Annotated in this window: 52 protein-coding genes, 2 tRNA genes and 1 pseudogene; 30 read left to right on the forward strand and 25 right to left on the reverse strand. The window is 56.4% G+C overall.

Going from position 1 to position 57,222, the window contains the following annotated elements:
- Nucleotides 1-167: 167 nt before the first annotated feature.
- The 3 genes from upp to SK51_RS10570 all read left to right on the forward strand — a co-directional run bounded on the left by upp (nt 168) and on the right by SK51_RS10570 (nt 2,965).
- Nucleotides 168-794 carry a uracil phosphoribosyltransferase gene (gene upp / locus SK51_RS10560; protein WP_022648979.1) on the forward strand — a complete coding sequence of 209 codons (627 nt, stop codon included), beginning with the start codon at nt 168-170 and terminating at the stop codon, nt 792-794.
- A gap of 82 nt (nt 795-876) precedes the next feature.
- The gene (gene uraA / locus SK51_RS10565) at nt 877-2,166 is read left to right on the forward strand and encodes a uracil permease (RefSeq protein ID WP_022648978.1); all 1,290 of its coding nucleotides are present in this window, start codon (nt 877-879) and stop codon (nt 2,164-2,166) included.
- A 97-nt stretch (nt 2,167-2,263) separates the two neighbouring features.
- Nucleotides 2,264-2,965: a DnaA inactivator Hda gene (locus SK51_RS10570; RefSeq protein ID WP_211482948.1), complete on the forward strand. Its 702-nt coding sequence runs from the start codon at nt 2,264-2,266 to the stop codon at nt 2,963-2,965.
- Between the two features lie 76 nt (nt 2,966-3,041).
- On the opposite strand, the pseudogene SK51_RS10575 reads toward SK51_RS10570, so the two are convergent.
- The 3 genes and pseudogenes from SK51_RS10575 to celB all read right to left on the reverse strand — a co-directional run bounded on the left by SK51_RS10575 (nt 3,042) and on the right by celB (nt 6,734).
- Nucleotides 3,042-4,455: pseudogene (locus tag SK51_RS10575) on the reverse strand (leucyl aminopeptidase family protein).
- Nucleotides 4,455-5,411 (reverse strand): glycosylasparaginase, encoded by a 957-nt coding sequence (locus tag SK51_RS10580; protein ID WP_023306684.1) that lies wholly within the window; start codon nt 5,409-5,411, stop codon nt 4,455-4,457. The pseudogene SK51_RS10575 and the gene SK51_RS10580 overlap by 1 nt, the downstream one beginning before the upstream one ends.
- A 3-nt stretch (nt 5,412-5,414) precedes the next feature.
- Entirely contained in the window at nt 5,415-6,734 is a 1,320-nt protein-coding gene (gene celB, locus SK51_RS10585; protein ID WP_023306683.1) for a PTS cellobiose transporter subunit IIC, read from the reverse strand.
- Between the two features lie 147 nt (nt 6,735-6,881).
- Here celB and SK51_RS10590 point away from each other — a divergent pair, with 147 nt between their 5' ends.
- Nucleotides 6,882-7,706 (forward strand): hypothetical protein, encoded by an 825-nt coding sequence (locus SK51_RS10590; protein WP_023306682.1) that lies wholly within the window; start codon nt 6,882-6,884, stop codon nt 7,704-7,706.
- On the opposite strand, the gene arsC is transcribed toward SK51_RS10590, so the two are convergent.
- Nucleotides 7,703-8,059: an arsenate reductase (glutaredoxin) gene (gene arsC, locus SK51_RS10595; protein ID WP_023306681.1), complete on the reverse strand. Its 357-nt coding sequence runs from the start codon at nt 8,057-8,059 to the stop codon at nt 7,703-7,705. The genes SK51_RS10590 and arsC overlap by 4 nt on opposite strands.
- 13 nt (nt 8,060-8,072) lie before the next feature.
- Nucleotides 8,073-9,536, reverse strand: a complete 1,464-nt coding sequence (gene bepA / locus SK51_RS10600) for a beta-barrel assembly-enhancing protease (protein ID WP_003860547.1) — start codon at nt 9,534-9,536, stop codon at nt 8,073-8,075.
- Nucleotides 9,537-9,756: 220 nt separating this feature from the next.
- Between bepA and SK51_RS10605 the strand changes: the two genes are divergently transcribed.
- Nucleotides 9,757-10,821 carry an AI-2E family transporter gene (locus tag SK51_RS10605; RefSeq protein ID WP_003860546.1) on the forward strand — a complete coding sequence of 355 codons (1,065 nt, stop codon included), beginning with the start codon at nt 9,757-9,759 and terminating at the stop codon, nt 10,819-10,821.
- Between the two features lie 534 nt (nt 10,822-11,355).
- On the opposite strand, the gene bcp is transcribed toward SK51_RS10605, so the two are convergent.
- A complete protein-coding gene (gene bcp / locus SK51_RS10610; protein ID WP_022648972.1) occupies nt 11,356-11,826 on the reverse strand; it encodes a thioredoxin-dependent thiol peroxidase in 471 nt (156 codons plus the stop codon).
- Nucleotides 11,826-12,395: a glycine cleavage system transcriptional repressor gene (locus SK51_RS10615; RefSeq protein ID WP_000213743.1), complete on the reverse strand. Its 570-nt coding sequence runs from the start codon at nt 12,393-12,395 to the stop codon at nt 11,826-11,828. Before SK51_RS10615 ends, bcp begins: the two co-directional genes overlap by 1 nt.
- 145 nt (nt 12,396-12,540) lie before the next feature.
- On the opposite strand from SK51_RS10615, the gene dapA reads away from it, so the two are divergent.
- The 6 genes from dapA to ypfH all read left to right on the forward strand — a co-directional run bounded on the left by dapA (nt 12,541) and on the right by ypfH (nt 18,998).
- The gene (gene dapA / locus SK51_RS10620) at nt 12,541-13,419 is read left to right on the forward strand and encodes a 4-hydroxy-tetrahydrodipicolinate synthase (protein ID WP_003860542.1); all 879 of its coding nucleotides are present in this window, start codon (nt 12,541-12,543) and stop codon (nt 13,417-13,419) included.
- A gap of 16 nt (nt 13,420-13,435) precedes the next feature.
- Nucleotides 13,436-14,470 (forward strand): outer membrane protein assembly factor BamC, encoded by a 1,035-nt coding sequence (gene bamC, locus SK51_RS10625; protein ID WP_022648971.1) that lies wholly within the window; start codon nt 13,436-13,438, stop codon nt 14,468-14,470.
- A gap of 109 nt (nt 14,471-14,579) precedes the next feature.
- Nucleotides 14,580-15,293: a phosphoribosylaminoimidazolesuccinocarboxamide synthase gene (gene purC / locus SK51_RS10630; protein ID WP_001171626.1), complete on the forward strand. Its 714-nt coding sequence runs from the start codon at nt 14,580-14,582 to the stop codon at nt 15,291-15,293.
- A gap of 120 nt (nt 15,294-15,413) precedes the next feature.
- Complete coding sequence (ypfJ, locus tag SK51_RS10635) at nt 15,414-16,283, forward strand: KPN_02809 family neutral zinc metallopeptidase (protein WP_022648970.1); 870 nt, start codon at nt 15,414-15,416, stop codon at nt 16,281-16,283.
- Nucleotides 16,283-18,229: a tRNA(Met) cytidine acetyltransferase TmcA gene (locus SK51_RS10640; RefSeq protein WP_023306679.1), complete on the forward strand. Its 1,947-nt coding sequence runs from the start codon at nt 16,283-16,285 to the stop codon at nt 18,227-18,229. The genes ypfJ and SK51_RS10640 overlap by 1 nt, the downstream gene beginning before the upstream one ends.
- 73 nt (nt 18,230-18,302) lie before the next feature.
- Nucleotides 18,303-18,998 carry an esterase gene (gene ypfH / locus SK51_RS10645; protein ID WP_023306678.1) on the forward strand — a complete coding sequence of 232 codons (696 nt, stop codon included), beginning with the start codon at nt 18,303-18,305 and terminating at the stop codon, nt 18,996-18,998.
- 38 nt (nt 18,999-19,036) lie between these two features.
- Here the strand turns inward: ypfH and SK51_RS10650 are convergent, their stop codons facing one another.
- The 3 genes from SK51_RS10650 to SK51_RS10660 are packed head-to-tail and all read right to left on the reverse strand — an operon-like array spanning nt 19,037 to nt 20,746.
- Nucleotides 19,037-19,234: a YpfN family protein gene (locus tag SK51_RS10650; RefSeq protein WP_000383991.1), complete on the reverse strand. Its 198-nt coding sequence runs from the start codon at nt 19,232-19,234 to the stop codon at nt 19,037-19,039.
- 24 nt (nt 19,235-19,258) lie between these two features.
- Complete coding sequence (dapE, locus tag SK51_RS10655) at nt 19,259-20,386, reverse strand: succinyl-diaminopimelate desuccinylase (RefSeq protein WP_023306677.1); 1,128 nt, start codon at nt 20,384-20,386, stop codon at nt 19,259-19,261.
- A 3-nt stretch (nt 20,387-20,389) separates the two neighbouring features.
- Complete coding sequence (locus SK51_RS10660) at nt 20,390-20,746, reverse strand: ArsC family reductase (RefSeq protein WP_023306676.1); 357 nt, start codon at nt 20,744-20,746, stop codon at nt 20,390-20,392.
- Nucleotides 20,747-21,133: 387 nt separating this feature from the next.
- Between SK51_RS10660 and ypfM the strand changes: the two genes are divergently transcribed.
- Nucleotides 21,134-21,193 carry a protein YpfM gene (gene ypfM, locus SK51_RS25210; RefSeq protein ID WP_100181659.1) on the forward strand — a complete coding sequence of 20 codons (60 nt, stop codon included), beginning with the start codon at nt 21,134-21,136 and terminating at the stop codon, nt 21,191-21,193.
- 110 nt (nt 21,194-21,303) lie between these two features.
- Here ypfM and acrD read toward each other — a convergent pair whose 3' ends face one another.
- Together acrD and narQ are read right to left on the reverse strand one after the other, a co-directional pair.
- A complete protein-coding gene (gene acrD, locus SK51_RS10665) occupies nt 21,304-24,417 on the reverse strand; it encodes a multidrug efflux RND transporter permease AcrD (protein ID WP_022648965.1) in 3,114 nt (1,037 codons plus the stop codon).
- Nucleotides 24,418-24,558: 141 nt separating this feature from the next.
- Nucleotides 24,559-26,253, reverse strand: coding sequence for a nitrate/nitrite two-component system sensor histidine kinase NarQ (narQ, locus tag SK51_RS10670; protein WP_023306675.1), 1,695 nt, complete (start codon nt 26,251-26,253; stop codon nt 24,559-24,561).
- Nucleotides 26,254-26,405: 152 nt separating this feature from the next.
- Between narQ and aegA the strand changes: the two genes are divergently transcribed.
- The 3 genes from aegA to SK51_RS10690 all read left to right on the forward strand — a co-directional run bounded on the left by aegA (nt 26,406) and on the right by SK51_RS10690 (nt 30,193).
- Nucleotides 26,406-28,382 (forward strand): formate-dependent uric acid utilization protein AegA, encoded by a 1,977-nt coding sequence (gene aegA, locus SK51_RS10680; RefSeq protein ID WP_023306674.1) that lies wholly within the window; start codon nt 26,406-26,408, stop codon nt 28,380-28,382.
- 67 nt (nt 28,383-28,449) lie between these two features.
- Complete coding sequence (gene nudK, locus SK51_RS10685) at nt 28,450-29,040, forward strand: GDP-mannose pyrophosphatase NudK (protein ID WP_022648962.1); 591 nt, start codon at nt 28,450-28,452, stop codon at nt 29,038-29,040.
- A 109-nt stretch (nt 29,041-29,149) separates the two neighbouring features.
- On the forward strand, nt 29,150-30,193 hold the full coding sequence (locus SK51_RS10690) for a DUF1176 domain-containing protein (protein WP_023306673.1): 1,044 nt from the start codon (nt 29,150-29,152) through the stop codon (nt 30,191-30,193).
- Between the two features lie 81 nt (nt 30,194-30,274).
- Here SK51_RS10690 and tkt read toward each other — a convergent pair whose 3' ends face one another.
- Together tkt and tal are read right to left on the reverse strand one after the other, a co-directional pair.
- On the reverse strand, nt 30,275-32,263 hold the full coding sequence (tkt, locus tag SK51_RS10695) for a transketolase (RefSeq protein ID WP_022648960.1): 1,989 nt from the start codon (nt 32,261-32,263) through the stop codon (nt 30,275-30,277).
- 19 nt (nt 32,264-32,282) lie between these two features.
- A complete protein-coding gene (gene tal / locus SK51_RS10700; RefSeq protein WP_023306672.1) occupies nt 32,283-33,233 on the reverse strand; it encodes a transaldolase in 951 nt (316 codons plus the stop codon).
- Nucleotides 33,234-33,519: 286 nt separating this feature from the next.
- Here tal and maeB point away from each other — a divergent pair, with 286 nt between their 5' ends.
- Complete coding sequence (maeB, locus tag SK51_RS10705; protein ID WP_023300666.1) at nt 33,520-35,799, forward strand: NADP-dependent oxaloacetate-decarboxylating malate dehydrogenase; 2,280 nt, start codon at nt 33,520-33,522, stop codon at nt 35,797-35,799.
- A gap of 114 nt (nt 35,800-35,913) precedes the next feature.
- Here maeB and hemF read toward each other — a convergent pair whose 3' ends face one another.
- Together hemF and amiA are read right to left on the reverse strand one after the other, a co-directional pair.
- The gene (gene hemF / locus SK51_RS10710; RefSeq protein ID WP_023306671.1) at nt 35,914-36,813 is read right to left on the reverse strand and encodes an oxygen-dependent coproporphyrinogen oxidase; all 900 of its coding nucleotides are present in this window, start codon (nt 36,811-36,813) and stop codon (nt 35,914-35,916) included.
- Entirely contained in the window at nt 36,813-37,688 is an 876-nt protein-coding gene (gene amiA / locus SK51_RS10715) for an N-acetylmuramoyl-L-alanine amidase AmiA (RefSeq protein WP_023306670.1), read from the reverse strand. The genes hemF and amiA overlap by 1 nt, the downstream gene beginning before the upstream one ends.
- A 212-nt stretch (nt 37,689-37,900) precedes the next feature.
- Here amiA and SK51_RS10720 point away from each other — a divergent pair, with 212 nt between their 5' ends.
- From SK51_RS10720 to pdxK, 10 genes are all read left to right on the forward strand, one after another.
- Nucleotides 37,901-38,326 (forward strand): GNAT family acetyltransferase, encoded by a 426-nt coding sequence (locus SK51_RS10720; protein WP_003861292.1) that lies wholly within the window; start codon nt 37,901-37,903, stop codon nt 38,324-38,326.
- On the forward strand, nt 38,313-38,762 hold the full coding sequence (locus SK51_RS10725; protein ID WP_023306669.1) for a DUF2919 domain-containing protein: 450 nt from the start codon (nt 38,313-38,315) through the stop codon (nt 38,760-38,762). The genes SK51_RS10720 and SK51_RS10725 overlap by 14 nt, the downstream gene beginning before the upstream one ends.
- Nucleotides 38,763-38,824: 62 nt before the next feature.
- On the forward strand, nt 38,825-39,400 hold the full coding sequence (locus tag SK51_RS10730; RefSeq protein WP_022648954.1) for an RpoE-regulated lipoprotein: 576 nt from the start codon (nt 38,825-38,827) through the stop codon (nt 39,398-39,400).
- 92 nt (nt 39,401-39,492) lie between these two features.
- Entirely contained in the window at nt 39,493-40,392 is a 900-nt protein-coding gene (locus tag SK51_RS10735; RefSeq protein WP_032676148.1) for a Dyp-type peroxidase, read from the forward strand.
- 176 nt (nt 40,393-40,568) lie between these two features.
- Nucleotides 40,569-41,582 carry a sulfate ABC transporter substrate-binding protein gene (locus SK51_RS10740; protein ID WP_022648952.1) on the forward strand — a complete coding sequence of 338 codons (1,014 nt, stop codon included), beginning with the start codon at nt 40,569-40,571 and terminating at the stop codon, nt 41,580-41,582.
- Nucleotides 41,582-42,415 (forward strand): sulfate/thiosulfate ABC transporter permease CysT, encoded by an 834-nt coding sequence (gene cysT, locus SK51_RS10745; RefSeq protein WP_022648951.1) that lies wholly within the window; start codon nt 41,582-41,584, stop codon nt 42,413-42,415. Before SK51_RS10740 ends, cysT begins: the two co-directional genes overlap by 1 nt.
- Nucleotides 42,415-43,290, forward strand: coding sequence for a sulfate/thiosulfate ABC transporter permease CysW (gene cysW / locus SK51_RS10750; RefSeq protein WP_023306667.1), 876 nt, complete (start codon nt 42,415-42,417; stop codon nt 43,288-43,290). The genes cysT and cysW overlap by 1 nt, the downstream gene beginning before the upstream one ends.
- On the forward strand, nt 43,280-44,374 hold the full coding sequence (gene cysA / locus SK51_RS10755; RefSeq protein ID WP_023306666.1) for a sulfate/thiosulfate ABC transporter ATP-binding protein CysA: 1,095 nt from the start codon (nt 43,280-43,282) through the stop codon (nt 44,372-44,374). The genes cysW and cysA overlap by 11 nt, the downstream gene beginning before the upstream one ends.
- Nucleotides 44,375-44,441: 67 nt before the next feature.
- Entirely contained in the window at nt 44,442-45,353 is a 912-nt protein-coding gene (gene cysM / locus SK51_RS10760) for a cysteine synthase CysM (protein ID WP_022648948.1), read from the forward strand.
- Between the two features lie 5 nt (nt 45,354-45,358).
- The gene (gene pdxK, locus SK51_RS10765) at nt 45,359-46,195 is read left to right on the forward strand and encodes a pyridoxine/pyridoxal/pyridoxamine kinase (protein ID WP_022648947.1); all 837 of its coding nucleotides are present in this window, start codon (nt 45,359-45,361) and stop codon (nt 46,193-46,195) included.
- Between the two features lie 44 nt (nt 46,196-46,239).
- On the opposite strand, the gene crr is transcribed toward pdxK, so the two are convergent.
- The 5 genes from crr to cysZ all read right to left on the reverse strand — a co-directional run bounded on the left by crr (nt 46,240) and on the right by cysZ (nt 51,031).
- Nucleotides 46,240-46,743: a PTS glucose transporter subunit IIA gene (crr, locus tag SK51_RS10770; RefSeq protein ID WP_022648946.1), complete on the reverse strand. Its 504-nt coding sequence runs from the start codon at nt 46,741-46,743 to the stop codon at nt 46,240-46,242.
- A 43-nt stretch (nt 46,744-46,786) separates the two neighbouring features.
- Complete coding sequence (gene ptsI, locus SK51_RS10775; RefSeq protein WP_022648945.1) at nt 46,787-48,514, reverse strand: phosphoenolpyruvate-protein phosphotransferase PtsI; 1,728 nt, start codon at nt 48,512-48,514, stop codon at nt 46,787-46,789.
- A gap of 45 nt (nt 48,515-48,559) precedes the next feature.
- Nucleotides 48,560-48,817: a phosphocarrier protein Hpr gene (gene ptsH / locus SK51_RS10780; RefSeq protein WP_000487600.1), complete on the reverse strand. Its 258-nt coding sequence runs from the start codon at nt 48,815-48,817 to the stop codon at nt 48,560-48,562.
- 317 nt (nt 48,818-49,134) lie between these two features.
- On the reverse strand, nt 49,135-50,106 hold the full coding sequence (gene cysK, locus SK51_RS10785) for a cysteine synthase A (protein ID WP_006811453.1): 972 nt from the start codon (nt 50,104-50,106) through the stop codon (nt 49,135-49,137).
- A gap of 163 nt (nt 50,107-50,269) precedes the next feature.
- Nucleotides 50,270-51,031 carry a sulfate transporter CysZ gene (gene cysZ, locus SK51_RS10790; protein ID WP_022648944.1) on the reverse strand — a complete coding sequence of 254 codons (762 nt, stop codon included), beginning with the start codon at nt 51,029-51,031 and terminating at the stop codon, nt 50,270-50,272.
- Between the two features lie 229 nt (nt 51,032-51,260).
- Here cysZ and zipA point away from each other — a divergent pair, with 229 nt between their 5' ends.
- The 3 genes from zipA to SK51_RS10805 all read left to right on the forward strand — a co-directional run bounded on the left by zipA (nt 51,261) and on the right by SK51_RS10805 (nt 54,557).
- Nucleotides 51,261-52,256 carry a cell division protein ZipA gene (zipA, locus tag SK51_RS10795; RefSeq protein WP_022648943.1) on the forward strand — a complete coding sequence of 332 codons (996 nt, stop codon included), beginning with the start codon at nt 51,261-51,263 and terminating at the stop codon, nt 52,254-52,256.
- Between the two features lie 68 nt (nt 52,257-52,324).
- Nucleotides 52,325-54,340: an NAD-dependent DNA ligase LigA gene (gene ligA / locus SK51_RS10800; protein WP_032623825.1), complete on the forward strand. Its 2,016-nt coding sequence runs from the start codon at nt 52,325-52,327 to the stop codon at nt 54,338-54,340.
- A gap of 1 nt (nt 54,341) precedes the next feature.
- A complete protein-coding gene (locus tag SK51_RS10805) occupies nt 54,342-54,557 on the forward strand; it encodes a DUF3820 family protein (RefSeq protein ID WP_003861328.1) in 216 nt (71 codons plus the stop codon).
- Here SK51_RS10805 and SK51_RS10810 read toward each other — a convergent pair.
- Complete coding sequence (locus SK51_RS10810) at nt 54,554-55,549, reverse strand: bile acid:sodium symporter family protein (RefSeq protein WP_048206671.1); 996 nt, start codon at nt 55,547-55,549, stop codon at nt 54,554-54,556. The two genes, SK51_RS10805 and SK51_RS10810, sit on opposite strands and share 4 nt — an antisense overlap.
- 89 nt (nt 55,550-55,638) lie before the next feature.
- On the opposite strand from SK51_RS10810, the gene SK51_RS10815 reads away from it, so the two are divergent.
- Nucleotides 55,639-56,580, forward strand: coding sequence for a LysR family transcriptional regulator (locus tag SK51_RS10815; protein WP_032676151.1), 942 nt, complete (start codon nt 55,639-55,641; stop codon nt 56,578-56,580).
- On the opposite strand, the gene SK51_RS10820 is transcribed toward SK51_RS10815, so the two are convergent.
- The 3 genes from SK51_RS10820 to SK51_RS10830 form a co-directional block, all read right to left on the reverse strand.
- Complete coding sequence (locus tag SK51_RS10820) at nt 56,571-56,912, reverse strand: FlxA-like family protein (RefSeq protein ID WP_022648939.1); 342 nt, start codon at nt 56,910-56,912, stop codon at nt 56,571-56,573. The two genes, SK51_RS10815 and SK51_RS10820, sit on opposite strands and share 10 nt — an antisense overlap.
- A gap of 137 nt (nt 56,913-57,049) precedes the next feature.
- Nucleotides 57,050-57,125, reverse strand: a tRNA-Lys gene (locus SK51_RS10825).
- A 4-nt stretch (nt 57,126-57,129) separates the two neighbouring features.
- Nucleotides 57,130-57,205 (reverse strand) — tRNA-Val (locus SK51_RS10830).
- Nucleotides 57,206-57,222: the final 17 nt, after the last annotated feature.

Consider the following 57,222-nt stretch of genomic DNA (forward strand, 5'->3'; position numbering starts at 1 on the left):
GTAAGCGCAGCGCCGCCGGGCAAGACCCCGCACCCAAACCGGAGCCCAGCCTCCGGCTTTTTTGTTTTTGATTGATGTACATCAAGCAACATGGGTATGGCGCAATCCAAAAAAAGCGGTATAATCCCGCGATTTTTTTGCGGATGCCACCTCAGAGGAGAAAGAGAATGAAGATTGTGGAAGTGAAACACCCACTCGTTAAACACAAGTTGGGCCTGATGCGTGAGCATGACATCAGCACGAAGCGTTTTCGCGAACTGGCTTCTGAAGTGGGTAGCCTGCTGACCTACGAAGCGACCTCTGATCTGGAAACGGAAAAAGTGACCATCGAAGGCTGGAACGGCCCGGTGCAGGTTGAACAGATCAAAGGTAAAAAAATTACCGTGGTGCCAATCCTGCGTGCGGGTCTGGGCATGATGGAAGGCGTGCTGGAGCACGTCCCAAGCGCGCGTATCAGCGTGGTGGGTATCTACCGTAACGAAGAGACGCTTGAGCCGGTCCCATACTTCCAGAAGCTGGTCTCTAACATTGATGAGCGTATGGCGCTGGTAGTTGACCCGATGCTGGCGACCGGTGGTTCGATGATCGCCACCATTGACCTGCTGAAACAAGCAGGTTGCAGCAGCATCAAAGTGCTGGTGCTGGTCGCGGCGCCGGAAGGTATCGCGGCGCTGGAAAAAGCGCACCCGGACGTTGAACTCTATACCGCGTCTGTCGACCAGGGACTGAACGAGCACGGGTACATCATCCCGGGGCTCGGCGATGCCGGCGATAAGATTTTTGGGACTAAATAATCGAATAACGATAAAGAAGCCGACTTTGATAGTCGGCTTTTTTTTGAATAAAAACCAACAATGACACTCAGAGGAAAACACTATGACGCGCCGTGCTATCGGGGTGAGTGAAAGACCGCCGCTTTTACAGACAATCCCGCTTAGTTTGCAGCACCTGTTCGCCATGTTTGGCGCAACCGTGCTGGTGCCAATCCTGTTTCACATTAACCCGGCTACCGTGCTGCTGTTTAACGGCATCGGTACGCTGCTTTACCTCTTCATCTGTAAAGGCAAAATCCCGGCCTATCTCGGGTCGAGCTTCGCGTTTATCTCCCCGGTACTGCTGTTGCTGCCGCTGGGTTACGAGGTCGCGCTGGGCGGCTTTATCATGTGCGGCGTGCTGTTCTGCCTGGTCTCCTTCATCGTGAAGAAAGCGGGTACCGGCTGGCTGGACGTGATGTTCCCGCCTGCGGCAATGGGGGCAATCGTTGCCGTCATCGGCCTGGAACTGGCGGGTGTCGCGGCGAACATGGCTGGGCTGCTGCCTGCGGACGGTCAGTCACCGGATTCTAAAACCATTATTATTTCGCTGGTGACGCTGGGCGTGACGGTTTTCGGTTCCGTCCTGTTCCGCGGCTTTATGGCGATTATCCCGATCCTGATCGGCGTGCTCGCGGGTTACGCGCTCTCCTTCGTGATGGGCGTTGTGGATACCACACCGATTGCCGAGGCACACTGGTTCGCGCTGCCGACCTTCTACACCCCACGCTTCGAATGGTTTGCTATCTTCACCATTCTGCCTGCTGCACTGGTGGTGATTGCTGAGCACGTTGGCCACCTGGTGGTGACGGCGAACATCGTGAAGCGTGACCTGATCCGCGACCCGGGCCTGCATCGCTCCATGTTTGCCAACGGTTTCTCCACCATCATCTCCGGTTTCTTCGGCTCCACGCCTAACACCACTTACGGGGAGAACATCGGCGTAATGGCGATCACCCGCGTCTACAGCACCTGGGTTATCGGCGGCGCGGCGATCATCGCTATTCTGCTCTCCTGCGTCGGCAAACTGGCGGCGGCGATCCAGATTATCCCGGTTCCGGTGATGGGCGGCGTTTCCCTGCTGCTTTACGGGGTGATCGGTGCGTCCGGTATTCGCGTGCTGATTGAATCCAAAGTGGATTACAGCAAGGCGCAGAACCTGATCCTGACCTCCGTTATCCTGATCATCGGCGTAAGCGGCGCGAAGGTGCACATCGGCGCGGCAGAGCTGAAGGGTATGGCGCTGGCGACCATCGTCGGCGTGGGCCTGAGCCTGATTTTCAAGCTGATCTCGGTCATTCGTCCGGAAGAAGAAATCCTGGACGCTGACGATAGCGAAAAAGCACCACATTGATCCTTTAACCGGGCGGACGATCCGCCCGGTTCTCTCCTTGCTGGTTCCGTGTTAAACTCCATTCCGATTTTATGTAAGATCTCTGGTTGAGGTATTTCTGAACGGACCGGCACAGCTCTCTCTGCCACTTTATCTCCCTGACGACGAAACTTTCGCGAGTTTCTGGCCGGGTGATAACCCCTCTTTACTGGCTGCACTGCAAAACGTGCTGCGCCAGGAACACAGCGGATACATCTATATCTGGTCACGCGAAGGCGCGGGACGCAGCCACCTGCTGCATGCCGCCTGTGCGGAACTTTCGGCGCGCGGTGACGCGGTAGGCTATGTGCCGCTGGATAAACGCACCTGGTTTGTGCCTGAAGTGCTGGAGGGCATGGAACATCTCTCCCTGGTCTGCATCGATAATATTGAATGCGTGGCGGGAGACGAGCCGTGGGAAATGGCGATCTTTAACCTCTACAACCGCATTCTGGAGTCGGGCAAAACCCGGCTGCTGATCACCGGCGATCGTCCGCCGCGTCAGCTCAATCTGGGGCTGCCGGATCTGGCGTCTCGTCTGGACTGGGGGCAAATCTACAAGCTGCAACCGCTGTCGGATGAAGACAAACTCCAGGCACTTCAGTTGCGCGCCAGACTGCGCGGATTTGAACTGCCGGAAGACGTAGGCCGCTTCCTGCTCAAGCGTCTGGATCGGGAGATGCGCACGCTCTTTGATACGCTCGATCAGCTCGATCGCGCCTCCATCACCGCCCAGCGCAAGCTGACCATTCCGTTTGTGAAAGATATTCTTAAGCTGTAGTTATGCCGGGTGGCGGCTGCGCCTTACCCGGCCTACATATGGCACCCGTAGGCCCGGTAAGCGCAGCGCCACCGGGCTAAAGATCCCCCATCAGGTGCTCAACCAGCAGCGGAATCGGTCTTCCCGACGCCACGCTTCTGCCGTTCTCACGCCACAGCGCCGTCCCGCTGATATCCAGATGTGCCCATGGGATCGCCGGCGGACAGAAGTGATGCAGCAGCCACGCCGCCGAGGCGCTTATCGCTGCATTGTTAGTCGGTGTGTTGCACAGATCGGCAATCGCGCTGTCGGTCTGCTTTTTCAGCCGTGCGTCCAGCGGCAGAGACCACACCTCGTCACCGCTCCGTTTTCCTGCCTGCGTCAACGCGGCGCGCAGCGGTTCATCCTGGGTCATCAGCCCGCTCAGCTCATACCCCAGCGCTTTCACCACTGCGCCCGTCAAAGTCGCCATATCAATGATGTAGCGGGCCTGCGGGTACCGCTGGCTGGCCCAGGCAATGGCGTCAGCCAGCACCAGCCGGCCCTCGGCATCGGTATTATTGATTTCAACGGTGGTGCCGTTACAGGCTGTTGCCACCGTGCCGGGCTGCATGGCGTCGGGGCCGATGGCGTTTTCCGCCAGCGCCAGCACGCCCATGATGCGCACGGGTAATTTCAGCTCCGCAACGGTCAGCATCAGCCCCAGTACGTTGGCCGCGCCGCACATGTCATATTTCATGGTGTACATGCCCGCGCCTTCCTTCAGCCACAGGCCGCCGGTGTCAAAGGTAATGCCTTTTCCCACGTAGCAGCGCATCGGGCCGTCGTTGGCACCATCATAATGAATAGCCAGCAGACGCGGCGGGCAGGTCGCCCCTTTGCCAACGGCGTGCAGCAGTCCAAGACCCTGCTCAGCAATATCTTTTTCGTTCAGCACCTCGCAGCGCAGGGCTGGCGGCACACAGTTTTTGCGCCTCTTCCACCACAAACTGCGGCGTGCAGCGGTCGGACGGCATATCCGCCAGACGTCGCGCCGCGATCATGCCGAGCGCAATGGCCTGCTGCTGGCGGAAGGTCGTCTCCAGCTTCGCCTGCTGTTCCGGCAGGCAGAGGGCAGTGATGCAGGTAAGACGCACCGCTTCGTCCGTCTTCTTCAGCTTCAGGTCACTGAGCCTGTGCGCCTGATTAAAGAGAAAACGCAGCACCTGCGCCAGCACCACATCGTCGATATCCGTCACGTCCAGCACGAGTTCGGCGCTGGCGGGGGCGGTAAGCAGCGGTCGCAGGGCGGTGAGCAACCCTTCGGTCAGGGCGTCATGCCAGATCGTGTCCGGCAACAGAGTAATGCGCGCAAACGGCGCGCAGCCAAAGCGCGCGTCCGCGACGGTGCTCTGCTGGCGCATTTCAGCGATAAGAGCGCTATCCAGTAACAGGGAACTGTCAGCGCGCGCAATCAAATGGCTGTTCGGCTTCGCGTCTGAAAGCGCGTTGATAAACTGGTAAGTGATCATCATGATTCCTCAATCGGCGCGCGGATCCGTGCGGCATAGGCTTGCATCCACTCCTCATCTACCGCGTGATAGTGCGTTTTCTCCCGCAGGCGTTCAGTACGAAAAACGGTGAGGGGCTGGCGAGCCGTCGCCACCACGAACGAGAAGGTTTTTATGTTGGTCGCGGCGCCAAATTCTCCTTTGCTGTTCATGCACACCACGGAGAGATCGCCCGCGCGACCGAAGCGCGACATCAGCTTGTCTTCCAGTTCGAATACGACTGAATCCGCCGCCTGCTGCGGCGTCATCCCTTGCGCCATCCGGCGAACGATTTCGTAGCTGGTACAGCCCTTCATCAGGTCTTCACCGACGCCTGTGGCGGTGGCCGCGCCGGTTTCGCTGTCGCAGTAAAAGCCGGAGCCGATGATGGGTGAGTCACCGAGGCGACCACGTTTTTTCATAAACAGGCCACTGGTGGAGGTGGCGACGCTCATCGAACCCTGTTTATCAAGGCCAATGATGCCGACGGTGTCATGTCCGTCGTAGGGGCTTAACCCCTTATCCAGCGTTTCGCGGCAGCGCTTGCGGTAGTGCTGCATGGCGCGATCCGTGAGCATGGTTTTGTCGGCAAAGCCCTGGCTCAGCGCCCATTCGCGCGCGCCCTGGCCGACCAGCAGGCTGTTATAGCGTTGACGGCTGAGCGCGTGCGCCACGCGCACCGGGTTGGCGATATCCACCAGATTCCCCACGGCGCCGAACGCCAGCGTGTCGCCGTCCATATAGGCCGCGTCCAGCTCCACCTCGCCGTTTTCGGTCGGCAGGCCACCGTAGCCGACGGATTTATACAGCGGAAAGTCTTCCACGGCAGCGACGGCATCGACCACCGCCGAAGCGACCGGTTTTCCCGCCGCCAGGGCAGACGCGGATTCCGTTACCCCTTCAAGTGCCATTCGCCAGGTTGCGATAATTCCCCACATGCTTTACTCCTGTTTTGCAAGGGTGGTGTCGGGTTGCGTAGCGGTAGTCAGCTCCGCGGCGCGGTACTGTTTATCCACGATACGCATGAAAGGCAGGTACAGCATGGCGCCAATCAGCAGGTTGATCAGCTGCATCACGCTGCCGCTCAGGTGCCCGGTGACGATAAAGCCGCTGATAACCGGCGGCAGCGTCCAGGGAATAAACACCCCGGTGGTGACGGCGACCGCGCCAATTTTCATCGCCGCATACTGCACGGTGACCAGCACCAGCGGCACCAGATTAAACGGGATGAGCATGATCGGGTTCATGATCACCGGCAGGCCAAACAGGATCGGTTCGTTGATGTTAAATACCGAGGCTCCTGCGCCGAGGCGCGCCACCTCACGCATGTTTTTGCTGCGGGCGAAAATCAGCATCGCTATCACCAGCGACAGCGTGGCGCCCGCGCCGCCCATCCAGATCATGTCAAAAAACTGTTCGGTGATGATGTGCGGCGGCGTCGTTCCCGCCTGAATCGCGGCGATGTTGTCGGTCTGGTTTTCCATCCACAGCGGGCGAATAATGCCGTTGATCATCGAACCGGAGTTAATGCCCACTGACCACAGAATGGTGATACTGAATACGGTCATCAGCGCACCGAAATAAGAGGTACCGTAGTGGCGCACCGGGGTGGCAACCACTTCATAAATAAACTGGTGGATGGTGTGGTAGTGGGTGTTTTCGAAGATGATGCGGATAATAAGCACCAGAATCATCACCAGCAGGGCCGGGATCAGCGCCGCGAACGACTCCTGCACCGCCGGTGGTACGCCGTCCGGCATTTTGATGACCAGCTTTTTGCGCTTCAGCCAGCAGAACAGTTCCGTCCACAGCAGGGAACCGATCATCGCCACAAACAACCCTTTGCTGCCAATCCACTCCACTGGCATCACGGTAATGCCGCCGTTTTCCGCCACTTTGATAAAGGGCGTCAGGATCAGAAACGCAACCAGCGCCAGGATGCCGCAGGAGATGCGGTCCTCGCCATAATGCTCAGCCAGGCGGTAGGCCACCAGGAAGCTGATAAACAGCGACATGGTTGAGAATACCGCGTTGAATGGAATCTCTATAATCGCACTCCAGCTCTCACCAAAGGCCTGAGACATAAACTGCTGATAGGCCTGATTCGGGAAGGAGGAGATCACCAGCAGGATGGAGCCGACGATGATAAACGGCATGAATGAAACGTAGGCCCCACGAATGGCCCCAAGATGACGCTGCTGGGCCGTTTTCGCCGCCAGCGGCATCAGTTTTGCTTCAAGAAATCCCAGAACATTGTTCATTGTGAACTCCGTACAAGATTGAGAGGTGTTGTTTATGTTATGTCTGTGGATTATCAGTGAAGCGCGGCGAGCGAAAGGTGAAATCGGTCACAAAGCATTCGCTGTTCTACTATAAATCTCATAAGATTAGTTGCGGAGAGAGACGCGATGGAAATCAAACTGCATGCTAACGCCACCACCACACCGCGTATCCGTCGCTATCTTCAGCAGTCAGATAAAAGCGACAGAGAGCTAGCTGTTGAACTGGGGATCTCGGTCACCACCGTCAGGCGCTGGCGCAACCGCGACCAGGTTTCGGATAACCACACAACGCCAAAAGTGATACACAAAGCATTGAGACAAGAGCAGGCGGCACTGATAAATGCCCTGCGGGATATCACTGGGGCACCGCTGGATGAACTGCTGCTGCTGGTGAATGACGGACTCGGGATCGCCGTTTCCCGCGCGACCCTGAACCGCTACCTCAAACCGGCTTCGGTAAGACAAAAGGGGGCGTCGTTGCAGGGCAAAAAGGCACTGAAGGCCGGTATCATGCCGCAGAAGCTACTTCTGCATCATCAGCCGCTATCGCTGCATATGGACGACGGTGGGGAGCAACACCTGCTCTGGGCGCGTGAACCCGTCAGCGGCTGGTGCTACGCCCGGCTTTATGCCGGTGTCTCGCCGCAGTTGCTGACCCGCTGGACGAACGAGGTGCTGGCTGCATGTCCGGCTGATATTCAATCTATTGAGACTTTTGGGCTGGCAGTGAACTTGCCGGAGCATAACGTCACCGTAAAAGTGCATTCACAGTATTATCTTGCCCTTCAGGTCACCGTGCCGTTACGTGAGATCATTCCGCGCGTGAATAGTGAACCGGCGGGAGAACTGTTGATCCAGTTGTGTGAATTTTTCAACCGGGGAAAAGCGCAGAAAAAGCTGGGGGAGAGTACGCCGCAGGCGTTTCTGGAAGCGCTGCGGCGTAACGATTAGAGGATCCCGAGTACGTCTTCCGGCGGACGGCCGATACGCGCCTTGCCGTTCGCCACGACAATCGGGCGCTCAATCAGCTTTGGATTGTCGACCATCGCCTGAATCAGCCGATCTTCAGTGAGACTGGTATCGTTCAGATTGAGCGATTTATACAGATCTTCTTTCTGACGCATCAGCTCGCGTGCGCTGCCCATGTTCAGCATCTTCAGCAGCTGGCGGATCGTCTGCGCGTCCGGGGGCGTCTCCAGATACAACACCACTTCCGGATCGATGTCGTTAGACTTCAGCAAATTCAGAGTCTCGCGGCTCTTGGAGCAGCGAGGGTTATGGTAAATTTTTACCGCGTCTGTCATGACTTCTCCTTTATTACATCTTCTCGTACGGCTTAAAGCGTTGTTGCAGGCCACGCAGCTGGTCGATTCGCGCATCGTAGCGGGCCTGTTGCAGGCTGCCGAGCTTCACCTGTGAGCTGGCGCTGCTTAGCAGGGAAATGGCCTGATCGAGGCGCCCCGCCAGCGCCAGACCTTCCGCACGCGCGGCCAGCTCCTGATCGCGATTACCCAGTTGCCCCTGGGCCTGGGCGAGCAGCTCCCAGCCGTTCTGGTCATCTTTATTGTTAAAGGTATAGCGGTTCAGAATGGTCACCGCCTCGCCGGGCTGGCCGCCCTGTAAGTAGGCGTTCGCCAGGTTAAGTTGCAATACCGGATTGTTGCGAATGTCTTTCGCCCCTTTCAGACGGTTGATCGCATCGGTCGCTTTTTTCTGTCCTAAATCGATATCGGTTGCGAGGTCGAGATACCACGGATTGTCAGGCGCCGACGCCAGCAGCGGCTGTAGCGCTTTACGCGCTTCATCGTACTTGCTGGCCTCCATCGCCTGGAGTGCCTGACCATACTGCGCGGCGTTCTTCTCGCGCACGTTGCCTTTCGCCAGCGCGTCCAGCAGATCGCTGGTGAGCTGATTACGTCCGGAGTTGTACATGCCAAGCGTTCTCACTTTGGCCATGTAGAAATCCTGCGAGGACTGCACGACGACCGGACGCATCTGGTTAGCACGGTTACGCGCATCCGAGAGACGGCTTTCCGGCAACGGGTGGGTCAACAGAATTTCAGGCGGGCGCGACGAGTAGCGTGCCTGGTCGAGCAGTTTTTCCAGGAAGCTCGGCATGGCCTGCGGGTCAAAGCCGGAACGCTGTAAAACCTGAATGCCGATGCGGTCTGCTTCCTGCTCGTTCTGCTGGGTAAAGCTGATCATCCCCTGACGCGTTCCCGCCAGCGTCCCGGTAAGCGCCGCCATTCCGGCCTGCGGGCTGGCCATCGCCAGCAGAATAGAGCCCAGCGCGCCCACCCAGGTCAGGGGGGCGTTACGCTTCTGATCTTCCATCGCACGCGCCAGATGGCGCTGGGTGACGTGCGAAATTTCGTGCGCCATGACGGACGCCAGCTGGCTTTCGTTATCGGAATAACGGAACAACGCCGAATGCAGCACCACGTTCCCGCCAAAGAAGGCGAAGGCGTTGATTTCGTCGTTATTGATTAAATAGAAGTGGAAGGGCGTTTTTACCGAGTCTGCGTGCGCCACCAGTCGCATCCCCAGACCGTTGATGTACTGCACCAGCAAAGGGTCGTTAATCAGCGGAGCACTGCCGCGCAGCTGGCGTACGTAATAATCACCCATCTGCATCTCCTGCCCGATGGAGAGCGTGCTTCCTGCCGTGGTGCCCATGTCCGGCAATGAATCGGACGAGTCAGCGAAAGCGGGCAACACCTGACCCACCGTCACGGCGGCAATCAGTGTCGCAACCAGTGTTTTTCTCAACTGCCTGAACATAACCACTGTCCTGTATGTTGGATGTGCTAATTTGACCGATGAACCCGCATAACGTTCATCTCCGCTGCTCTGCGAGTGTAGCCGTGTTAAGAGATGAAGAAAATCCCATTCATCAGGGTTTTGCGAAACCTGACAGTGAAACAAAAAGGAAAGTCTTTTTTGTGACAGTTAGATACAATTCACCGTCTCACTCCCGCCATTCGATTCAGGGAAGGGTTGTATGCTCGAAATGTTAATGCAGTGGTATCGGCGTCGGTTTAGCGATCCGGAAGCCATTGCTTTGCTGGTCATTCTGGTTGCCGGATTCGGTATCCTGTTCTTCTTTAGTGGCCTGTTGGCACCGCTTCTGGTGGCAATTGTGCTGGCGTATCTGCTGGAGTGGCCCACCGCGCGTCTGGAACATATCGGCTGTTCCCGTCGCTGGGCGACCAGCATTGTCCTGGTGCTGTTTGTCGGCATTCTGCTGCTGATGTCCTTCGTGGTGATGCCCATCGCCTGGCAACAGGGGATCTACCTGATCCGCGACATGCCCGGCATGCTGAATAAACTGTCTGATTTTGCCGCCACGCTGCCGCGCCGCTATCCTGCGCTGATGGACGCCGGGATCATCGATGCGATGGCCGAAAACATGCGCGCCCGCATCATGACCATGGGTGACTCGGTGGTGAAATACTCTCTGGCCTCGCTGGTGGGGTTGCTGACGCTGGCGGTTTACCTTGTTCTCGTGCCGCTAATGGTGTTTTTCCTGGTCAAAGATAAAGAGCAGATGCTGAATGCGGTGCGCCGCGTGCTGCCGCGCAATCGCGGTCTCGCAGGACAGGTCTGGCAGGAGATGAACCAGCAAATCACCAACTACATTCGCGGCAAAGTGCTTGAGATGATTGTGGTGGGCGTGGCGACCTGGATTGGCTTCGTGATTTTCGGGCTGAACTACTCGCTGCTGCTGGCGGTGTTGGTCGGATTCTCGGTTCTGATCCCGTATATCGGCGCGTTTGTGGTGACCATTCCGGTAGTCGGTGTGGCGCTGTTCCAGTTTGGTCTGGGTACGGAGTTCTGGAGCTGTTTCGCCGTATACCTGATTATTCAGGGACTGGACGGGAACCTGCTGGTACCGGTGCTGTTCTCAGAAGCAGTTAACCTGCATCCGTTGGTGATTATCCTGTCAGTGGTGATTTTCGGCGGGCTGTGGGGATTCTGGGGCGTGTTCTTCGCCATTCCGCTGGCGACGCTGATTAAAGCCGTGGTCCACGCGTGGCCGGATGTGCCGGCGGTGGAAGAGAAGTAGATTTAGTGCGGGCTGATGCCCTCACCCCAACCCTCTCCCACGGGGCTGAGGGATCCCCAGTAATTTTTTTATGCAGAAGCAATAAAGTTGCTTTCTAAATGACTGAGGGCTGTCAGCGATGCCCTGGTCCGGCTGTAAATCGCTGAGGCGTTTGCCTTCCGGCCGGGGCGAGGCGCAGGGATGCGCCGAGAGGGCGGCTTTACAGGGACGTTGCCTCCGCCCGTACCCGATAAGCCGGAAGGAATAAGCCGAGGGCACCGCGAAGCGGCGATTTACCGCCGGGAGCCCGGGTCGCCAGGGTGGTGGCGACTGAGCCACCCTGGCACGTTCACCGGTCATATCGTTACAGAGTAGCAAGGAACATAAAGTGAACGGAATGACCACCACCGCCGTATGTTCCCCTCACCCTAACCCTCTCCCCGGAGGGGCGAGGGGATTGCTCAGTGCTCGCATTAATTTGTGGGGAACCCTCAGCCCACGGGGAGAGGGGGCAAACACCAAAAACGGCAACCTGGGTTGCCGTTTTGCTGTTTATCAGGCGCTTTGTTTCAGCCAGTTCAACACCACGTCGTGGTGGTTGCTGGTTTTGAAATCATCAAACACGTGCTCAACTTTACCGTCAGCGTCAATCAGGAAGCTGATGCGGTGAATACCGTCGTACGTTTTGCCCATAAAGGACTTCTCACCCCAGACGCCAAACTGCTCGCAAACCTGGTGGTCTTCATCGGAAAGCAGCGTGAAGTTCAGCAGCTCTTTTTCCGCAAAACGTGACAGCTTCTCTGGTTTATCGGTGCTGATGCCCAGCACTTCCACACCGACCTTTTTCAACTCATCCATGTTGTCGCGTAAACCGCAGGCCTGTACGGTACAGCCCGGGGTCATGGCTTTCGGGTAGAAATAGACCAGAACACGCTGTCCCTGGAAGTCGGTCAAATTTACTTGCTCGCCGTCTTGATCCGGTAAGCTAAATTTCGGTGCGATATCACCGGCTTTCAGTGGGTTCATTACTCAACTCCATCCTGTTCGTGCTGCGAATAATCGACGACGCTTATACTGCCTTGCGCGTGTAATTCTGTACAGAGGGCTTTGAACGCTTGCTCGATATTTGACGCATCCTGCGAGGCAGGGCTGTGGGCGGTAATTTGAATAAACAGCGTCGGGATGGCGTTTTCATCGCCAGGCTGCGTGCGGGAAACCAGTTCGGCAATGTTCATCTGATGGCTGTCAAACAGTGCCGTAAAACGTTCAATCAAATGAGGTGAATCAGGCACTTCAACCTGTACCCAGACTGTGGCAGGCAGAGCCGGACGCGGGCGCGCGGTGGTGCGCTTCATCACAATCAGTAAATCCAGCTCTGCGCCTTTCAGCGGCAGGGTAGATTCGATGAGGGTAATGGCATTCCATGTTCCGGAAAGCAGCATGATGAACGTGAATTCTTCGCCAAGCATAGCCAGCCGGCTGTCTTCGATATTGCAGCCGCAGCTGCTCACGTGGCGAGTGATGGTATTCACGATACCCGGCCTGTCAGCACCCAGCGCAGTGATAACCAGGTAATGTTGTGATGAGGTTGTCAAACCTGTTCTTCCTTTGCGTGGTTAAGTCTTCCTAAGGAAAGCATAAAAAAAACATGCATACAACCGCCTGAGAGCCTCAGGTCGCTTGCTTTTATTACAGTTCCAAACGTAACATTGAGGCTCTTGTTCGCACAGAGGATGGCTCATGTTCACGGGAAGTATTGTCGCGCTTGTTACACCGATGGATGAAAAAGGTAATGTCTGCCGGTCAAGCATGAAGAAGCTCATTGATTACCATGTCGCCAATGGAACCTCGGCGATCGTTTCGGTAGGGACTACCGGTGAATCCGCCACGCTGAGCCACGAAGAGCACGGCGACGTTGTGATGCTGACCCTGGAACTGGCGGACGGGCGTATTCCGGTCATCGCGGGTACGGGCGCAAACGCAACGGCAGAGGCCATTAGCCTGACTCAGCGTTTTAACGACAGCGGCATTGTTGGCTGTCTGACGGTGACCCCTTACTACAACCGCCCAACTCAGGAAGGTTTGTTCCAGCATTTCAAAGCCATCGCTGAACATACTGACTTGCCACAAATTCTGTATAATGTGCCGTCCCGTACCGGTTGCGATATGCTGCCGGAAACCGTTGGCCGTCTCTCGAAAGTAAAAAATATTATCGGGATTAAAGAGGCGACAGGGAACTTAAGCCGCGTTCATCAGATCAAAGAGCTGGTTTCAGACGACTTTATCCTGTTGAGCGGTGATGATGCGACCGCACTGGACTTTATGCAGCTCGGTGGTAACGGCGTTATTTCCGTGACGGCGAACGTGGCGGCGCGTGATATGGCTGACATGTGCAAACTGGCCGCAGCCGGTCACTTTGATGAAGCTCGCGTGATTAATCAGCGTCTGATGCCGTTGCATAATAAATTATTTGTCGAACCCAATCCGATCCCAGTGAAATGGGCATGTAAGGAGTTGGGGCTTGTAGCAACCGACACGCTGCGTCTGCCAATGACACCGATTACCGACCATGGTCGTGAAATTGTCGCTGGCGCGCTGAAGCATGCCGGTTTGCTGTAAAGTTTAGGGAGATTTGATGGCTTATTCAGTACAGAAGTCGCGCCTGGCCAAGGTTGCGGGTGTTTCGCTTGTTATGCTCCTCGCTGCCTGTAGTTCAGACTCGCGCTACAAGCGCCAGGTGAGCGGTGATGAATCCTATCTGGATGCGCCGCCGCTTGCTGAACTTCACGCGCCTGCCGGCATGATCCTGCCGATCCAGAACGGTGATTATAATATTCCGGTTACCAACGGCAGCGGCCTGGTGGGTAAAGCGCTCGATATTCGTCCACCAGCTCAGCCTCTGGCGCTGGTGAGTGGCGCGCGCACGCAGTTCACCGGTGATACAGCTTCTCTGCTGGTGGAAAGCGCACGCGGTACCACGCTGTGGCCGCAGGTTGTGAGCGTCATTCAGTCGAAAAACTATACGATTGATAAACGCGACGACGCCAGCCAGACCTTAACCACCGACTGGATTGAGTGGAACCGTCTCGATGAAGACCAGCAGTATCGTGGTCGTTATCAAGTCTCCGTTAAGCCGCAGGGTTATCAGCAGGCGGTTACCGTTAAGCTGTTGAATCTTGAGCAGGCAGGTAAACCGGTTGCCGATCCGTCCGCCATGCAGCGCTACAGTACCGAAATGCTGAACGTGATTGCAGCGGGTCTGGATAAGAACGCTGCTGATGCCGCAAACGCCGCGCAGAACCGTAACGGTTCAACGTTTGACGTGCAGAGCGGTGCAGACGATACCGGCCTGCCAATGCTGGTGGTGCGTGCGCCGTTTAACCAGACCTGGCAGCGTCTGCCAGCCACGCTGGAAAAAGTGGGCATGAAGGTGACCGACAGCACCCGTTCAACGGGCAGCATCACAGCGACCTATAAGCCGCTGTCTGAAAGTGCCTGGCAGGAGCTGGGGGCAAGCGATCCACAGCTGCCTTCCGGTGACTACAAAATCCAGGTCGGCGACCTCGATAACCGCAGCAGCCTGCAGTTTATCGATCCGAAAGGACACACGCTGACCCAGGCGCAGAACGATGCGCTGGTCGCTGCCTTCCAGGCCGCATTCAGCAAATAATAGTGAGGGCTGGTTAATCCAGCCCTTTTTATTTTCGTGCCACGCAAACGTGTGCGTGGCATAATATAGCCAGTTTTGAATACAAATCATCACACCAGGAGTAATGAAGATGCAGAAGCAAGCTGAGTTGTATCGTGGCAAAGCGAAAACCGTATACAGCACGGAAAACCCGGATCTGTTGGTGCTCGAATTCCGCAATGATACGTCAGCAGGAGACGGCGCACGCATTGAGCAGTTCGATCGTAAGGGCATGGTGAACAACAAGTTCAACCACTTCATTATGACCAAACTGGCCGAAGCCGGTATCCCGACTCAGATGGAAGCGTTGTTGTCCGATACGGAATGTCTGGTAAAAAAACTGGATATGGTGCCGGTTGAGTGCGTGATCCGTAACCGTGCCGCAGGCTCCCTGGTGAAGCGTCTGGGCATTGAAGAGGGTATCGAACTGAATCCACCGCTGTTCGATCTGTTCCTGAAAAACGACGCCATGCATGACCCGATGGTCAACGAATCCTACTGCGAAACCTTCGGCTGGGTCAGCAAAGAGAACCTGGCGCGCATGCAGGAACTGACCTACAAAGCCAACGACGTGCTGAAAAAGCTGTTTGATGACGCGGGCCTGATCCTGGTCGACTTCAAGCTGGAGTTCGGTCTGTACAAAGGCGAAGTGGTGCTGGGCGACGAGTTCTCTCCTGACGGCAGCCGCCTGTGGGACAAAGAGACGCTGGATAAAATGGACAAAGACCGTTTCCGCCAGAGTCTGGGTGGCGTGGTCGAAGCGTACGAAGCGGTTGCTCACCGTTTAGGCGTTAAGCTCGACTAAACTGCGCATTTGCCAAAGGATGTTGGCATCCTTTGGCGTCTTATCCTTGTTTACTATGGTAATCCTTTCATTAACCGCCTACGATCATAGCTATTATAAATGGAATAGTTCGAGGTGTTTATGCGCTGGCAAGGGCGTCGTGAAAGTGACAACGTAGAAGACAGACGCAGCAGTGGTGGCGGTGGTCCGTCTATGGGCGGGCCAGGTTTCCGGTTACCCAGCGGCAAGGGCGGTATTATTCTGCTGGTCGTCGTGCTGGTAGCGGGCTACTACGGTGTCGACCTGACCGGTTTGATGACCGGTGAAACCGGGCAACAGCAGCAGTATTCTCAGCGCTCCATCAGCCCGAATGAAGATGAAGCGGCGAAATTTACTTCCGTTATTCTCGCGACGACTGAAGATACCTGGGGTCAGCAGTTCGAGAAAATGGGGCGGACTTATCAGCCGCCAAAACTGGTGATGTACCGGGGTGCAACCCGCACCGGCTGCGGCACCGGGCAGTCCGTTATGGGGCCGTTCTACTGCCCGGCGGACAGCACCGTCTATATCGATCTCTCCTTCTATGACGACATGAAAAGCAAGCTGGGCGCCGACGGCGATTTTGCCCAGGGCTACGTGATCGCGCATGAAGTCGGCCACCATGTGCAGAAGCTCCTCGGCATTGAACCTAAAGTGCGTCAGATGCAGCAGAATGCGTCTCAGGCGGAGGTGAATCATCTCTCCGTACGCATGGAGCTTCAGGCCGACTGCTTCGCTGGCGTCTGGGGACACAGCATGCAGCAGCAGGGCGTGCTGGAAACAGGCGATCTGGAAGAGGCCCTGAATGCCGCACAGGCGATTGGTGACGATCGCTTGCAGCAGCAAAGCCAGGGGCGCGTTGTGCCGGACAGCTTTACCCATGGCACCTCAGAGCAGCGCTACAGCTGGTTTAAGCGTGGCTTTGACAGCGGCAACCCGTCGCAGTGTAATACCTTCGGCAAAGCTATGTGATGTTGGGGGTTGAACAGCTGGTTAACCAGCTTCAGCGTACCGGGCACCGCCGGCTGGTGGTGCTTAGCGGCGATGAAGCGTGGACGTTGAGCCAGGCGACCATCCTGCGCGATACGTTACCAGGAGACTGGCTGTGGCTGGAGGAAAACCCCTCTAAGGCCATCAGCGGCCTGCTGGGACGTGAATATCTGCACGCCGTTTTTGACGCGCGTCGCGGGTTTGACGTCTCGGCCCTCGCCGCCCTCAGCGGGACCCTGCGCGCCGGAAGCCTTCTGGTGCTGCTGGTGCCGCCGTTCTCCGTCTGGGCTAACAGGCCCGACGCGGATTCTCTACGCTGGAGCGACAGCGCAGAGCCGATCGCCACCCCGCACTTTGTTTACCATTTTTGCCGGACGCTGGCCGCCGATTCAGATGCTATCGTCTGGCATCAACATCGTCCTCTGTGCCTTCCCGTTGCGCCAGATTTACCCGCCTGGCAGCCCGCCAGCGGTGAACCGCAGCGCGAGCAGGCTGCGATCCTCGACGCGCTTCTGACCATGCCTGCTGGCGTGGCTGCCGTGACGGCCCCGCGCGGACGAGGAAAGTCCGCCCTGGCGGGCATGTTGCTCAACGGCATTCAGGATAGTGCTGTAGTGACCGCACCGGCAAAAGGGGCGACGGATGTCATCGCGCGTTTCGCCGGGGAACATTTTCACTTTATGGCCCCGGATGCGCTGCTGGCCTCCACAACAGAAGCTGACTGGCTGATTGTCGATGAGGCGGCCGCCATCCCCGGCCCGCTGCTCAAGAAACTGACGATGCGCTTTCCCCGCGTGTTGTTGACCACTACGGTGCAGGGTTATGAAGGCACGGGCAGGGGATTCCTGCTGAAGTTCTGCGCCCGGTTCAGCGGTCTGCGGCGATATACCTTATCAACCCCTGTACGCTGGGCTGCCGGATGTCCTCTTGAGCGAATCGTGGCGAACGCGCTGCTGTTCGACGATGCGCTTATCGATCGCAAACCGGCAGGGGAGGTAAGTTTAACGTCGCTGGCGCCCGGGATATGGGAGAGCGATCCGGCGCGCGGGGCAGGCGTGTATGAACTGCTGTGTGCCGCGCACTACCGGACGTCCCCCCTCGATTTACGCCGGATGATGGACGCGCCGGGACAGCATTTTACCGTTGCTGAAGCCGACTCAACCCTCGCCGGTGCTCTCTGGCTGGTGGAGGAGGGCGGCTTATCCCCAGAACTTAGCCGCGCAGTATGGGCGGGGTTTCGTCGGCCGCGTGGAAATCTGGTGGCACAGTCGCTGGCGGCGCACGGCGGTTCGCCTCTCGCGGCGACGCTGAAAGGCCGACGCGTCAGCCGTATTGCGGTTCATCCTCATCGCCAGCGGGAAGGCATCGGCCAGGGGCTGATCCGCAGTGCCAGCGGAGAAGATTATCTCTCGGTCAGCTTTGGCTATACCGACGAGCTGTGGCGTTTCTGGCGGCAGTGCGGGTTTGTGCTGGTGCGAATGGGCAGCCACCGGGAGGCCAGCAGCGGGTGCTATACGGCGATGGCGTTGCTGCCGCTGAGCGAGGCGGGGCATCAGCTCTGCGAAGAGGCGCATCAGCGTTTATGTCGTGATATGCGCGTCCTGTCGGCCTGGAATGGCGAAAAGATCCCGGTGATGGATGCATGGGAAGCTACCCTTAATAGTGACGACTGGCTGGAGCTGGCGGGGTTTGCCTTTGCGCACCGGGCGTTTTCAACCTCGGTTGCGGCGCTAACGCGATTGTTGTTAGCCGTGGATATGCCGCTCCCGGCGCTGCGCGGGAAAATGGAAGGGAATACGCACGATTTCGGGCGCAAAGCGTTGCTGGCGAAGCTACGCGAGGAAACCGCTCACGCGCTTGAAAGGCTTGATTACTCCCGTAGCCAGCGGCTGAAAGCCGACATTTTGCAATGGCAATTTTTTCAATGACTTCTTCAGTAAAGTGGCATGGTCATTACCCCGCAGAGGCGTAAAATCCTGCTTAACAATTAAGGAGATCGCCATGAAACATGACCATTTTGTTGTGCAAAGCCCGGATACACCTGCTAAACAGCTACTGCTTCTGTTTCATGGCGTGGGCGACAATGCCGTCAATATGGGACAGATTGGCAGCTGGTTTGCACCCGTTTTCCCACACGCGCTGATCGTCAGTATCGGCGGCGTGGAGCCCTGCGGTCCGGACGGGCGGCAGTGGTTTTCCGTCGAGGGCGTGACGGAGGAAAATCGTCAGGCACGTATTGATGCCGTTATGCCAGCCTTTATCGATATCGTGCGTTACTGGCAGCAGCAGAGCGGCGTAGGTGCCAATGCAACAGCGCTGATTGGCTTCTCTCAGGGCTCAATCATGTCGCTGGAAAGCGTAAAAGCGCAGCCCGGACTGGTGTCCCGCGTGATTGCCTTCAATGGGCGTTTTGCGACGTTACCGCAAAGCGCGACCACGCAGACCACGATCCATCTCATTCATGGGGGTGAAGACCGGGTAATTGAGCTTTCGCATGCGGTTGCGGCCCAGGACGCGCTGATGCGTGAAGGCGGGGATGTGACGCTGGATATCGTGGACGATCTGGGGCATGCCATTGACGATCGCAGCATGCAGTTCGCGCTCGGTCATCTGCGTTATACCGTACCGAAGCACTACTTTGATGAAGCGCTCAGCGGCGGTAAGCCGAATGACGATGATATCGTCGAGTTTATGTGAGGTTTCCCCTCTCCCTAGGGAGAGGGGAAACAAAGCGATTACTTCTTCTGGTCCTTCTTCGGCCAGTCGTCTTCATCGTCCCACTTGTCGTTAAAATCACGGTGCGGCGGAAGATCCGGTTTGTTGGCAAGGAACTTTTTGTGGTCAACGCGCTTGAGATCTTTAATCACGTTAAGCAGCACGCCTACCAGAAATACCAACACCAGAATCCACCAGTACTTTGAAAGCCAGTCCATTCGCTAATCCTCTTTAAGCACCCGTCAGGCGACGAGCTGCTCCATAATACGTTGATACATGCGGGCCAGCAGTTGTAAATCGGCAGCGTTCACGCATTCATTGATTTTGTGAATCGTCGCGTTAACCGGACCCAGTTCGACAACCTGTGCGCCCATGCGGGCAATAAAGCGTCCGTCAGACGTGCCGCCTGTTGTCAGCAGCTGTGGCTTAATCTCATTATAGTGCGCGATGGCGTTCACTACCGCATCCACCAGTTTACCGCGCTGCGTCAGGAACGGCTGGCCAGACAGCCACCAGTCGAGGGTATAGCGCAGCTGGTATTTTTCGAGCATCGCAATCACGCGTGCTTTGATCATCTCGTCGGTCAGTTCGGTGCTGAAGCGGAAGTTAAACTGGACGAAGAGATCGCCGGGAATGACGTTGTTGCTGCCAGTGCCGGCCTTGATGTTGGCTATCTGCATGCTGGTTGGCGGGAAAAATTCGTTGCCTTTATCCCATTCAATGCCCACCAGTTCGTTCAGCATCGGCGCGGCGCGGTGTACCGGGTTATCCGCCAGGTGCGGATAGGCAACGTGGCCCTGCACGCCATGAATGGTCAAATTGCAGGTCAGGGATCCACGGCGGCCATTTTTCACCACATCGCCCACCACTTCGGTACTGGACGGTTCGCCCACCAGACAGTAGTCCAGACGTTCATTGCGCGCCATCAGCGCCTCAACGACCTTCACGGTGCCGTTGTGGGCGCTGGCTTCTTCATCGGAGGTAATCAAAAACGCAAGACGGTTTTTATGGTTCGGATGCTGGGCGACGAAACGCTCTGCCGCCACGACCATCGCAGCCAGGGAACCTTTCATATCCGCAGCGCCGCGTCCGAAAAGCATGCCGTCGCGGATGGTTGGCTCAAAAGGCGGGTTGATCCAGCGGTCTGCGTCGCCTGCGGGAACTACGTCGGTATGTCCGGCAAACGCCAGCGTCTCCCCCTGACCGCGCCATGCCCAGAAGTTCTGCGTATCGCCAAAATCCATGTGCTCGACGGTAAAACCGATGGCACGCAGGCGCTCAATCATTAATGCCTGACAACCTGCGTCGTCCGGGCTAAGGGAAGGACGGCGAATAAGCTGCTGAGTCAGCTCAATGACCGGGCATGACATAGACTACACCTCAACGAATAAATCTGAATAAAGGGTTTCACTGAAACCCAGCAGCATAGGCTGACCTGGCTTGCAGAGCAATGGGCGTTTGATGATTGCCGGCATTTCAAGCATCAGTTTGGCTGCGCTGTCGGCGTTGTTGATCGTGGCCCGGAGAGATTCATCCAGTTTTCGCCAGGTGGTCCCGCGGGTGTTCAGCAGCGCTTCCCAGCCCAGTTCACTGATGGCGGAATGGAGAAACGCAGGGTCAAGCCCGTCGGCACGGTAATCATGGAAGCGATAGTCGATGTTGTGTGCTTCCAGCCAGCGGCGGGCTTTTTTAATCGTATCGCAATTCTTAATGCCGTACATCACAACCATAGTGAATCCTTTTGTTCTTGTGTGGGTTAAATGTTCAATATTTTCGAAGATATATCCTTAAGTGGAATATAACATATTCGGAATTTTTCGTGATTTACAATTCTCCATAATTCAACGAACAGCTGTACGCTGAATAGTGTTCCATCTTTTAAGCATAGTTGTCCACTCTGTATAAATTGCCAATAAACTCAGGGGGAAATTAAAAATGCTGTCATTTTTCTGACTATTTCAAAATATTGCTGTGGGTCACATAAAATTTACCCGGCAACGCTCATAGTGATCCTAAACCTACCTGCACAGCGAGGCTCAATCACAGCAATCGGTTAAAGTGGCTTCACAATGATGATACGTTTTCGTAGAATGCACATAATAATAAGAGAGGTTGTTATGATTGAACATGAACTGGGGAACTGGAAAGATTTTATCGAAGGCATGCTTCGTAAATGAATTTCCGGTAAGAAATGCAAGAGCACTTAATTAACTAAAATAACCATAGTGTGAAAGAATCACACAATAAAAAGGCGGCCTGTAAAGCCGCCTTTTTTTATTTCAACGGGTTATTCCGGCTTATCCTTCAGCGGGAAACGACGGCGTATCAGCACAAAGAACAGCGGTACGAAATAGATAGCCAGAATCGTCGCGGAAATCATTCCCCCCATAACGCCCGTTCCCACCGCGTGCTGGCTGCTGGAGCCTGCGCCGGAGCTGGTGGCCATCGGCAGGACGCCAAATACAAACGCCAGAGAAGTCATCAGGATCGGGCGCAGGCGCTGACGACAGGCGTGCAGCGTGGCGGCCATCAGTTCGTGACCTTTGGCATTCATCTCATTGGCAAATTCGACGATCAGAATGGCGTTTTTCGCCGACAATCCGATTACGGTGAGGAGTCCGACCTGGAAATAGACATCGTTTTCCAGGCCACGCATCCAGGTTGCCAGCAGCGCGCCGATGACCCCGAGAGGCACCACCAGCATTACCGAGAACGGCACTGACCAGCTTTCATACAGCGCCGCCAGGCAGAGGAACACCACCAGCAGCGACAGGGCATACAGGGCAGGCGCCTGCGCGCCGGAAAGCCGTTCCTGGTAGGACATCGCCGTCCACTCCAGGCCAAAGCCGGTCGGTAACTGCTGAACCAGTTTTTCCATAATGTCCATTGCGGTACCGGTACTGACGCCAGGCGCGGCTTCACCGACAATCTCCAGCGCCGAATAGCCGTTGTAACGCTCCAGACGCGGCGAACCGGTCTCCCAGCGTGACGTCGCAAACGCCGAGAACGGCACCATGCCGCCGGTGTTATTGCGCACATACCAGCGGTTGATATCGTCCGGCAGCATGCGGTATTTGGCAGCAGACTGAACGTAGACCTTTTTCACGCGACCGCGATCCATAAAGTCATTCACGTAGCTTGAGCCCCATGCCGTTTGCAGGGTGTCGTTAATGTCGTCGATGGAGACGCCCAGCGCCTGCGCTTTACGCTGGTCAATATCCACCTGTAGCTGAGGGCTGTCATCCAGACCGTTATGACGAACGCGGGTAAGCTGCGGATCTTTCCCGGCCAGCTCGAGCAGTTTATCGCGAGCTGCCATCAACGCGTCATGCCCGGCACCCGCGTGATCCTGAAGCTCCATATCAAATCCGGCTGAGCTGCCCAGGCCACTGATAGCGGGCGGGCTGCTGGCGAAAACGCGCGCTTCCTTGATTTTGTTGAACGCTTTAGTTGCACGTTCAATGATGGCAAAGGAGGAGCCGCTATCGCTGTCGCGCTGGTCCCAGTCTTTCAGGCGCACAAACATACGCGCCACGTTCTGCCCGTTACCGCCAGGGCCAGAGCCGACGGTGGAGAAGACGGAGACCACGTTATCCTTCTCCTGAGTATGGAAGTAGTTCTCAACCTTCTGCACCACTTTCAGGGTCTGCTGCTGGGTCGAGCCGCTCGGTAACTGTACGGAGGTGATAAACATGCCGCGATCTTCCAGCGGCAGGAACGAGGTTGGCAGCCGCAGGAATAAGAAGACCATGCCGCCGAGCAGCAGGACATAAACCACCATCCAGCGCACGCTGCGGTGCAGTACTTTACCCACGCCCGCTTCATAGCGCGCCGCATTTCGGTTAAACATGCGGTTAAACCAGCCGAAGAAGCCTTTTTGACCGTGGTGTTCGCCCTTATGCAGCGGTTTGAGCAGCGTCGAGCACAGAGCAGGGGTAAGGATCATCGCCACCAGTACGGAGAGCACCATCGCAGAGACGATGGTGATCGAGAACTGGCGATAAATCGCGCCCGTAGTGCCGCCAAAAAACGCCATCGGGATAAATACCGCCGACAGCACCATGGCGATACCGACCAGCGCACCCTGAATTTGCCCCATCGATTTGCGCGTGGCCTCGCGGGGCGAAAGCCCTTCCTCGCTCATGATGCGCTCGACGTTTTCCACCACCACGATGGCATCATCTACCAGCAGGCCGATGGCCAGCACCATGGCAAACATGGTCAGGGTGTTGATGCTGTAACCGAAGGCATACAGCACCGCAAAGGTTCCCAGCAACACCACCGGCACCGCAATGGTGGGGATCAGCGTGGCGCGGAAGTTTTGCAGGAACAGGTACATCACGAGGAACACCAGCGCGATAGCTTCGAGCAGGGTTTTCACCACATCTTCGATGGAGGCTTTTACGAATGAGGTGGTTTCGTAGGCGACTTTGTACTCCAGTCCGTGCGGGAAGTAATGCGACAGCTCATCCAGACGCTCTAATACCCGCTGCGCGGTCGCCATTTCGTTGGCGCCGGAGGCCAGTTTAACCCCCAGGCCGGACGCGGCATTGCCGTTAAAGCGACTCAGGTAGTCATATTTTTCCGCCCCCATTTCCACGGTGGCGACATCCCCCAGACGCACTTCGGAACCATCCTGATTCACGCGCAGAGTGATATTGCGGAACTGTTCAGGCGTCTGGAGCAGCGACTGGGAGTTGATGGTGGCGTTAAGCGCCTGGTTATCCACGGACGGCGTACCACCGAGCTGCCCCACGGCAATCTGAGCGTTCTGCGATTCGATGGCGTCGGTGACATCTTTGGCGGTCATCTGCACGCTGTTCAGCTTGTTGGGATCCAGCCAGATACGCATGGAATACTGCGAGCCGTAGGCGTCGATATCACCCACGCCGTTGATACGGCTGAGCGGGTCCTGAATATTACTGGCGACGTAGTCCGCGATGTCCTGCTTATCCATCGAGCCATCGGTTGAAACAAACGCGATGGTCAAAATATTGGTGTCACCGGTCTTACGCACGGTCACCCCCTGGTTCTGCACCGCCTGAGGCAGTTTACGCAGGGCCGATTGCAGCTGGTTTTGCACCTGCTGCACCGCTTCGTCCGGATCCGTGCCCGCCGTAAAGCTCAGGGTTACCGTCGCCTGGCCCGTGGCGCTGCTCTGCGAGGACATGTACATCAGGTTATCAAGACCCGTCATGTTCTGCTCGATAACCTGCGTGACGGTATTTTCCAGCGTCTGTGCCGAGGCGCCAGGGTAGTTCGCCGTGATACGCACGTTAGGGGGGGCGAGGTCGGGGTATTGCTCAACAGGAAGGGAAGTAATCGCCAGGACACCCGTCAGACACAACAGGATTGCAAGCACCCAGGCAAAAATGGGGCGATCGATGAAAAAATTCGCCATTAAAATGTGACCTCGTTTTGCTGCACGTCATTATTGTTTATTGCCCGCCTAACTTTAGCGGTAAGGCCCAGGTCAAACGTGGAGAAATAAAGGAGATAATGTAAATTATCATGCGCTTTTTTCAGCGCGCCTTCTTTCCCGCTATTTTTCAGCCTGCGCCGCAGGTGTCCGGAACGTCACGCTGACCTGTGTACCGCCCTGTGGCGGCTGAGAAAAGTGTAATGTTCCGCCGAGCCGTCCCGCGCGTTCGCGCATGATATTCAGCCCGTAATGCCCCGGCGGTTCACTGGCGTCGCCGATACCAATACCGTTGTCACGGATCGTGACCGTGTGAGAACCGTCCGCGGTGGTGACGCAGCTGACCACAATCTCGCTGGCGTCGGCATGTTTAATCGCATTCAGCACTGCCTCACGCACAATCTGTAAGAGGTGCACCTGTTTTTGCGCGTCCAGCGCAAGCGATGAGAGACGGCAGTCAAGCACCAGCTTCGCGCTGGTCTGGCTTTGCAAACCGTCGAGAGACTCCTGTAGCGCGGCAGGAAGATTGGCGTGGTTGAGCGTCAGGCGGAAGGTGGTGAGCAGCTCGCGTAGCTGATGCCAGGCGTTATTCAGCTCGCGGGAGAAGTCCGTAATGATGGTCTGGGCCGGGGCATTGTCGCCCGGCACGGCATGCTTCAGCAGCGTAAGCTGAATACGCAAATAGGAGAGCACCTGCGCCAAAGAATCATGTAGCTCACGCGCGATGGTGGCGCGCTCTTCCATCAGCAGCAACTGCTGATAATGTTTCTGCGCCTGATTGAAATAGAGCCCCCGGCCCAGCATCGTCGCCACGCTTTCCATGAGCGGCAGCGGAACATCCCCGGTCGCGCTTTGCCAGCGCAGTTCGCCGTACAGGGTGTCCTGCATTAATACCGGTAAATTGTGCATTTTCTCACCCGGGGACTCCTGTCCTTCGTAAAGCTGCCAGTCGTCACTGGTGCGCAATTGCAGGTAATTCATCTGCGTATAGTCATGCACAATTTGCAAAATATGCCGGAAGCAGTGGCTGTCTATCTGCCCGGTATTCAACGCCTGTGAGCATTTGAACAGCATTTCAAGCTGCTGATGCGCTTCATTCAGGTGGCGGGTTTTTTCGGCAACGGAGTGCTCCAGGGAACGGTACAGGGTGTGTAATTCCGCCGACATATGGTTGAAGGCGCGGGAAAGCTGGCCCAGCTCGTTGGGAAGCATAATATCCGGCGCGGGGGTATCGAACTGCCCCTGTTCGATACGCTCGCTCGCTGCCACCAGATTATTCAGCGGCAGCACAACCTGACGGCGGATGCGCCGCAGGGTCATCACCGCCAGCAGCAGGATGCCCAGGCCGCCCGTCAGCGACATGAAAATCACCAGCTGTATCTTATGTTCGGTGTAGTGCTGTAGCGCCAGCACAAAGGCATCTATCCGGCCCACGAAATCCTCTATGTGGCTCTGATACCACCCGGTATCGCCGCTGGCGATACGCGTGTCCATCTCCTGCCAGCCAAGCTGCAACTGCTGGTAACGCTGTTTGACGTCCTCTGGCACATACCAGCGGTTTAGCTTCTGCAACGCAGGCGCGCTCAGCGTTTTCTGCCAGACCGCGCGGTGCTCTGCCAGTGACGGGCTGGCGCGCTGCATTTCGTAGCCCAGGCGGTAGCTCTGCATGCGCAGCGATCCGGCGATGTTAATCGCCTCGGCGTCGCGCTGGCTGCTGGCGAGTGTAACCAGCGCAATGGCGCTGATCAGAACGGACAAGACAATCATCGAAAAGAAAGCCCGAGCCAGGCTTCCCGATACGGGGCGTTTAACGGTCACTCATCAGCTTCCTGAATTAAATTGATCTGCCACAGGTTCACTGGAAATAGTTCGCCTTCCTGGGCATTTGAACATTGCGTCGCCATGCCACTGTGGGTAAATACGATAACAATATAAAGAATAAGGTTATTGAACCAAAAACAGGTGTTGTTATGAATCGTTTTATTATGGCCAACGCTCAACAGTGTATCGGTTGTCGCGCCTGCGAAGTTGCCTGTGTGATGGCGCACAACGGGGAGCAGCACGCGCTGAGCGAGCGCCATTTTCATCCCCGCATTACGGTCCTTACCTCTGGCTTACGAAAAAGCCCAGTGACCTGCCACCACTGTGAAAATGCGCCCTGCGCGCAAAGCTGCCCGAACGGAGCCATCACGCAACACAGCGACAGCGTACAGGTCAATCAACAAAAATGCATTGGCTGTAAAGCCTGCGTGGTGGCCTGCCCGTTTGGCACGATGGACATGCTGATCACCCCGCTTGAAAACGACAGCGTAAAGGCCTCGGCGCACAAATGCGACCTCTGCCTGGAAAGGCCGCAAGGCCCGGCCTGCGTTGAAAACTGCCCGGCGGAGGTGCTTACGCTCGCCACCCCAGCCGTGCTGGATAAGCTGGTTAAACAGCGCCGACAGCGCAGCGCAAGGCTGGACACGCTGCCGTGGCACAGCGAGGCGGTTCAATCAGCCCCTCCGCAAACCAAACGGCAACAGATGCATAACACCCCGGCGCGCGGTGAGCCGGATAAGCTCAGCCCCGACGCGCGCGCAGGCCATTTTAATGAGATCTACTTGCCGTTTCGCCCGGAACAGGCGCAGCGCGAAGCATCCCGGTGCCTGAAATGTGGCGACCACAGCATTTGCGAGTGGACCTGCCCGCTGCATAACCATATTCCGCAGTGGATTGAGCGGATCAGGGCGGGGGATATCACCGGTGCGGCTGAGCTTTCTCACCAGACTAACTGTTTACCGGAAATTACCGGCCGCGTCTGTCCACAGGATCGATTATGTGAAGGCGCCTGCACCCTGCGGGATGCGTCAGGGGCGGTAACCATCGGTAATATCGAACGATATATCTCGGATCGGGCGCTGGCGATGGGCTGGACGCCGGACGTCAGCCACGTTACACCGGTCGGTAAGCGCGTCGCCATCATTGGTGCCGGTCCGGCAGGGCTGGCCTGTGCCGACGTACTGGTGCGCAGCGGCATCGGTGTGACGGTCTACGATCGCCATCCAGAAATCGGCGGATTGCTGACCTTTGGTATTCCGGCCTTCAAGCTGGATAAATCCCTGTTAGCGCGGCGCAGAGAGATATTCAGCGCGATGGGTATCCGCTTCGAGCTGAACTGCGAGGTGGGAAAAGACGTGTCGATGGTCCAACTGCAAAACGACTACGATGCCCTGTTCATCGGCGTAGGGACCTATCGTTCCATGAAAGCAGGTATCCCTCATGAAGACGCGCCGGGCGTGTACGACGCGCTGCCGTTTTTAGTGGCAAATACGCGGAACGTGATGGGTCTTGACCCTGCCGCAGACGAGCCGTTTATCGACACGCAGGGGTTAAACGTGGTGGTGCTGGGCGGGGGCGATACGGCGATGGACTGCGTGCGCACCGCGCTGCGACATGGCGCGGCGAAAGTAACCTGCGCCTATCGGCGGGACGAGGCCAACATGCCGGGCTCAAAGAAAGAGGTTAAAAACGCGAAAGAAGAGGGCGCGGCGTTTGAATTTAATGTCCAGCCGGTTGAGCTCACGCTGGATGACGACGGGAAGGTCAAGGGTATCCGGATGCTGCGCACCCGTCTGGGCGAGCCGGATGCGCAGGGGCGGCGTCGTCCTGTCCCGGTGGCGGGCAGTGAGTTTGTCATGCCAGCGGATGCGGTGATCATGGCGTTTGGGTTTAATCCGCACGCCATGCCGTGGCTTCAGGCGCAGGGCGTCGACACCGACGACTGGGGGCGCATCAGGGCCTCCGTGGAGAGCCGTTATCGTTACCAGACCTCGAATCCGCAGATTTTTGCTGGCGGTGATGCGGTACGTGGTGCGGATCTGGTGGTCACCGCGATGGCGGAAGGGCGCCATGCCGCGCAGGGGATCATGGACTGGCTTGGCGTGCCGCCGCGCAACATGCATTAACGCAGACGGGCGACAAAGCGGGCATCACGGCGTAGTATAAACAGACTCATTTTGCCGTGGAGCCCGTATGTCCCTGAACATTACCGTTATTAAAGACAAAATCCTTTCTGAAAATTACTTTGTCCTGCGTAACATCACTTACGATCTCACCCGTAAGAGCGGGGACGTCATTCGCCATAAACGCGAAGTCTACGACCGGGGCAATGGTGCAACCATTCTGCTGTATAACCGTGAAAAGCAAAGCGTGGTGCTGATCCGCCAGTTTCGCATCGCGACATGGGTCAATGGCAACGCGGACGGACGTCTGATTGAAACCTGTGCAGGTCTGCTGGACGACGATGAGCCGGAAGTGTGTATCCGCAAAGAAGCCATTGAAGAGACGGGCTTTGAGGTGGGGGCGGTGCAGAAAGTCTTTGAGCTGTTTATGTCCCCTGGCGGGGTTACCGAGCTGGTTCACTTCTTCATTGCGGAGTACACCGATGCCCAGCGCACGCACCGGGGCGGTGGTGTGGACGATGAAGACATTGAAGTGCTGGAAATGCCTTTCGCTCAGGCTGTCGACATGGTGAAAAGCGGCGAGATCCGCGACGGTAAAGCGGTGATCCTGTTGCAGTATCTGCAAACCAGCGGTTTGATGAATGCTGCGTCGGTAGCGTGATAAGTTGTATTTCAGATAAATCTATCCGATAAATCCGATTGAGCCAGCCCGCCCAGGGCACGAAGATACGCCCCAGATTGACCTATTCGTTTCCGGGGCTGTGCCGTTCATGCGCTACTGCGTTATTTTTCTCTTCTTCATTTGCGTGCTTCCCGCACCTTTGGTGTGGGCTGCGCCTGCGCAGCAGTCTTTTTCAGACTGGCAGGTGACCTGCAATAACCAGAATTTCTGCGTAGCGCGCAACACCGGCGAGCATCGCGGTCTGGTCATGACGCTGAGCCGCAGTGCGGGGGCAAAAACAGACGCCAGCCTGCGCATCGATCTCGGCGGTCTTTCGACGCCTCCGGTGAAAGAGCCTGACATTGCCCCGCGCCTGCTGCTCGACAATGTGCCGCTTCAGCTCACGTCGCAACACTGGCAGTTAACCCCCTGGCATCTTAAAACAGACGATACGGGCACCATCACCACGTTTCTGAAAACCATTCAGGAGGGGCAGGCGCTGACCCTGCGCGGGGGGAAGCAGACAATCTCTCTGGCCGGTCTGAAAGCGGCGCTGCTGTTTATTGATGCCCAGCAAAAACGCGTCGGAAGTGAAACGGCATGGATTAAAAAAGGAGATAGTCCACCGCTGAGCGTGCCGCCTGCGCCGGCATTAAAAAAGGTGGCAGTGGTGAACCCCACGCCAACGCCGCTGACGCATAACGAACTTAACGATCTGCTGGATTACGGTACCTGGCGCATGAACCACAGCCAGTGCTCCCTCGATCCGAACCGGCGTGAAGTGCGCGTGACCGCGTTGACCGATGACAAAGCGCTGATGATCATCAGCTGTGAGGCGGGGGCGTACAACACCGTCGATCTGGCGTGGCTGGTGTCGCGTAAAAAACCGTTTGCTGCCAGAAGCGTGAGATTGCGCCTGCCGTTTACCCCTTCCAGCCAGAGTAGCGACATGGAGCTGATGAATGCCAGCTTCGATGAAAAAACGCGCGAGCTGACCACGCTGGCACTGGGACGCGGGATTGGCGACTGTGGGATCCAGACCCGCTGGCGTTTTAACGGCCAGCGCTTCCGCCTGGTGCGCTACGCGGAAGAGCCAAGCTGCGATAACTGGAATGGGCCAGATGCCTGGCCCACGCTGTGGATCACAAGGTAGGGCGCTGTCGCTTACCGGGCCTACGTTTTAGCGATTTGTAGGCCCGGTAAGGCTTAGCCGCCACCGGGCACGAAGACTGCACTACAGCACGCTCAGCGCCTTCTCCACCACGTTCTCAACGGTAAAGCCGAAGTACGGGAACAGCTTATCGGCCGGGGCGGATTCACCATAACCCTTCATGCCGACAATCGCCCCTTTCAGACCCACATATTTGTACCAGTAGTCGGCAATGCCAGCTTCAACCGCCACGCGCGCCGCGACGTTTGAAGGCAGCACCGATTCGCGGTACGCCTCATCCTGGGCATCAAAGATATCCGTTGAAGGCAGGGAAACCACGCGCACCGCGTGACCCTCGGCGGTCAGTTTCTCGGCCGCTTTTACCGTGATTTCCACCTCTGAACCGGTGGCAATCAGGATCACGTCCGGTTTACCGCCGCTGTCTTTCAGGATGTACCCGCCGCGGGCGATATTTTTCACCTGCTCCGGCGTGCGCTCGATCTGCGCCAGGTTCTGGCGCGACAGGATCAGCGCTGTGGGTCCGTTATGGCGCTCTACGGCCAGCTTCCAGCCCACAGCCGCTTCAACCTGATCGCACGGACGCCAGGTACTGAAGTTTGGCGTCAGGCGCAGGCTCGCCAGCTGCTCTACCGCCTGGTGCGTCGGCCCATCTTCACCCAGTCCGATGGAGTCGTGGGTATACACCATGATTTGCCGCGCCTTCATCAGGGCCGCCATACGCGCCGCGTTACGGGCATATTCGACAAACATCAGGAAGGTGGCGGTGTACGGCACGAAGCCGCCATGGTGGGCGATACCGTTGGCAATGGCGGTCATCCCGAACTCGCGCACGCCGTAGTGGATATAGTTTCCGGCAATGTCTTCCTTCAGGGATTTAGAGCCAGACCAGATGGTGAGGTTACTTGGCGCCAGATCCGCCGAGCCGCCCAGCAGTTCGGGCAGGACAGGGCCAATCGCGTTCAGGGTGTTTTGTGACGCCTTACGGGTGGCAATTTTCGCCGGGTTAGATTGCAGGTTTTCAATCAGCGCCTGAGTTTTCTCTTCCCAGTCTTCCGGCAGGCCACCGCTCATGCGGCGGTTAAATTCGGCCGCCAGCTCCGGATACGCTTTTTTGTAGGCAGCAAACTTCTCGTTCCAGGCCTGCTGCGCTTTTTCACCTGTTTCGCGAGCATCCCAGGCCCTGTAGATCTCTTTTGGGATCTCAAAGGCCGGGTGTTTCCAGCCCAGTTTCTGGCGGGTCAGCGCCACTTCCTCTTCACCCAGCGCCGCGCCGTGCGCCTCTTCTTTACCCGCTTTGTTCGGCGAGCCGAAGCCGATGGTGGTGCGGCAGACGATCAGGGACGGTTTGTCCTTCACGCTCTGCGCTTCCTGAATCGCTTTTTTCACCGCCTCAGGATCGTGACCGTCGATTTCGTGCACCACGTGCCAGTGATAGGCTTCAAAGCGTTTTGCAGTGTCGTCGGTAAACCAGCCCTCGGTTTCCCCGTCAATGGAGATACCGTTGTGATCGTAGAAGCCAATCAGCTTGCCCAGGCCCAGGGTGCCCGCCAGCGAGCAGACCTCGTGGGAGATCCCCTCCATCAGGCAGCCATCACCCATAAAGACATAGGTGTAGTGATCGACAATCTCGTGGTCGGGCTGGTTGAACTGCGCGGCCAGCGTACGCTCTGCAATCGCCAGGCCGACGGCATTCGCCAGCCCCTGGCCCAGCGGGCCGGTAGTAGTTTCAACACCCGGCGTATAGCCGATCTCCGGGTGGCCCGGCGTTTTGGAGTGCAGCTGGCGGAAGTTTTTTAACTCCTCAAGCGGCAGGTCGTAGCCGGAGAGGTGCAGCAGGCTGTAGAGCAGCATCGAGGCGTGACCGTTGGAGAGAATAAAACGGTCGCGATCGTACCAGGTCGGATCGGTCGGGTTGTGCTTCAGGAAGTCGTTCCACAGCACTTCGGCAATATCAGCCATACCCATGGGGGCGCCAGGGTGGCCGGAATTGGCTTTTTGTACGGCATCCATGCTGAGGGCGCGAATGGCGTTGGCGAGCTCTTTACGGGACATAGTTCACTCCGTGGCAAGGTTAAAGTTTGGCGGCGAGAAGATCTTCGAGTTTGCGCTGGTCGACGGCGAACTGGCGGATGCCATCTGCCAGTTTTTCCACGGCCATTGGATCCTGATTGTGCTCCCAGCGGAATTCCGCTTCGGTCATGGGTTTCGGTTTTAGCAGAACGGTAGAGGTCGGTACCAGCTTGCGGATCACCGTCTCTTCACTCTCCTGAAGCTTTTTCAGCAGGTCAGGAGAGATGGTCAGACGGTCACAGCCCGCGAGCGCCAGGATCTGCTCGGTGCGGCGGAAGCTGGCCCCCATCACGATGGTCTCGTAGCGATGCTGCTTGTAATAATCGTAGATATTACGCACCGATTTTACGCCAGGATCTTCTTCCACCACGTACGGATCCATTGGCTGTTTCGCCTGATACCAGTCGTAGATACGCCCGACAAACGGTGAAATCAGGAACACGCCCGCTTCGGCGCAGGCACGCGCCTGGGCGAAGGAGAACAGTAGCGTCAGGTTGCAGTGGATCCCCTCTTTCTCCAGCACTTCCGCCGCGCGGATGCCTTCCCAGGTAGACGCAAGCTTGATCAGAATGCGTGACTTATCGATCCCCTGCTCCTGGTAGAGTTCCACTATGCGGCGGGCCTTGTTAATGCTTTTTTCCTGGTCGAACGAGAGGCGGGCGTCCACTTCGGTAGAGACGCGCCCCGGTATGCTTTTAAGAATTTCCGCACCGATATTGACCGCCAGCTTGTCGCTGGCTTCGGCGACCTGCTGTTCCTGCGTTTTCCCGCGCTGTTTGCCGTAGGCAAGGGCGTCATCAATCAGATGACTAAAGTGCGCAAGACCGGCCGCCTTGAGCAGCAGAGAGGGATTGGTGGTCGCGTCTTCCGGCTGGTAGTGACGAATCGACTCGATGTCGCCGCTGTCTGCAACCACGGTGGTAAATTGTTTGATGCCGTCTAGCTGGTTCATAATTACTCCTTGGAAATAAAAGAGTTAGTCGAGTGCGTTAGTTCACACTTCTGAGAAAATCATGATGGACTTAACAAAAAAGCATAGCAGACGGGGGAGGCATTGCTTTCTGAGACGGGTAACATGGCTGTTATAAATTGATAACAATTTTTATTCTGCAATGGTGAGAGTTTGGCAGCCTTCAAAGTTTAGGAGCCTGCCTGCGGCGATACTATGCGGCACACCAGGGTGTGCATAGGAACGTCGACATCACCCTTTTTGACCGAAACGTGAAAGGAATAACAAGATGGATGATCAGTTAAAACAAAGCGCTCTCGATTTTCACGAGTTTCCTGTTCCGGGTAAAATCCAGGTATCCCCGACCAAACCGCTGGCGACCCAGCGCGATCTGGCGCTGGCCTACTCGCCGGGCGTGGCTGCTCCGTGCCTGGAAATCGAAAAAGATCCGCTGGCAGCGTACAAATACACCGCGCGCGGCAACCTGGTGGCCGTTATCTCTAACGGTACGGCGGTGCTGGGGTTAGGGAACATCGGTGCGCTGGCTGGTAAGCCGGTGATGGAAGGGAAGGGCGTTCTGTTTAAGAAATTTGCCGGTATCGACGTCTTCGATATCGAAGTGGACGAACTGGATCCGGATAAATTCATCAACGTGGTGGCGGCGCTGGAGCCGACCTTCGGCGGCATCAACCTGGAAGACATCAAAGCGCCGGAATGTTTCTATATCGAGCAGAAGCTGCGCGAGCGTATGAACATTCCCGTGTTCCATGACGACCAGCACGGCACGGCGATTATCAGTACCGCCGCCATTCTGAACGGCCTGCGCGTGGTGGAGAAAAATCTCTCCGACGTGCGCATGGTGGTCTCCGGCGCAGGCGCCGCGGCCATCGCCTGTATGAACCTGCTGGTGGCGCTGGGCATGCAGAAGCACAATATTGTGGTCTGCGACTCCAAGGGCGTGATCTACAAAGACCGCGAGCCAAACATGGCGGAAACCAAGGCGGCCTATGCGGTGGAAGACGACGGCAAGCGCACGCTTGAAGACGTGATTGACGGTGCTGACATTTTCCTCGGCTGTTCAGGCCCGAAAGTGCTGACCCAGGAGATGGTGCAGAAGATGGCGCGCGCGCCAATGATCCTGGCTCTGGCGAACCCGGAGCCGGAAATTCTGCCGCCGCTGGCGAAGGCGGTGCGTGAAGACGCTATCATCTGCACCGGACGTTCGGACTACCCGAACCAGGTGAACAACGTGCTCTGCTTCCCGTTCATCTTCCGCGGGGCGCTGGACGTCGGCGCCACGGCGATCAACGAAGAGATGAAGCTGGCTGCCGTTCATGCTATCGCAGAGCTGGCGCACGCCGAGCAGAGCGAAGTGGTGGCCTCCGCCTACGGCGATCAGGATCTGAGCTTCGGCCCCGACTACATCATCCCTAAACCATTTGACCCGCGTCTGATCGTGAAGATCGCGCCAGCGGTGGCCAAAGCGGCGATGGACTCCGGCGTGGCGACGCGGCCGATTGAAGATTTCGATGCCTACGTCGATAAACTCACCGAGTTCGTTTACAAAACCAACCTGTTTATGAAGCCGATCTTCTCCCAGGCGCGCGCCGACGCGAAGCGCGTGGTGCTGGCGGAAGGGGAAGAGGCGCGCGTGCTGCATGCCACGCAGGAGCTGATCACCTTAGGGCTGGCGAAACCGATCCTGATTGGTCGTCCGAGCGTGATCGAGATGCGTATTCAGAAGCTCGGCCTGCAAATAAAGCCGGGCGTGGACTTTGAGATCGTTAACAACGAATCCGATCCGCGCTTCAAAGAGTACTGGAACGAATACTATTCGATCATGAAGCGTCGCGGGATCACCCAGGAGCAGGCGCAGCGGGCGGTGATCAGCAACACCACGGTGATCGGCGCGATCATGGTTCATCGCGGTGAGGCGGATGCGCTGATCTGCGGCACCATCGGCGAGTACCATGAGCATTTCAGCGTGGTACAGGAGATCTTCGGCTATCGCGAGGGCGTCCATACTGCCGGCGCAATGAACGCGCTGCTGCTGCCAAGCGGTAACACCTTTATCGCCGATACCTACGTCAACGACGATCCCTCCCCGGACGAACTGGCGGAAATCACCGTGATGGCGGCGGAAACCGTGCGCCGCTTTGGTATCGAGCCGAAAGTGGCGCTGCTGTCGCACTCAAACTTCGGGTCATCCAAATCCGCGGCGGCGTGCAAAATGCGCCAGACGCTGGACCTGGTGCGCGAGCGTGCGCCGGAGCTGATGATCGACGGCGAGATGCACGGCGACGCCGCGCTGGTGGAGAGTATTCGTAATGAACGTATGCCGGACAGCCCGCTGAAAGGCTCGGCGAACGTGCTGATTATGCCGAACGTGGAAGCAGCGCGTATTAGCTATAACCTGCTGCGCGTGTCGAGTTCTGAAGGTGTGACCGTCGGGCCGGTACTGATGGGGGTGTCAAAACCGGTACATGTGTTAACGCCGATTGCCTCCGTGCGTCGTATCGTCAACATGGTGGCGCTGGCGGTGGTTGAGGCGCAGACGCAGCCGCTGTAATTTATTGCCCTCGCCCCTCACCCTAATCCTCTCCCCATAGGGGAGAGGGGACTGCTCTGAGCCGTCTTTTCACCCTCGCCCCTTTGGGGAGAGGGCCGGGGTGAGGGGTAAGGGTTAAACCCAGTCCCGAACCTTAATAAACTCACTCAAGGCAGCCTCCGGGCTGCCTTCTTTTGGCGCGTAGCTGTACTCCCAGCGCACCAGCGGCGGCATCGACATCAGAATCGACTCCGTGCGTCCGCCGGTCTGCAGGCCGAACAGCGTCCCGCGATCCCACACCAGGTTGAACTCCACGTACCGCCCGCGACGATAAAGCTGGAACTCACGCTCGCGCACGCCGTAGTCGGTGTCTTTGCGGCGTTCGACAATCGGAAGATAGGCGTCGGTAAAGCCTTCACCCACCGCGCGCATAAAGCTGAACGCGGTATCAAAATCCGGGGTATTGAGATCGTCAAAGAACAGCCCGCCGATGCCGCGCTGCTCGTCGCGGTGCTTCAGATAAAAATAGTCATCGCACCACTTTTTGTATTTCGGGTAAACGTCTTCGCCAAACGGCAGACAGAGGTCGCGTGCGGTGGTGTGCCAGTGCACGGCGTCCTCTTCGAAGCCATAGTAAGGCGTTAAGTCGAAACCGCCGCCAAACCACCAGACCGGATCGGCTCCCGGTTTTTCCGCGATGAAAAAGCGAACGTTGGCGTGGCTGGTTGGCACAAACGGGTTATGCGGATGCACCACCAGCGAGACGCCCATGGCCTCGAAGCTGCGGCCCGCCAGTTCAGGCCGATGCGCCGTGGCGGACGCTGGCATTGCATCACCGTGGACGTGGGAGAAGTTGACCCCGGCCTGTTCAAAAATACCGCCGTTACGCAGCACGCGGCTGCGCCCGCCGCCGCCCGCTTCGCGCTGCCAGGTGTCTTCCTGGAATTCACCGCCGTCTGCGGCGGTCAGTTTCTGGCAAATCGCGTCCTGGAGCTGCATCAGGAAAGTTTTGACCAGCTGTGCATTCGGTTTCATCAACGTTTCCTGGAGTGCGCTTTTTGATTATCGAACCAGTTGAAATAACTGATGACCCCGGAGGCGATGGCGTTCGCGATCTTCTGACGAAACGCCTTAGTGCCGAGTAAACGCTCTTCTTCCGGGTTGGTAATGAACGAGGTTTCCACCAGCACGGACGGAATAGACGGTGACTTCAGCACCACAAACGCGGCCTGCTCGGTGCTTTTACTGTGCAGACGGTGCACGGGTTTAATCCGTTTGAGGATATGCGAGCCGAGCGTCAGGCTGTTTTTGATGGTATCGGTCTGCACGAGATCAAACAGAACCTGCTGTAACAGATGGTCTTTGTCGGTGGCTTTTTTCCCGGCCACTTCATCCGCCCGGTTTTCGCGATCGGAGAGGTATTTCGCCATGGCGCTACTGGCGCCACGGTTGGAGAGCGCAAATACCGAGGCGCCTGCGGCGGAAGGGTTTGTGAAGCCATCCGCGTGAATGGACATAAACAGATCTGCGCCGTGCTTGTGGGCAATCTCCACGCGATCGTACAGCGGGATAAACGTGTCGCCCGTGCGCGTCAGGCGGGCGTCAATACCGTTACTGCGTAAAATTGCGCGTACATTTTTTGCAATTGCCAGCACGACGTGTTTTTCTTTCGACCCGTTTCGGCCAATGGCGCCGGTGTCGATCCCGCCGTGGCCCGGATCGAGCATGACCAGACGCTTTGCGCCAGCTTTTTTGGTTTTCGGCTTGCTGTGTCCGTTACTGGTTTTAAGCGTGCTCTCTTCTTTTGCCTGAGCCTGCTTTGCGATACCCGATAACGTTAAGGCCGCCAGCCCCGCTTTGAGAACCTGACGACGCGATGTGAGTGCTTTTAATGGTTTGAATGTGCTCATGCGGCCTGAATTGTAAAAATTGGGGTCCTGGTGTTATATCGTATCGTGTTTCCCGTTACGACAGTCCTTATTGAGAATTGTTTTACTTTTCATTTCAATACGTGACAAAGTGACATTATGCCAAATTTTGGCGAGTTTTTCCCCGGTTATTGGCTAAACGCCCTGTTCACGCCATAATCACTGTTTTTAAACCCGAAAAGGCGGTTAATACCATGGAGATACGCGTTTTTCGCCAGGAAGATTTCGAAGAGGTGATCACCCTTTGGGAGCGCTGCGATCTGCTGCGTCCGTGGAACGATCCGGAAATGGACATCGAACGGAAGGTGAATCACGACGTCAGTCTGTTTCTGGTCGCTGAGGTCAACGGCGAAGTGGTCGGGACGGTGATGGGTGGGTACGACGGCCACCGCGGCTCGGCCTACTATCTGGGCGTGCACCCGGAATACCGCGCGCGCGGCATCGCCAACGCGCTGCTTAACCGTCTGGAAAAGAAACTGATCGCCCGTGGCTGCCCGAAAATCCAGATTATGGTCCGGGAAGATAACGACGTGGTGCTGGGCATGTATGAACGTCTGGGCTACGAGCACGCGGATGTACTGACGCTGGGTAAGCGCCTGATCGAAGATGAAGAGTACTGAGTTCCACCCTGGCGACTACGACGTTCACGGTCGTCTGCGTCTGCCTTTTTTGTTCTGGTGCGTTCTGCTGTTGCAGGCCCGAACCTGGGTGCTGTTCGTGATGGCTGGCGCGTCGCGCGGGCAGGGCGATACGTTACTGAATCTCTTTTATCCCGATCACGATGCGTTCTGGCTGGGATTGCTGCCGGGTGTACCAGCGGTCCTGGCGTTTCTGTGCAGCGGACGGCGGCAAGCCATTCCGCGCTTCTGGCGCGCGCTTCGCTGGCTGCTGATCCTGGCGCAGTTTGTGCTTCTGGTCTGGCAACCCTTGCTCTGGCTGTACGGCGAGCCGCTTTCGGGTATCGGGATTGCACTGGTGGTGGCGGATATTGTCGCGCTGCTGTGGCTGGTCACGAATCCCCGTTTACGCGCCTGTTTTACGCAAGAGCCAGATTAAACGGCACTTTTTGCCGATACTGCACTCCAACAAGCGTTGATTTACTACGTAAGGACGTCTCAATGAAATCGCTGCGTTTACTTTTATGCGCTCTCCCGCTGGCGTTAACCGGCTGTTCCACGCTCTCATCCATCAACTGGTCTGCGGCCTATCCGTGGAACTGGTTTGGCTCCTCAATGGAAGTGACCGAGCAGGGCGTGGGCAAAATCACCGCCTCGACGGCGCTGGATCAGGATGCCATTCAGGATGCCATCGGCAGTGATTATCGCCTGCGCAGCGGCATGAAAACCGAGAACGGCAACATCGTGCGCTATTTCGAAGCGTTGAAAGATGACAAAGTGGCAATGGTCATCAACGGCGATAAAGGTACGGTCAACCGCATTGCGGTGATGGATGAAGAGATCCCGACCTCAGGTGGCGTGAAGGTGGGAACGCCGTTTGGCGAACTCTATCAGAAAGCGTTTGGCCACTGCGCCAGTGTGCCATCGGAGGAGAGCGTGGCGGTCGAGTGTAAGGCCGACGGCAGCCAGCATATTAGCTATGTGTTCAGCGGCACCTGGAACGGTCCGGAAGGGTTAATGCCGTCTGACGACACCCTGAAAAAGTGGAAAGTGAGCAAAATTATCTGGCAGCAGTAATTTGCGCCTGAGCAAGCCGCCTCGCTGAAATCCGGGTATAATAGCCGCCATCAATGCCACGCTGTCGTGGCATCTTTATTTCAGGAGGAGCGATGTCTCAGGTACAGAGTGGCATTTTGCCAGAACATTGCCGGGCGGCGATTTGGATTGAAGCCAACGTCAAAGGGGACGTGGATGCCCTGCGCGCGGCCAGCAAAGTTTTCGTTGATAAACTGGCCACCTTCCAGGCCAAATTCCCCGAAGCCCATCTGGGCGCGGTGGTCGCCTTTGGCAGCACCGTCTGGCGTCATCTGAGCGGCGGCGAAGGCGCAGAAGAGCTGAAAGACTTTATTCCTTATGGCAAAGGTCTTGCGCCCGCCACCCAGTATGACGTTCTGATCCATATCCTCTCCCTGCGTCACGACGTGAACTTTTCTGTCGCTCAGGCTGCGATTGAAGCCTTTGGTGACAGTATCGACGTGCAGGAAGAGATCCACGGTTTCCGCTGGGTGGAAGAGCGCGATTTGAGCGGCTTCGTCGACGGCACCGAAAACCCGGCCGGGGAAGAGACGCGTCGCGAGGTGGCTGTAATCCAGGATGGCGTGGACGCGGGCGGCAGCTATGTGTTCGTCCAGCGCTGGGAGCATAACCTCAGGCAGCTTAACCGCATGAGCGTGCATGACCAGGAGATGATGATTGGCCGTACCAAAGATGCCAATGAAGAGATTGACGGCGATGCGCGTCCGGTCACTTCCCACCTGTCCCGCGTTGACCTTAAAGAAGACGGTAAGGGGCTGAAGATTGTTCGCCAGAGCCTGCCGTACGGCACCGCGAGCGGTACGCACGGCCTGTACTTCTGCGCTTACTGCGCACGCCTCTACAACATCGAACAGCAGCTGCTGAGCATGTTTGGCGATACCGACGGTAAGCGTGACGCCATGCTGCGCTTCACCCGCCCGGTGACCGGCGGCTACTACTTTGCGCCGTCCGTTGAGCGCCTGCTGGCGTTGTAAATCGCTCTCCATTCGTAGGCCGGGTAAGCGTGAGCGCCACCCGGCAATTTCTCCCGCACCTCTTATTCCCTTTTCTGCTTCTAAATCACCAAACGGTATATAAAACCGTTACTCCTTTAGACTCCGTTATAAATATTATGACTATAAGATAGTCATCACATTTATAAGGGTGCGCAATGGCCGTTACTGTACTGAAAAAAGGATCGCTGGCACTGGCAGGTTTACTGCTGGTGGCGCAGGCGCAGGCAACCGAGTTGCTGAACAGTTCTTATGATGTTTCGCGCGAGCTGTTTGCCGCCCTTAATCCCGCATTTGAACAGCAGTGGGCGAAAGAGAACAACGGCGACAAGCTGACCATCAAGCAGTCGCACGCTGGCTCATCTAAGCAGGCGCTGGCCATTTTGCAGGGGCTGAAAGCGGACGTGGTGACCTACAACCAGGTCACGGACGTGCAGATCCTGCACGACAAAGGCAAACTGATCCCGGCGAACTGGCAAAGCCGCCTGCCGAACAACAGTTCGCCATTTTACTCCACCATGGGCTTCCTGGTGCGCAAGGGCAACCCGAAGAACATCCACGACTGGAACGACCTGGTGCGTTCAGACGTAAAGCTGATCTTCCCGAATCCGAAAACCTCCGGCAACGCACGTTACACCTACCTGGCGGCGTGGGGCGCGGCGGACAAAGCTGACGGTAACGATAAAGCGAAAACCGAACAGTTTATGACCCAGTTCCTGAAAAACGTCGAGGTGTTTGATACCGGCGGTCGTGGCGCAACCACCACCTTCGCCGAGCGCGGGCTGGGCGACGTACTGATCAGCTTTGAATCCGAAGTGAACAATATTCGTAAACAGTACGAAGCGCAGGGCTTCGAAGTGGTTATCCCGAAAACGAACATTCTGGCCGAGTTCCCGGTGGCGTGGGTGGATAAAAACGTTAAGGCTAACGGCACAGAAAAGGCGGCGAAAGCCTACCTGAACTATCTGTACAGCCCGCAGGCGCAGACTGTTATCACCGACTACTACTACCGTGTCAACAACCCGGACGTGATGAGCAAGCTGAAAGACAAATTCCCGCAGACCGAGCTGTTCCGCGTGGAAGATCATTTCGGCGCCTGGCCTGAGGTCATGAAAACGCATTTTGTCAGCGGCGGTGAGTTGGACAAACTGCTGGCAGCGGGGCGTAAGTAATGTTTGCAGTGTCCTCCAGACGTGTGCTGCCGGGCTTTACCTTAAGCCTCGGGACCAGCCTGCTGTTCGTCTGTCTGATTTTGTTATTACCGCTCAGCGCGCTGGTGATGCAGCTCGCTGAGATGAGCTGGTCCCAGTACTGGGAAGTGATTACTAACCCGCAGGTGGTGGCGGCCTACAAGGTCACCCTGCTGTCTGCGTTCGTGGCCTCGATTTTTAACGGCGTGTTTGGCCTGCTGATGGCGTGGATCTTAACTCGCTATCGCTTCCCGGGCCGCACCCTGCTCGACGCGCTGATGGATCTGCCGTTTGCCCTGCCGACGGCGGTTGCCGGTTTGACGCTGGCGTCGCTGTTTTCCGTGAACGGCTTTTACGGTGAGTGGCTGGCGAAGTTTGATATCAAAGTGACCTATACCTGGCTCGGTATCGCGGTGGCCATGGCCTTTACCAGCATCCCGTTTGTGGTACGTACCGTGCAGCCGGTGCTGGAAGAGTTAGGACCCGAATACGAAGAGGCCGCAGAAACGCTCGGCGCCACGCGCTGGCAGAGTTTTCGCAAGGTCGTGCTGCCGGAACTCTCTCCGGCGTTGCTGGCGGGTATCGCGCTCTCCTTTACCCGCAGCCTCGGTGAATTTGGCGCGGTCATTTTTATCGCCGGGAACATCGCGTGGAAAACCGAAGTGACCTCGCTGATGATTTTTGTCCGTTTGCAGGAGTTTGATTATCCGGCCGCGAGTGCGATTGCCTCGGTGATCCTTGCCGCGTCGCTGCTACTGCTGTTCTCGATTAACACTCTGCAAAGTCGCTTTGGTCGACGTGTGGTAGGTCACTGATGGCGGAAGTTACGCAATTGAAGCGCTATGACGTGCCCCGCATCAACTGGGGCAAATGGTTTCTGATTGGTACCGGCGTGCTGGTCTCCGCATTCATTCTCGTCGTGCCGATGGTGTACATCTTCGTTCAGGCCTTCAGCAAAGGGATTATGCCCGCGCTGCAAAACCTGGCCGATCCGGACATGCTCCACGCCATCTGGCTGACGGTCATGATTGCCCTGATCACCGTCCCGGTGAATCTGGTGTTTGGCGTATTGCTGGCCTGGCTGGTAACGCGCTTTAACTTCCCGGGGCGTCAGCTGCTGCTGACCCTGCTGGATATCCCGTTTGCGGTGTCACCGGTGGTGGCGGGTCTGGTTTATCTGCTCTTCTACGGTTCCAATGGCCCGCTGGGCGGCTGGCTGGATGAACACGACCTGCAGATCATGTTCGCCTGGCCGGGGATGGTGCTGGTGACCGTCTTTGTCACCTGTCCGTTCGTGGTACGCGAGCTGGTGCCGGTGATGCTCAGCCAGGGCAGCCATGAAGATGAAGCCGCGGTGCTGCTCGGCGCTTCCGGCTGGCAGATGTTCCGCCGCGTCACGCTGCCGAATATCCGCTGGGCACTGCTTTACGGCGTGGTGCTGACCAACGCCCGTGCGATCGGTGAGTTTGGCGCGGTGTCGGTGGTATCCGGCTCGATTCGCGGCGAAACCCTGTCGCTGCCGTTACAGATTGAATTACTGGAACAGGACTACAACACCGTCGGTTCCTTTACTGCCGCAGCGTTGCTGACGCTGATGGCGATTTTGACCCTGTTTTTGAAGAGTGTGGTGCAGTGGCGTTTAGAGAATCAGGAAAAACGTCAGCATCAGGAGGGAAATCATGAGCATTGAGATTGCCAATATTAAGAAGTCTTTTGGTCGCACACAGGTGCTGAATGATATCTCGCTGGATATCCCTTCCGGACAAATGGTGGCGCTGCTGGGGCCGTCTGGCTCCGGTAAAACCACGCTGCTGCGTATTATCGCCGGGCTTGAGCACCAGACCAGCGGACATATCCGCTTCCACGGTACGGACGTAAGCCGTTTGCATGCCCGCGACCGTAAAGTGGGTTTTGTATTCCAGCACTACGCCCTGTTCCGCCACATGACGGTATTCGACAACATCGCGTTTGGTTTGACCGTACTGCCGCGTCGTGAGCGTCCGAATGCGGCCGCCATCAAAGCGAAAGTGACCAAACTGCTGGAGATGGTGCAGCTGGCTCATCTGGCGGACCGCTTCCCGGCACAGCTTTCTGGCGGGCAGAAACAGCGCGTGGCGCTGGCGCGTGCGTTAGCCGTGGAACCGCAAATCCTGCTGCTGGACGAACCGTTTGGCGCGCTGGATGCGCAGGTGCGTAAAGAGCTCCGCCGCTGGCTGCGTCAGCTTCATGAGGAACTCCAGTTCACCAGCGTTTTCGTGACCCACGATCAGGAAGAGGCGATGGAAGTAGCCGACCGCGTGGTGGTGATGAGTCAGGGCAACATTGAGCAGGTTGACGAGCCAGAGCAACTCTGGCGTGAACCGGCGACCCGCTTTGTGCTGGAGTTTATGGGGGAAGTAAACCGCCTTCAGGGTGCTATTCGCGGCGGTCAGTTCCACGTTGGCGCGCACCGCTGGCCGCTGGGGTATACCTCCGCGCACCAGGGGCCGGTGGATCTGTTCCTGCGCCCGTGGGAAGTGGACGTCAGCCGCCGTACCAGCCTGGACTCACCGCTTCCGGTGCAGGTGCTGGAAGCTAGCCCTAAAGGTCACTACACCCAATTAGTGGTACAGCCCCTGGGCTGGTACACCGAGCCGCTGACCGTGGTTATGCGTGACGACGAGCCGCCGCACCGGGGGGAACGCCTGTTTGTGGGGCTGCAACACGCGCGCATTTATCATGGCAACGAGCGCATCGAGACGCGCGAGGATATTGCTCTGGCGGAGTCAGCCTGATAGGTTATTGAGTATGTTTTTCGCCCGGTGGCGTGATGCTTACCGGGCTTTTTATTGAGTAAAAATCGTGAATACACTCGAACACACCATCGGCAACACCCCTCTGGTCAAACTTCAGCGCATGGGGTGTGACAACGGCAGCGAAATCTGGGTCAAACTTGAAGGCAATAACCCGGCGGGGTCGGTGAAAGACCGGGCGGCGCTGTCGATGATTGTTCAGGCCGAAAAGCGCGGCGAGATAAAGCCCGGCGATGTGCTGATCGAAGCCACCAGCGGTAACACCGGTATCGCACTGGCGATGATAGCCGCCCTGAAAGGCTATCGTATGAAGCTGCTGATGCCGGATAACATGAGCCAGGAGCGCCGTGCCGCCATGCGTGCCTACGGGGCCGAGCTGATTCTGGTGAGCAAAGAGCAGGGGATGGAAGGGGCGCGAGATTTAGCGTTAGCGATGGCGGAGCGCGGGGAAGGCAAGCTGCTCGACCAGTTTAATAACCCGGACAACCCGTACGCGCACTACACCACCACCGGCCCGGAAATCTGGCAGCAAACCGGCGGGCGCATCACCCACTTTGTCTCCAGCATGGGGACCACGGGCACGATCACCGGTGTGTCACGTTTTCTGCGCGAGCAGGAGCAGCCGGTGACGATTGTCGGCCTCCAGCCGGAAGAGGGAAGCAGTATTCCGGGCATTCGCCGCTGGCCCGCGGAGTATATGCCGGGCATCTTTAATGCGCAGCTTGTGGACCAGGTGCTGGATATTCATCAGCGCGAGGCGGAAAATACCATGCGTGAGCTGGCCGTGCGTGAAGGCATCTTCTGCGGCGTCAGTTCGGGTGGCGCGGTAGCGGGGGCGATTCGGGTGGCTAAGGCAAACCCGGGTGCAGTAGTGGTAGCGATTATTTGCGATCGCGGCGATCGCTACCTGTCGACCGGCGTCTTTGGTGAAGAGAGTTATTCGCAGGGGGCGGGGATTTAAGCGTCATGGAGATGATTTTATTCCGGGATAACACCCGGGCGCAGCAAACCGATATTGTCGCCGTTCAGTCGCAGGTGGTGTACGGCAGTGTGGGAAACAGCATCGCGGTGCCAAATATTCGCACCCATCGACTGAACGTTACCGCCGTGCCGACGGTGCTGTTCAGCAATACGCCGCACTACGACACCTTCTACGGCGGGGTGATCCCGGACGAGTGGTTCAGCGGCTACCTGAAGGCGCTGGAAGAGCGCGAGATCCTGCGCGAGCTTAAAGCAGTCACTACCGGCTATATGGGCAGCGCCAGCCAGATCGTGCTGTTGGCGCAGTGGCTGAAGGCGATCAAAGTGCAACATCCCGATCTGCTGGTGCTGGTCGACCCGGTAATCGGAGACATCGACAGCGGGATGTACGTGAAGCCGGATATTCCTGAAGCCTACCGTGAGCACCTGCTCCCGCTGGCCCAGGGCATTACGCCCAACGTGTTTGAGCTGGAAGTGCTGAGCGGCAAACCGTGCCGTACTCCGGAGAGCGCCATTGCCGCCGCGCAGGGGCTGCTGTCTGACACGCTTAAATGGGTGGCGATCACCAGCGCGCCAGTGGCTGACGATCCGCAAAATATCCACGTCGTGCTGGTGAGCGAGGAGGGCGTTACCGTAAGCGCACACCCGCGCGTTGAGACGGACCTGAAAGGGACGGGAGATCTGTTCTGTTCGGAGCTGGTGAGCGGTATCGTCGGCGGTAAAACCGTGGCCGACGCCATTCGCATGGCGGGCGACAGGGTGACTGACGTGATGATCTATACGCAGTCGAAAGGCTACGACGAGCTTATTCTGCCTGCATAAACAAAAATGGCGCCCGAAGGCGCCATTTTACCGTGCGGCAAGAATTACTTCTTGATGCGGATAACCGGGGTTTCACCCACGGTAACGCTGCCAGACAGTTTGATCAGCTCTTTGATTTCGTCCATGTTGGAGATAACAACCGGAGTCAGGGTAGACTTCGCTTTTTCTTCCAGCAGTGGCAGATCGAATTCAATTACAGGGTCGCCAACTTTAACACGCTGGCCTTCTTCCGCGATACGTTTGAAGCCTTCGCCTTTCAGTTCAACGGTGTCGATACCGAAGTGAACGAACAGTTCGATACCGCTATCTGATTCGATAGAGAACGCATGGTTGGTTTCAAAAATCTTACCAATGGTACCGTCAACTGGAGCAACCATTTTGTTGCCAGTTGGTTTGATAGCAATGCCATCACCAACGATTTTCTCAGCAAACACTACATCCGGCACGTCTTCGATATTGACGATCTCGCCGGAGAGCGGAGCAACAATCTCAATAGTTCCGGAGTCGCTATTGCTTTTGTCACCGAACAGTTTACTAAATAAACCCATTAGACTTATCTCCTAAGCAGTAATTTGGGCCGCATCTCGTGGATTAGCAGATTGTTTTTTCTTCAATGAACTTGTTAACCAGCGTCATTAACTCGTCCGTTGTCGGTTGAGCAAGAGCCTGCTCTGCTAATACCTTCGCATCTTCGAAGTTCGTGTTACGGATAATCTTCTTGATGCGCGGGATGGAAATGGCGCTCATAGAGAATTCGTCCAGACCCATACCCAGCAACAGAAGTGTAGCACGTTCGTCGCCTGCAAGCTCACCACACATGCCAGTCCATTTACCTTCTGCATGAGAAGCATCAATAACTTGCTTGATCAAATTCAGTACAGACGGCGACATTGGCTGGTAGAGATGTGAAATCATATCATTACCACGGTCAACTGCCAGGGTGTACTGCGTTAAATCATTGGTACCGATACTAAAGAAATCAACTTCTTTGGCTAAATGACGTGCAATGGTCGCGGCTGCCGGTGTTTCCACCATCACGCCGATCTCGATTGACTCGTCAAATGCTTTACCTTCGTCACGCAGTTCCTGCTTGTAGATTTCAATCTCTTTCTTCAGTGCACGCACTTCTTCAACAGAGATGATCATCGGGAACATGATGCGCAGCTTACCGAAAGCGGATGCACGCAGGATAGCGCGAACCTGGTCACGCAGGATCTCTTTGCGATCCATGGCGATACGTACGGCACGCCAGCCCAGGAACGGGTTCTCTTCTTTCGGGAAGTTCATGTACGGCAGCTCTTTGTCGCCACCGATATCCATGGTGCGGACGATAACGGCCTGCGAGCCGCACGCTTCCGCAACCGCTTTGTACGCTGCAAACTGCTCTTCTTCCGTTGGCAGGGCGTCGCGGTCCATGAACAGGAATTCAGTACGATACAGACCTACACCTTCCGCACCGTTGCGCTCAGCGCCGTCAACGTCACGTACGGTACCAATGTTAGCGCACACTTCAACCTGATGGCCGTCCAGCGTGATGGCTGGCAGATCTTTCAGTTTAGCGAGTTCCGCTTTCTCGGTAGCAACCTGCTCCTGAACGGAACGCAGCTGCTCGATCACATCGTTAGTTGGGTTGACGTAAACCACGTTGTTTACGGCATCCAGAATCAGATAGTCGTCGTTTTTCACCTGCGAGGTGACGCTACCGGTACCCACGATGGCTGGCAGCTCCAGAGAACGCGCCATGATAGAGGTGTGGGAGGTACGTCCACCTGCATCAGTAATGAAACCCAGCACCTTGTTCAGGTTCAGCTGTGCGGTTTCAGACGGGGTCAGGTCAGCGGCAACCAGGATGACTTCGTCCTGAATCGCGCTCAGATCGATGATGGCCAGACCCAGGATGTTGCGCAGCAGGCGCTTACCGATGTCACGTACGTCAGCCGCACGCTCTTTCAGGTATTCATCGTCCAGCTCTTCCAGGGCAGTTGCCTGACCTTCGATAACTTCATGCGCAGCCGCGTCGGCCGTCATGCCTTTATCTTTAATCAGGGCTATGATTTCCTGCTCCAGCTCCTCATCTTCGAGCAGCATAATGTGCCCTTCGAAGATGGCTTCTTTTTCTTCACCGAAAGTTTCGCCAGCTTTAGTTTTAATCGCTTCCAGTTGCGCAGATGCCTTGGCACGACCGCTCAGAAAACGTTCAACTTCCTGATCAACCTTGTCGGCAGAAATTTTTTTCCGGTCAATGACGATTTCGTCTTCTTTCAGCAGCAATGCTTTGCCGAAAGCGATACCCGGGGATGCTAAAATGCCTGAAATCATAACCCTACCTTACTTGTGACTGATATTGAAAAGAACCCGGTAAACTTACTCGAGTTCAGCCATCAGCTTAACCAGATGCTCAACTGCTTTCTGCTCGTCTTCACCTTCAGCGGAGATGGTAACAACGGTACCCTGAGTCAGACCCAGAGTTTGCAGCTTGAACAGGCTTTTTGCGCTAGCGCTTTTGCCGTTGGAAGTCACAGTGATTTCAGAAGTGAAGCCTTTCGCTTCTTTAACAAACTGAGCAGCAGGGCGGGTGTGCAGACCGTTCGGAGCGGTAATGGTAACTTCTTGCTGGAACATTGTATTTCCCCAACTTATAGGTTTAGTGTTGTGGAACTAAAGTCTAGCCTGGCGACTTAACTTTAGCCTGTATAGTTAGCGCTGACGTTTCAATCGTCATTAAACATTATGCAGTGAAAGCAAGACTTGAACCAAATCATAAAATCGATTCAGCAGCGCTATTTCGTTCACCGATTAATTTCGCGCATCAAAATAATTGCTGGTTTAAATACCAGACCCAACGGGGTGAAGCAATGCCAGGAGGGGTAAAACTTTGAAGCAGGCCACAAAAAAGCACCTGAAAAGGTGCTTTTTTACGCGTTTTTAACATGCTGGCATCACTGTTGCAGTTCTTTCTCTGTGAACAGATCGGCAAACAGTGCTGTGCTTAAGTAACGCTCACCCGAAGACGGTAGGATAACCACAATATTCTTGTTGGTAAAGGTTTCGTCTTCCAGCAGTTTGAGAGCTGCAGCAACCGCCGCACCGGAAGAGATACCCGCCAGAATGCCCTCCTCGTCCATCAGGCGACGCGCCGTGGAGATGGCTTCTTCATTGGTGATGGCGACCACTTTATCGATCAGCTTCAGATCGAGGTTGCCTGGAATAAAGCCAGCGCCGATACCCTGGATTTTGTGCGGACCTGGTTTGATCTCTTCGCCTGCCAGCGCCTGAGCGATAACCGGCGAGTCGGTTGGCTCAACGGCAACGGTAATCAGATCTTTTTTACCTTTCGTGCCTTTAATATAGCGAGACACCCCGGTCAGCGTACCGCCGGTGCCTACGCCGGAGATGAACACATCAACCTGACCGTCGGTATCTTCCCAGATTTCCGGGCCGGTGGTTTTCTCATGAATTTCCGGGTTAGCCGGGTTGCTGAACTGCTGGAGCAGCAGATACTTTGCAGGATCGCTGGCGACGATTTCTTCGGCCTTCTGAATCGCGCCCTTCATGCCTTTCGCGCCTTCCGTGAGGACCAGATTCGCACCCAACGCTTTCAGCAGCTTACGGCGCTCAATACTCATGGTTTCAGGCATAGTCAGCGTCAGCTTATAGCCGCGCGCCGCCGCAACATAGGCCAGGGCGATACCGGTATTGCCGCTGGTGGGTTCAACCAGCTCAACGCCAGGTTTCAGCACGCCACGCTTTTCAGCATCCCAAATCATATTCGCACCGATACGGCATTTAACGCTGAAGCTTGGGTTACGAGATTCGACCTTCGCCAGAATGCGTCCATTACCGATACGGTTCAGTCGAACCAGGGGCGTATGACCGATAGTCAGCGAGTTGTCTTCATAAATCTTACTCATGGCCTGTCCTTAACTGTATGAAATTGGGATACCGACCCAGCATACCTGTTGAACAAGTATGGGGAAGTAAGGAAATCGCATATCTATATGCTGCAAGGAAATAATGGGGATCAGTATGGAATAAGGGGCGGCATAAGCCACCCCTCTTTTACACATTTTTGCATTACTTCCATAACGCGTGCTTAGCACGGTAGCAGTCCACCCACATCGCCGTCGCGCCGCAAACGGCAACGGGCATGATGAACAGATTCAGGAAAGGGATCATGGTGAACAGGCTGGTAAGGGCACCAAACTGCATATTGGCAACCTTCTGAGTGCGCAGGGCAGTGCGCATCTCTTTAAACGGCACTTTGTGGTTATCGAACGGATAATCACAGTACTGGATAGCAAGCATCCAGGCGCTGAACAGGAACCACAGCACGGGTGCGACCGTCTGGCCGATCCCGGGTACAAAATAAAGGATGAGCAGCACAATCGCCCGCGGCAGGTACCACGCAAACTTCTGCCATTCGCGCTTCATGATGCGGGGGACATCTTTCACGATCCCCAGTACGCCCGTGTCAGGCGGCGCCGCACCGGTCAGGCGCGCTTCCAGCTGTTCGGCCAGCAGACCGTTGAACGGCGCGGCTATCCAGTTAGCTATCGTCGAAAAGAAATAGCCGAAAACCAGCAGCACGGAGATAACCGCAATCGGCCAGAGCAGGTAGTCCAACCACTGTAACCAGTCCGGCACATAGCTCATCAGGGAAGGGATCCAGCTTTCCAGTCTGGTGAACAGCCACCAGAACGCGCCCCCCATCAGAATAATGTTGATCAGTAACGGCAAAACAACGAAGCGTCGAATGCCCGGCAGGGAGACCAGTTTCCAGCCCTGAGAAAAGTACCAGACCCCGCTACGTGGGGCAGAAGAAGATGTTGAAACCATACCAGGCTGTACTCCTTTTTACACAACCAGTGGAATTGCCCGCCTATATTATCCAGTTACGGGCCAATGACCAGTTCGGAAATGTTCGAAAAACCAGCAAAAAGCACGATTTAGTTCATCTTTATGCTGTGAATGCTCTGCATACACTTGCACTTGACGTAAACGGCAAATACTCTTAGTGAGTAAATGTTTGCCGTGGTGGCAAGGTGTTAGAACAACAGAGAATATAATGATGCAGGATTTGCGTCTGATATTAATCATTGTTGGCGCGATCGCCATAATCGCTTTACTGGTACATGGTTTCTGGACCAGCCGTAAAGAGCGTTCCTCTATGTTTCGCGATCGTCCACTGAAGCGCATGAAGTCCAGTCGCGAAGACGATGACGTTGAAGACGACATCGACGGTCTTGACGACGACGGCGTGGGTGAAGTTCGTGTTCATCGGGTCAATACTGCGCCCGGCGCAGCGCATGGAGAGCATGAAGCTCCCCGCGCTCCGCAGCACCAGTATCAACCACCGTATGCCTCTGCCCAGCCGCGCCAGCCAGCGCCGCCGCCAGTGGAAGAACCTGTTCGTCATCCGTCGCAGCAGCCTGTGCAACAGCAGCCCGTTGCGCCACAGCCTGTACAGCAGCAACCTGTGCAACAGCCTGCACAGCCAGTGCATCAGCCACAGCCAGTGCAACAGCCGCAGCCGGTAGAACAACCGCAGCCTGAATCTGCACCGCCTGCGCCACAGCCCGCTCCGCGCGTTGAGCCAGAGCCTGTTGTTGAGCCAGAACCGGTTGTTGAAAAGCCGCAGCGTAAAGAAGCGGTAATCATCATGAATGTGGCTGCTCATCATGGCACCCATCTGAACGGTGACGTGCTGCTTAACAGCATCCAACAGGCAGGCTTCAAGTTCGGCGACATGAATATTTTCCATCGCCACCTGAGTCCTGACGGCAGCGGTCCGGCGCTGTTCAGCCTGGCCAATATGGTCAATCCAGGCACGTTTGACCCGGAAATGACCGGTGATTTCGTCACGCCTGGGGTTACGATCTTTATGCAGGTGCCGTCCTACGGTGACGAGCTGCAAAACTTTAAGCTGATGCTACAGTCCGCTCAGCACATCGCCGACGAAGTGGGCGGTGTGGTGCTCGACGATCAGCGTCGTATGATGACGCCGCAGAAACTGCGCGAATATCAGGACCGCATCCGCGAAGTTAAGGAAGCTAACGCGTAATCGTCGCGTTTACTTCAACTCCTCCTCAACCCCCGCCTGTCGGGGGTTTTTCTCATTGATGGTGCGATATGGACTCAATCGAACAACAACTTACTGAACTGCGAACCACGCTTCGCCATCATGAATATCTCTATCATGTTATGGACGCACCGGAAGTGCCGGATGCGGAATATGACCGCCTGATGCGTGAACTGCGCGAGCTGGAAGCGCAGCACCCGGAGCTGATTACGCCCGATTCCCCAACGCAGCGCGTCGGCGCGGAACCGCTGGGTGCTTTCAGCCAGGTGCGCCACGAAGTGCCGATGCTGTCGTTGGATAACGTGTTTGATGAAGAGAGTTTTCTGGCTTTCAACAAGCGCGTGCAGGATCGCCTGAAGAGCGTCGACAATCTTAGCTGGTGCTGCGAGCTAAAACTGGATGGTCTGGCCGTCAGCATTCTTTATGAGAACGGCGTGATGGTACGTGCCGCAACGCGCGGCGACGGCACCACCGGGGAAGACATCACCACCAATGTGCGCACCATTCGTGCGATCCCGCTGAAGCTGCGTGGCGATAATATTCCTGCGCGGCTGGAAGTGCGCGGGGAAGTTTTCCTTCCGCAGGCGGGGTTTGAGAAGATCAATGAAGAAGCGCGTCGTACCGGGGGTAAAGTGTTTGCAAACCCGCGTAACGCGGCGGCAGGTTCGCTGCGCCAGCTCGATCCGCGTATCACCGCGAAGCGACCGCTTACTTTCTTCTGCTACGGCGTCGGGATCCTGGAAGGCGGTGACCTGCCGGATACCCACCTGGGTCGTTTAATGCAGTTCAAAGAGTGGGGTTTGCCGGTAAGCAACCGCGTGCAGCTTTGCGACTCTCCAGAGGCGGTGCTGGCGTTCTATCACAAGGTGGAAGAAGATCGTCCCACGCTCGGGTTTGATATTGATGGCGTAGTGATCAAGGTTAACTCCCTGGCATTGCAGGAACAGTTGGGTTTTGTTGCCCGGGCGCCACGCTGGGCAGTGGCCTTTAAGTTCCCGGCGCAGGAGCAGATGACCTTCGTTCGCGACGTGGAATTTCAGGTAGGACGTACGGGTGCGATTACGCCTGTGGCGCGTCTGGAGCCTGTGCAGGTGGCTGGCGTGCTGGTCAGTAACGCTACGCTGCATAACGCCGATGAAATTGCCCGTCTGGGGCTGCGAATTGGTGACAAAGTGGTGATTCGCCGCGCGGGCGATGTGATCCCGCAGGTGGTTAACGTAGTGGAATCAGAACGTCCTGCCGATACCCGTGCCATCGAGTTTCCTGCCCATTGTCCGGTATGTGGTTCGGACGTTGAGCGCGTGGAAGGTGAAGCGGTAACGCGCTGTACGGGCGGGTTAATCTGCGGCGCGCAGCGTAAAGAGTCCCTGAAGCACTTTGTCTCCCGCCGGGCGATGGACGTCGACGGAATGGGTGACAAGATCATCGACCAGTTAGTTGAGAAAGAGTATGTCCATACGCCAGCGGACCTCTTTACCCTGACGGCAGGTAAGCTGACCGGTCTTGATCGTATGGGGCCGAAATCTGCCCAGAACGTGGTCAATGCGCTTGAGGCGGCCAAAAATACTACCTTTGCCCGTTTCCTTTACGCGCTCGGCATTCGTGAAGTCGGAGAGGCGACGGCGGCAGGGCTGGCGGCGTATTTCGGCACGCTGGAGGCTCTTGAGAAAGCCACCATCGACGAACTACAGAAAGTCCCTGACGTTGGCATAGTGGTCGCTACCCACGTCTTCAACTTCTTCGCCGAAGAGAGCAACCGTGAAGTGATCGGTAAATTACTGGAACAGGGCATTCACTGGCCCGCACCGGTAGTGGTTAATGCAGAAGAGATCGACAGCCCGTTTGCCGGTAAAACGGTGGTGCTGACCGGCAGTCTGAGCCAGCTCTCGCGTGATGACGCGAAAGCGCGCCTGGTGGCGCTTGGGGCAAAAGTGGCGGGAAGCGTGTCAAAGAAAACCGACCTGGTGATCGCCGGGGAAGCGGCCGGTTCGAAGCTGGCAAAAGCGCAGGAGCTCGGCATCGAGGTGATCGATGAAGCGGAAATGATGCGCCTTTTAGGAGAGTGATGTGGAAAAAGAGCAGCTCGTTGAGATCGCCAATACGGAGATGCCGTTCGGTAAATATAAGGGCCGCAGGCTGATTGATTTACCGGAAGAATATCTGCTGTGGTTTGCCCGTAAGGATGAGTTTCCTGCCGGGCGTCTTGGCGAGCTGATGGCTATCACATTACTGATCAAAACAGAGGGGCTGACCCAGCTGGTGCAGCCCCTGAAACGTCCTTAAACTTTCGCGGCGCGGGTCTCTTCCTGCGCCAGCTTTTCAGTCTGTGCCTTGTAACGCCGCGCCAGTACCGCACACACCATCAGCTGGATTTGATGGAAAATCATCAGCGGTAGTACCATCATCCCAATGACCGACGTCGGGAACAGAATATTGGCCATCGGGATCCCGTTGGCCAGGCTCTTTTTCGATCCGCAAAATACAATGGTGATTTCATCGGCCTTATTGAAGCCGCATTTGCGGGCCACAAAGACGTTAACCGCGATCACAATGGTCAGCAGAACAATGCTTACCACCACAATAAACAGCAGCGATCCTGCGCCCACCCTGTGCCAGATGCCGTTCACCACGGCTTCGCTGAAGGCCGTGTAAACCACCAGCAGAATGGAGCTTTGGTCCGTTTTCCCGATCCATTTTTTGTGTTTCGCCACAAACGCCCCAATCCAGGGGCGGGATAAGTGTCCGAGCACAAACGGCAGTAGCAGTTGCAGACAAATTTTACCCACCTGCTCCAGATTACCTTCTGCACCATGCATGTTCATCAGCAGACCGACCAGCAGCGGTGAAACAAAGATCCCGAGCAGGCTGGAAGCCGAAGCAGAACAGACCGCCGCCGCGACGTTGCCGCCCGCCAGCGAGGTAAAGGCAATAGCAGACTGCACGGTGGCCGGCAAAATGCACAGATAAAGGAAACCGGTATAGAGTGCCGGATCGAAATTCACCGGCGCCCACCAGGCAAACAGCACGCCCAGAACAGGGAAGAGGATAAAGGTGCTGCACATTACCCAGAGGTGCAGTCGCCAGTGGCTACCGCCTGCAATAATGGCTTCCCGGGAGAGTTTGGCGCCATGCATAAAGAACAACAGGGCAATGGCTGCCGTGGTCAGCCCTTCAATGACCGGAACGAAACCGCCCCGCGCCGGGAAGAACGAGGCCAGCAAGACGACACCAATCAGGGTCAGCGTAAACGGATCAAGGATACGAAAAAGTTTCATAATCACTCCTGAAAACAGATGCCGCTATTGTGCTTTCTTCCCTTTGAGAAATAAAATTGATTTATTGCATCCATTCATGAATTAAACAGATGAATTATTCACTACGTCAGCTTCGTGTTTTCGTCACCGTCGCGCAGGCCCACAGCTTCAGTCGGGCAGGGGAGATGATTGGCCTCAGCCAGTCGGCGGTGAGCCATAGCGTGAAAGAGCTGGAAACTCAAACCGGCGTGAAACTGCTCGACCGCACTACGCGCGAAGTGGTGCTCACCGAAGCGGGACATCAGCTGGCAACGCGTCTGGAAAGGCTGCTGGATGAACTGAACAGTACGCTGAGAGACGTCGGACGGCTTGGACAACAGCTTTCCGGTACCGTGAGAGTGGCGGCGAGCCAGACGATTTCGGCGCATCTTATTCCCCAGTGCATCGCTGAAAGTAATCACCGCTATCCGGATATCGATTTTGTTTTGCACGACAGGCCGCAGCAGTGGGTACTGGAGAGTATTCGTCAGGGGGATGTGGATTTCGGGATTGTTATTGATCCCGGAGCGGTAAGCGACCTGGAATGTGAAGTGGTACTCTCGGAACCCTTTTTATTGCTCTGCCGCGATGATGATCCTCTGGCATCGCTGTCGCAGGTGGCCTGGCAAGCCTTACAGGGGGCAAACCTGGTGTTACAGGATTATGCATCAGGTAGCCGCCCGCTTATAGATGCCGCACTGGCCGCACAGGGCGTAAAGGCAACCATTGTGCAGGAGATTGGGCATCCTGCCACGCTCTTCCCCATGGTCGAAGCGGGGATTGGGATCAGCGTTCTGCCTGCGCTGGCGCTGCCACTGCCGCAGGGAAGTCGTTTAACGGTGAAGCGTTTCCTGCCCTGTATTGAACGCCAGCTGATGCTGGTACGCCGTAAAAACAGGTCTCTTTCCGGAGCGGCTCATGCCTGCTGGGATGTGGTGCGTATGCAGGCCAGGCGTCTGATGGAGGCCCGCACGCGCGATCCACTTTTTAACGAAACCAATGATCAGATATAGATATCAATCTGATGTTCTGCGGAGGGTTTATTGACGCCTTCCGCCACGGCCTGACCGCTTTCCTGTTTTGGCATCGCCTCTTCTGCCTGCTGACGCTGCAATTGCGCCAGCTGTGCCTGCAACATAGCCAGCTGAGATTCGAGCAATTCTTGCTGCTTTTGCTTTTCTTCCGCTGTGGCATCACCCATGGCGACTTCTTTGAGTTGCTGAGTGACTTTCGTTATCTGTTTGGTCAGACGGGTGATCTGGGAAGCAATGTCGTTTCCGCCGGAGCTGTTATCTACGCTGCCGATTTCCATCGCCGACAGAGAAACGGGCTTAAGAGTTGTCATATTGAGATCCTTTTCGCCATAAAATAGAGGTATCGGCAAAGAAGGGGTGAGCTTGAGTAAAACAAGCGGTTTGGCTGTAATGGGGATGTGCTATATCGCAGATAGCAAAAAAGCGCCTTTAGGGCGCTTTTTTACATTGGTGGGTCGTGCAGGATTCGAACCTGCGACCAATTGATTAAAAGTCAACTGCTCTACCAACTGAGCTAACGACCCGAAATGGTGGGCGATGACGGGCTCGAACCGCCGACCCCCTCCGTGTAAAGGAGATGCTCTACCAACTGAGCTAATCGCCCATTTCGGAACTGCTACG

Source organism: Enterobacter sp. MGH85 (genome assembly GCF_001037655.1).
In the GTDB taxonomy this organism is placed as follows: domain Bacteria; phylum Pseudomonadota; class Gammaproteobacteria; order Enterobacterales; family Enterobacteriaceae; genus Enterobacter; species Enterobacter intestinihominis.

Coding starts and splice junctions, on each gene's coding strand:
- arsC (WP_023306681.1), bottom strand. CDS start 8,059: ATGACAGACGCGGTAAAAATTTACCATAACCCTCGCTGCTCCAAGAGC.
- ligA (WP_032623825.1), top strand. CDS start 52,325: ATGGACTCAATCGAACAACAACTTACTGAACTGCGAACCACGCTTCGC.
- cysT (WP_022648951.1), top strand. CDS start 41,582: ATGTTTGCAGTGTCCTCCAGACGTGTGCTGCCGGGCTTTACCTTAAGC.
- bepA (WP_003860547.1), bottom strand. CDS start 9,536: ATGTTCAGGCAGTTGAGAAAAACACTGGTTGCGACACTGATTGCCGCC.
- ptsH (WP_000487600.1), bottom strand. CDS start 48,817: ATGTTCCAGCAAGAAGTTACCATTACCGCTCCGAACGGTCTGCACACC.
- ypfH (WP_023306678.1), top strand. CDS start 18,303: ATGAAACATGACCATTTTGTTGTGCAAAGCCCGGATACACCTGCTAAA.
- uraA (WP_022648978.1), top strand. CDS start 877: ATGACGCGCCGTGCTATCGGGGTGAGTGAAAGACCGCCGCTTTTACAG.
- aegA (WP_023306674.1), top strand. CDS start 26,406: ATGAATCGTTTTATTATGGCCAACGCTCAACAGTGTATCGGTTGTCGC.
- upp (WP_022648979.1), top strand. CDS start 168: ATGAAGATTGTGGAAGTGAAACACCCACTCGTTAAACACAAGTTGGGC.
- crr (WP_022648946.1), bottom strand. CDS start 46,743: ATGGGTTTATTTAGTAAACTGTTCGGTGACAAAAGCAATAGCGACTCC.
- SK51_RS10580 (WP_023306684.1), bottom strand. CDS start 5,411: ATGTGGGGAATTATCGCAACCTGGCGAATGGCACTTGAAGGGGTAACG.
- SK51_RS10820 (WP_022648939.1), bottom strand. CDS start 56,912: ATGACAACTCTTAAGCCCGTTTCTCTGTCGGCGATGGAAATCGGCAGC.
- SK51_RS10650 (WP_000383991.1), bottom strand. CDS start 19,234: ATGGACTGGCTTTCAAAGTACTGGTGGATTCTGGTGTTGGTATTTCTG.
- SK51_RS10690 (WP_023306673.1), top strand. CDS start 29,150: ATGCGCTACTGCGTTATTTTTCTCTTCTTCATTTGCGTGCTTCCCGCA.
- hemF (WP_023306671.1), bottom strand. CDS start 36,813: ATGAAACCGAATGCACAGCTGGTCAAAACTTTCCTGATGCAGCTCCAG.
- SK51_RS10740 (WP_022648952.1), top strand. CDS start 40,569: ATGGCCGTTACTGTACTGAAAAAAGGATCGCTGGCACTGGCAGGTTTA.
- pdxK (WP_022648947.1), top strand. CDS start 45,359: ATGGAGATGATTTTATTCCGGGATAACACCCGGGCGCAGCAAACCGAT.
- cysK (WP_006811453.1), bottom strand. CDS start 50,106: ATGAGTAAGATTTATGAAGACAACTCGCTGACTATCGGTCATACGCCC.
- SK51_RS10720 (WP_003861292.1), top strand. CDS start 37,901: ATGGAGATACGCGTTTTTCGCCAGGAAGATTTCGAAGAGGTGATCACC.
- maeB (WP_023300666.1), top strand. CDS start 33,520: ATGGATGATCAGTTAAAACAAAGCGCTCTCGATTTTCACGAGTTTCCT.
- cysA (WP_023306666.1), top strand. CDS start 43,280: ATGAGCATTGAGATTGCCAATATTAAGAAGTCTTTTGGTCGCACACAG.
- SK51_RS10640 (WP_023306679.1), top strand. CDS start 16,283: ATGTTGGGGGTTGAACAGCTGGTTAACCAGCTTCAGCGTACCGGGCAC.
- ypfJ (WP_022648970.1), top strand. CDS start 15,414: ATGCGCTGGCAAGGGCGTCGTGAAAGTGACAACGTAGAAGACAGACGC.
- SK51_RS10590 (WP_023306682.1), top strand. CDS start 6,882: ATGGAAATCAAACTGCATGCTAACGCCACCACCACACCGCGTATCCGT.
- SK51_RS10725 (WP_023306669.1), top strand. CDS start 38,313: ATGAAGAGTACTGAGTTCCACCCTGGCGACTACGACGTTCACGGTCGT.
- SK51_RS10735 (WP_032676148.1), top strand. CDS start 39,493: ATGTCTCAGGTACAGAGTGGCATTTTGCCAGAACATTGCCGGGCGGCG.
- dapA (WP_003860542.1), top strand. CDS start 12,541: ATGTTCACGGGAAGTATTGTCGCGCTTGTTACACCGATGGATGAAAAA.
- bcp (WP_022648972.1), bottom strand. CDS start 11,826: ATGAACCCACTGAAAGCCGGTGATATCGCACCGAAATTTAGCTTACCG.
- cysW (WP_023306667.1), top strand. CDS start 42,415: ATGGCGGAAGTTACGCAATTGAAGCGCTATGACGTGCCCCGCATCAAC.
- amiA (WP_023306670.1), bottom strand. CDS start 37,688: ATGAGCACATTCAAACCATTAAAAGCACTCACATCGCGTCGTCAGGTT.
- dapE (WP_023306677.1), bottom strand. CDS start 20,386: ATGTCATGCCCGGTCATTGAGCTGACTCAGCAGCTTATTCGCCGTCCT.
- tal (WP_023306672.1), bottom strand. CDS start 33,233: ATGAACCAGCTAGACGGCATCAAACAATTTACCACCGTGGTTGCAGAC.
- acrD (WP_022648965.1), bottom strand. CDS start 24,417: ATGGCGAATTTTTTCATCGATCGCCCCATTTTTGCCTGGGTGCTTGCA.
- SK51_RS10810 (WP_048206671.1), bottom strand. CDS start 55,549: ATGAAACTTTTTCGTATCCTTGATCCGTTTACGCTGACCCTGATTGGT.
- SK51_RS10605 (WP_003860546.1), top strand. CDS start 9,757: ATGCTCGAAATGTTAATGCAGTGGTATCGGCGTCGGTTTAGCGATCCG.
- celB (WP_023306683.1), bottom strand. CDS start 6,734: ATGAACAATGTTCTGGGATTTCTTGAAGCAAAACTGATGCCGCTGGCG.
- tkt (WP_022648960.1), bottom strand. CDS start 32,263: ATGTCCCGTAAAGAGCTCGCCAACGCCATTCGCGCCCTCAGCATGGAT.
- SK51_RS10660 (WP_023306676.1), bottom strand. CDS start 20,746: ATGGTTGTGATGTACGGCATTAAGAATTGCGATACGATTAAAAAAGCC.
- nudK (WP_022648962.1), top strand. CDS start 28,450: ATGTCCCTGAACATTACCGTTATTAAAGACAAAATCCTTTCTGAAAAT.
- ptsI (WP_022648945.1), bottom strand. CDS start 48,514: ATGATTTCAGGCATTTTAGCATCCCCGGGTATCGCTTTCGGCAAAGCA.
- SK51_RS10815 (WP_032676151.1), top strand. CDS start 55,639: ATGAATTATTCACTACGTCAGCTTCGTGTTTTCGTCACCGTCGCGCAG.
- SK51_RS10730 (WP_022648954.1), top strand. CDS start 38,825: ATGAAATCGCTGCGTTTACTTTTATGCGCTCTCCCGCTGGCGTTAACC.
- bamC (WP_022648971.1), top strand. CDS start 13,436: ATGGCTTATTCAGTACAGAAGTCGCGCCTGGCCAAGGTTGCGGGTGTT.
- cysZ (WP_022648944.1), bottom strand. CDS start 51,031: ATGGTTTCAACATCTTCTTCTGCCCCACGTAGCGGGGTCTGGTACTTT.
- purC (WP_001171626.1), top strand. CDS start 14,580: ATGCAGAAGCAAGCTGAGTTGTATCGTGGCAAAGCGAAAACCGTATAC.
- zipA (WP_022648943.1), top strand. CDS start 51,261: ATGATGCAGGATTTGCGTCTGATATTAATCATTGTTGGCGCGATCGCC.